This window comes from Paenibacillus sp. EB106-05-06-XG162 (assembly GCF_058791655.1).
This window is the reverse complement of the sequence record NZ_JBYTDT010000010.1, coordinates 173,014-228,672: the sequence shown is the minus strand read 5'-3', so window position 1 is coordinate 228,672 and position 55,659 is coordinate 173,014. Positions and strand designations below refer to the sequence as shown.

Here is a 55,659-nt window from a genome sequence, read left to right as displayed (position 1 = left end):
AGCCCCCCTCAAGATGAGATTTCCCAATTAGTAAGACCCCTTGAAGACGACGAGGTTGATAGGTTGGAGGTGGAAGCGCAGCAATGTGTGGAGCTGACCAATACTAATCGGTCGAGGGCTTATCCTAAACATAAAACGCAAAATTATCTCGCATCTGGTTTTCAGAGATCAAACTCTGAACATAATCCGTTTGGTGTCGATGGCGGAGGGGTTCCACGCGTACCCATCCCGAACACGACCGTTAAGCCCTCTAGCGCCGATGGTACTTGGACCGCAGGGTCCTGGGAGAGTAGGACGATGCCAAGCGGATACCACTTTTGTGGTTTTTTTTTGCCCATCAGATGGTTCACATAACGAAAGTTAGACATGGCCCGTTGGTCAAGGGGTTAAGACACCTCCCTTTCACGGAGGTAACAGGGGTTCGAATCCCCTACGGGTCACCATGAAAATTATCGCGGGGTGGAGCAGTTCGGTAGCTCGTCGGGCTCATAACCCGAAGGTCACAGGTTCAAATCCTGTCCCCGCAACCAAATTATTACCGATTTTATACTGTGGAGCTGTGGTGTAGAGGCCTAACATGCCTGCCTGTCACGCAGGAGACCGCGGGTTCGAATCCCGTCAGCTCCGCCATTTTTATTCTTGATCAACTTCATATGCGGACGTGGCTCAGCGGTAGAGCATCGCCTTGCCAAGGCGAGGGTCGCGGGTTCGATTCCCGTCGTCCGCTCCATTACAATTTTATATGCGCCCTTAGCTCAGCTGGATAGAGCGTTTGACTACGAATCAAAAGGCCAGGAGTTCGAATCTCTTAGGGCGCGCCATTTATTTTTTCGGGATGTAGCTCAGCTTGGTAGAGCACCTGGTTTGGGACCAGGGGGTCGCATGTTCAAATCGTGTCATCCCGACCATTTATTTATAAGATAAAGCTTTAATGACATGAAATGTCGTTAGAGCTTTTTTGTTATCGCAGCTAACGAATTCTAGACACCCTATTGGACCATGAATGGGCCATTTTGCACGTCATTCCCTCCAATAAGGTTATATAGATTCGTTACAACGAAATACCACGGTTTTTGAGGCCAATAAGGTTACTAGTGTTCGTTAGCTTTCGAAGCACCACTTCCTGTGGAGGTCTATCACCTGTTCCTGCCTAAATCATCGCCCAACAACATCCAAGCTTGCAGCTCCGCTCTAACACAGAGAAGGCTGCAAGTTTTTTTCGTTATCCTCAACTATATTTCTTATGAAAAACTTTACCTTTTCTTTCTTTTCTCTTAGTTTCCGTTCTTTATACTATCGATACGAGCAAGAAAAGAATAGGAGAGATGAAAATGGAGCGAGCGAAGGTAGCAGTTTTATTTGGCGGCATGTCCACAGAACATCAGGTGTCATTACAATCTGCAGCGGCAGTGATTGAACATATACCGCATGACAAGTATGAAGTGATATGTATCGGCATTACAGAGGAGGGCAAATGGCTACGTTATATCGGCGGCATCGATCGGATTCGGGATGGCAGCTGGCATCAGCATGCGTCATGCCGTCCGGCAGGCATTCTAACGGACCCGACGCGGCCAGGGATTCTGTTATTGGATGATGACGGGCAGTATGAGTATGTGCAGGTGGACTGCGTGTTCCCGGTCTTGCACGGCAAGAATGGAGAAGATGGAACGGTTCAAGGCTTGCTACAATTATCCGGTATTCCGTACGTCGGATGCGATACGGCTTCTTCCGCTGTCTCGATGGACAAGGCCTTCACGCAAGACCTCGTCAAAAGCGCCGGCATTCAAACGACTGACTACGTGTATGTAACTCAAGCAACCTATGAAGCGACCCGTATCGATCAGTTTGTCCAACAGCACTACGGCTATCCCGTATTCGTGAAACCTTCGAGCTCCGGTTCCTCGGTCGGAATTACGAAGGTGCGTGATGCAGAAGCATTGGATCGGGCGGTTCAATATGCATTTACGTTCGATCGTAAAGTCATTATCGAGAAGGAAGTTCGAGGGATTGAAGTGGGCTGTGCGGTCTATGGCAATGAGGAATTGTCCACGGGTGTAATTGGGGAGATTGAGCCTAGTCGCGATTTCCTGGATTACGACGATAAGTATCTGCTTGGAGAGATCAAGCAGCATGTACCCGCTAGAGTTCAATCGGAAGTGCTCGAAGCGGTGAAGCAGCGTGGTATGGAAGTATACCGCGTCTTAGGCTGCAGAGGACTAGCACGTGTAGATTTCTTCATCACGCCAGCAGGCGAAATTATATTTAATGAGATTAATACAATGCCGGGGTTCACCGCATCTAGTCGTTACCCCGCCATGATCGCAGCTGCAGGCCTATCCTATAGCGAATTGATTGATCGGTTGATTGAGCTGGCAAGGGAGTCGTAGGAAATGACCAAGCAACGAGACCATGCGCTCGATCTCACCAAGCTCATCATGGCCTTTTTGGTAATTTGTATCCATACGGACCCGCTGGAGTCGTATTCCGATACAGGCAATTTTATTCTAACGAGGGTGATCGCGCGGGTGGCGGTTCCCTTTTTCTTTATGACTGCGGGTTATTATTTTTTCGTGAAATCAAGATCAATGTCGCAATTCAAGCAGTATATGAAGAAGCTCGGAGTCACCTATGTGCTCTGGAGTGCCATTTACCTTCCGGTGAACATGTATGTCTGGATGAACGAAGGCTTTACGAAGGAATGGCTTCTGCACTATATCAAACAAGTGATCTTCGTTGGTACCTATTATCATTTATGGTTCCTACCCGCTCTTATGTGCGGCATTGCCATCGTATATTTCTTACAGCAGAGGATGCAGCTTCGATGGATCGCAGCGATTTCAATCTTTCTTTATACGATAGGCTTGTTAGCTGATTCCTATTATGGATTAGCCGTGCAAGCCCCAGTGCTGAATGACATCGTTAACGGGTATCTGGCTGTATTTGAGTATAGTCGAAATGGGCTCTTTTTCGGTCTCCCTTTCGTTGCGCTAGGCGCCTTGATTGCCAAGGAGTTACCACAATGGAAGCTGTCAGATGCACTCTGTGAGTTCGGTCTTCTCTTCTCATTCGGGTGGTTGGTCTTCGAAGCAGCGTTGCTGCAAATCTTAGGATGGCCGCATCATGACAGTATGTACCTCATGCTCGTCCCAGTGGTAAGTTTGGGATTCATTTTCCTGCTGAGGCTCGATATTCGAGAAAAATCATTCTATCGATATGCTTCTGAGATCAGCATGGTATTGTATTTGATCCACCCTGCGGTGATCCTCGCCGTCAGGGTCCTATCTCTTCAGCTTCCGATTTTAAAAGCGAGTAGTCTTTTATATTTTTTCGTCATCTTCATCCTATCATTCGCCTTATCACATCTATGGGTCAGGAGGAAACGTTATGCTGCAAAGACGAGCTTGGGCTGAAATTAATCTAGATCATATCGCTTATAATCTGGATCAAATCCGGTCCATCCTCCCGACGAAGACACAGATCATGGCTGTTGTGAAGGGGGATGCCTATGGGCATGGGGCAAGGCGAACCGCTCAGTTGCTGACGGAATTAGGCGTGACGAGGTTCGCGGTATCCAATCTGGATGAAGCGATCTCCCTAAGGCAGTACGGCATTCGAGGTGAGATCTTGATTCTTGGTGCTACGCCCCAGGAAGGATTCGAACAGCTGGCAGCCTACCAGATTACGCAGACGGTATTTTCATCGGAGTATGCTGAACAGCTGAATCGATACGGGCTGGATCATCAAATTCGGTTTCCGATTCATATTAAAATAGATACAGGTATGTACCGGATTGGATTCGCTTATGACGACATGGATGCGGTGAAGACCCTATTTGCGTATCCAGGGTTACATGTTCAAGGGGTGTTCTCCCATTTCTCTGTTGCGGATCAGTTGAATCCTAAAGATGAGGCCTATACGCGGATGCAAGCGGATCGATTCGATACGTGCTTGTACCAGCTGCGAGAGTATCCCGTAGGGATGACCCATATCCAGAACAGTGCTGGGATCGTAAATTATCCGGATTTCCACTATGACTTGGTTCGTCCGGGAATGCTGCTATTTGGTGTTCCTTCCGGAGAAATGAGCCAAGACCTCCAGTTAAAGCCTGTGATGCAGCTCAAGGCCACCATTGCAATGGTGAAGCACGTTCCTAAGGGAGCTGAAATCGGGTATGGACGGGATTATGTAGCACAACGGGATATGAAGATTGCGACGATACCGATTGGCTATGCGGATGGGTATCCGCGAAGTGTGTCTGGGCAAGGCTCACAAGTCCTTATTCGTGGACAATATGCTGAGCAAATTGGCAAGGTGTGCATGGATCAGCTTATGGTGGATGTCACGGACATAGATGATGTTCTTCTTGGCGACGCGGTCGTTCTCGTGGGAGAGGATCAGGGAAATACGGTAACGCTATCCTCTCTAGCGGAATTAGCTGGAACGATCACCAATGAACTGGTATGCAGTATTTCGGCACGCGTTCCTCGTGTGCATGTTCAGCAGGGGTGACACTGTCACTAGCAGTAAGGAATCATGAACCCACCGATCACAAGGTGGGTTTTTGCATGTGTTAAATGGATCCATCGTTTTGAACAATTCCTTAGAAATTCTTAATCTTTTCTTTCTGTTCTCTTAGAATCCGCTCTTTATACTAGCAGTAATCTGTTAGATAGGAGTGCATGAAAATGATTAAAACTAGACTGATCACAGGAATATCCGTCGTTTCTGCCATTTGTACCGTACTGTTCCTTAAACATATCGTAGAACCTACTATAGAAGCACAAGCCGCATTGCTAATCAATGCGAAGACAGGTGAAGTTCTGTATGAGAAAAATGCGGACATGTCGCTCCCGGCAGCGAGTATGTCGAAGATGATGACGGAATATCTGGTACTTGAACAATTACATCAAGGGAAGATAAGTTGGAACGATGAGGTTCCGATCAGCTCTGATGCGGCGATTACCGACGGGGTAAAAATTGATCTAAGGGTTGGAGATCGCGTGACCGTGCGGGATTTGTATGCCGCCATGTTAATTTCTTCAGCGAATAATGCGGCCGTCGCGTTAGCTGAGCATATTGCAGGGTCTGAGGCTAATTTTGCTGCACGAATGAATGAAAAAGGGCTTGAGCTGGGGCTAGAGGATTCTTATTTCATCAATGCAACGGGATTAACGGAAGGGGATCAAGCTTCCCAGATGACGGCCAAGGATCTTGGGAAGTTGGCCCAGGCATTGCTGCGTGATTACCCGGAGGTGCTCAAGACAACGAGCCTACCCGCGTACACATTAAAATTTAGCAGAGAGAAAGTTCAGAGCACCAATCACATGCTGTTGAAGCCGGAATTAACGGTCGAAGGAATGGATGGGTTGAAAACAGGCTATACGAATAAAGCAGGTTATTGCTTCACAGGGACAGCATCACGCGATGGGCGCCGGCTCATTTCGGTCGTCATGGGAACGAACGATTCGGATACGCGATTCGTAGAGACGCAGAAGTTAATGGCCTTGGGATTCGACTCCGTCTATATCCCAACTATTCGTTCCATACTAGTAAAAGTCAAAGCGATAAAGGAGCAATGGGTGTGAGTACAACCGTATTAATCGTCGATGACGACAAAGAAATTGCAGAGCTCATCGAAGTGTACCTTCGCAACGAAGGCTATACCATTCATAAAGCGCATGACGGCGTAGAGGCCATGAAGAAAATGGAGAGCGTGACGTTTCAGTTCTTAATCCTTGATATTATGATGCCCAAAATGGATGGGATGGAAGTGTGTCGGCAGGTGCGCAAGAAGAGTAATATCCCGATCCTGATGCTCAGCGCGAAGGTGGAGGATATGGATAAAATTCTTGGTCTTATGACCGGTGCGGATGATTATATGATTAAGCCATTCAATCCGCTCGAATTAACAGCGCGTGTGAAGGCGTTGCTGCGGCGAGCCAATTACCAACAATCCGCGCAGATTGAAGGGAGCGCGATTCAGATTCAGTCCCTCGAGATTAACAAGGAGAGTCATACGGTAAGCGTAGAAGGGAAGATTGTGAAGTTAACTTCGCTCGAGTTCGATATTCTGTATTTGCTCGCGAGCAATCCGGGCCGTGTGTTTAGTTCCGAAGAAATTTTTGAACGCGTGTGGGATGAATTAGGCGTAGGTTCGAACAAAACGGTGATGGTACATATCAGCAACCTTCGCGATAAGCTCGAAGCGGCTGCGCCTGGCGAGACATTCATCCAGACCGTATGGGGAGTAGGTTATAAAATTGAGAAGTAGTCCAATGGCCGTCCTACGGAATATGTCCATCTATAGAATACTGTTTTATGTAGTCAGTTCGTTGTTCTTTGCGGGTGCCCTATACTATTTCTTATACTATATCTATGATCATTTGGGTGTCCTTCAAGGTGTTGCGGATGTGTTTCTGCGCTTTGTTCCGAGGAGTTTTATTTTTATGTTTGTCCTTATTCTCCTCATCGGATTCTGTTTATTCCTATGTTACCGCCATGAGAAAAAACGATATATTACGATGCGAATCCATCATATGATCGGGGAGATCCGTCATATCGCCGCAGGCAATTTTCATAAGCAGGTAGAAGTTGTGGATTCGTATGAGCTGGGTGATCTAGCCATGAGCATTAACAACATTGTCTTTCAAGCGCAGAAGTCTATGGAAGAAGAACGGATGGCCGAGAAAATCAAAAATGATCTCGTAACCAACGTCTCCCATGATTTGCGTACGCCTCTGACGTCGATTCTTGGTTATCTCAATTTAATTAACGGCGATAAATATCGGGATGAGGTGGAGCTTCGGTACTATACCCAAATCGTGCATGATAAAGCAAAGCGTCTGCACGAGCTAATCAATGATTTGTTCGAGTTTACGCGTATGCAGAATAAAGGGATGATCCTGAATAAAGAACCGATTAATTTGGCCGAAATGCTCGATCAACTGGTCGTTCAGTTCGATCCTCAGCTTAAGCAGGCAGGGATGGAATGTCGGCAGCAATATGAAGTGGTACATCCGATCGTCCCGGCCGATGGCCGGAAGCTTGTCCGTGTATTCGAGAATCTCATCTCCAATGCGCTGAATTATGGCAATGAAGGTAAGTACGTGGATATTCTCCTGCGGGATACGGAACGATCCGTCATCGTCGAAATTACGAATTACGGCGAAGGGATTCCTGCGATTGATCTTCCTCATATTTTTGATCGATTCTATCGGGTGGAGAAGTCTAGGTCCGAATATTCCGGGGGTTCAGGCCTTGGGCTTGCGATTGCCAAAAGTATTATGGATCTCCATGAAGGAGAGATCCACGTCAGCAGCGATTCCGAACGTACGACGTTTCAAGTCTGGCTTCCGAAAGATCCTAGCGTTGCGACGGGACGTAGCCATACATGCGACGATGGAGCCTCGTAAAATAGGTGGGCTCCATTCCGACATAGGCCGCTGCTTGGCGAATCGTAATATCCGTGTGCTCATTTAATAAGGTTAATGCCGTCTGCATTCGAATATGCTGCAAATATTGCAGGGGCGTCTGACCCAGCTCATCGCGAAATAAGCGGGTGAGCTGTTTTTGTGAGTAGCCAACATGGGCCGCCAGCTGCGTCATCGTAATGGAACGGTTCAAGTGGTCATGCAGAAATCGCACGGCGCTCTCGACGGCAGATTCCCGATAGCGATTCAGTCTGCTGTGGAACATCGGCGTATCGCCGACCTGGAACAATTGGTTCTGCCGTTTGATCTCCAGGAAGAGCGAGAATAATACCTCCGTCGTTAACCATGGATCTTCATGCGTGCCAGAACTTGCCCAGATTCGCTCGATCAATGGGAAAATCGTGGCGATATCCGCTAGGCGGGAATAGGATGGTGACGCACCGAACCCCCAGCTTGCCAGCATCCCCTCGCGTCGCTCTACGAAAGTCACATACCCCACATGCCAAGTTTCTCCCTTCAGGGATACATATTCATGCGGCAAGCCTTCCGGAATGTACAGACAAGTACCGGGGTCAATAATGTCCCATTTGTCCTGTCCGAGTTTACGGAAACGGCCGGAGCCTGAGAAGGTGAATAGAATTTGTTTGGCAGAGAATCCACTAAGCCGTGTAATCGGAATTTGAATGTCTGTGCCGACCGTGTAGACGGAAAAGGGGATATCGAATTCAATGTCCCGTCGCATGTTGCTGCGTAAAGGCAGTGTTTGCATGGGGTTCCTCCTTATAGGTTTATTGTTATGTCCATTTTGTACGATGTTTTGTCTGTTTTGGTTCCTATGAATTGATGGTACCTCACCTCTATAATAAGAGCAAATCGAATCGAAGGAGTGCTCTTATGACATCGCTTACAAAATACTGGGAAAACCTTGATGTGTTGCAGATCAATCGGCAGCCTGCCCGGGCTCATTATATCCCTTACCCTGATACAGCTGGCGCCAAGCAAGGAAAACGCGGACATTCCGCTTTCTATCAAACTTTGAATGGAAGCTGGAAATTTCAATATTATCGCAGCGTTCAAGAAGTGAACGGTACGTTCTATGCGACGGATGTTGATGTGAACGGGATGGATGATCTCATCGTCCCCTCTTGCTGGCAGACGAACGGTTACGATCAGATGCACTATACGAACGTAAATTATCCGATCCCATGTGATCCCCCTTTCGTACCGGATCAGAATCCGGCAGGGGTCTATGTACGGGATTTCCAATTGCCAACACAGTGGGAACAGAAGGAGACGTATGTTGTATTCGAGGGCGTTAATTCTTGCTTCTATCTGTGGGTGAACGGCGCGTTCGTAGGTTACAGCCAAGGCAGCCGTATTCCAGCGGAGTTCGATTTGACGGAATATGTGAAACCGGGTCAGAACCGTATGACATTGCTCGTCTTGAAATGGTGTGACGGTACATACCTAGAGGATCAGGATGCATGGCGTTATTCAGGAATCTATCGGGATGTGTATCTATTATCCCGGGAGAAGACACACATTCGCGATGTATTCGTGAATACGGATCTCACATCCGATTTCTCGCATGCCACACTTCGCATTGAGATGGAGACGACGGGAGACGTCGCGGTCCGTGCGCAATTGCAGGATGCGAGCGGTGCGCTTGTCGCTTCCGGCGAGTCGAATATGAACGGGCAAGGGACATTGACACTGGAAGTAGCACATCCGACGCTCTGGAATGCGGAACAGCCGTATCTCTATGAACTGTATCTCCAAGATGGAACGGAGACGATCCTCATTCGCGTTGGCTTCCGTAACGTTGAAATTCGTGACGGCATCTTCATGGTCAATGGCAAGGCGATCAAGCTCAAAGGGGTGAATCGCCACGATTCGCATCCGAAGCTGGGACAGACCATTCCAATCAACCACATGATTCAAGATTTGAAGCTGATGAAGCAGCATAACGTGAATACGATTCGAACGTCGCATTATCCGAATGACCCACGATTCCTCGAGCTATGTGATCAATTTGGATTCTATGTCGTGGATGAAGCGGATCTTGAAGCCCATGGGGTGGGCGCTGTAGGCAAACCGCATTGGTTGTCGGCTGACCCCGCATGGAGAGAATCATATGTGGACCGCGTTGTTCGCATGGTGGAGCGGGATAAGAACCATCCATCGATCATTATGTGGTCGCTCGGGAATGAGTCCGGTTATGGCGTAAACCACGTCGCGATGGCAGAATGGGCAAAGGCAAGGGATGCATCGCGTCTCGTCCATTATGAAGGAGAAGCGCCATTCGGGGATCATCATACGAGTGTTGAATGTCTAGACGTGAAGAGCGTGATGTATCCCTCGATGCAGGATACGGAAGCGTATGCACTCGATGGGACGAAGACTAAACCGTTCTTCCTCTGTGAATACTCGCACGCGATGGGCAACGGGCCGGGCGATTTGAAGGATTACTGGAACTTGATCTATCAATATCCGAAGCTGATGGGTGGCTGCGTCTGGGAATGGTGTGATCATGGGATTGCGGCGGTGAAGCCGGATGGACAGCCGTATTATGCTTACGGCGGTGATTTCGGAGATAAACCGAATGACGGCAACTTCTGCGTCGATGGCTTGGTAACACCGGATCGTAAGCCGCATACGGGGCTGCTGGAATTGAAGCAGGTTCTTGCGCCAGTCTCCATAGAAGCCGTCGATGTAGCCAAAGGGATGCTGAAGATTACGAACCGATATGATTTCATAGGTCTATCGCATCTTGCGCTGCATTGGAAAGTCGAGCAAGAAGGCCGCGTCCTGGAGCAAGGTCAGATTTGGCAGTTGGAGGCTGCTCCGCAGACGACCGTTGACGTGCAGCTCCCTTACACGATGCCGGAGCATGCGGATCGCGGGACATATCTATCCGTGTCCGTCTGGCAGAACCAAGAGAATGCATGGGCGCCGATGGGCTATGAGGTGACCTTCGAATCCTTCACGTTCAGCGATGCGTCTGCTCCAGCTGTAATACCGCCGGCGCATCAATCGGGTCCGATCACCGCCATCGAGGAGGAAGGGCGCTTGTCCATCCGTGGCCTTCATTTCGAGCATGGCTTCGATCTTGAAGCTGGCGTAATACAGTCAATGACCAAGCACGGCGTGAAGCTGCTATCGAAGCCTATGCAGTATAATCTCTGGAGAGCACCTGTAGACAACGATCCGCGCCATGAATGGATCCGTGAAGGCTTCGATAAGGTGCAGATGAAGGTATACAGCAGCGCATGGGAACAACCGGAGCCAGCTCGGGTGACGGTACGCGTATCCTTCTCGCTAGGCGCTTATATTCGTACACCATTCCTCCATGGGGAAGCGCTGTGGACGGTAGAGGGTACAGGTGAAGTAACCATGGCGGTGAAGGTGAAGGTTCGCGAAGAGCTTCCGTTCTTGCCTCGATTCGGACTAGAACTGACGATGCCGGCAGGCTCGGAAGAAGTCGAATACTTCGGCCATGGACCGCATGAGAGCTATATCGATAAGCGCCAGAGCGTTCGCAAAGGGAAATATCTACTTACGGTGGATGACATGTATGAGGCCTATGTCATGCCACAAGAGCATGGATCACGTTACGGCACCGAATGGGCAGCTGTATCGAACGAATTGGGCATGGGGCTACATTTTGCCTCCGCAGAGCCGTTCTCCTTCAATGCCTCCCATTACACGCCAGCGGATCTGACGGCGGCGCGTCATACGTATGATCTTGTACGGCGCGATGAGACGACGGTTCATCTGGATTATAAAGTAAGCGGTGTGGGATCAAGGTCTTGCGGACCGGAGCTGATGAAGCAATATCGACTTGATGAGAAGGAATTCGCATGCGAGTTCGTCATTCGTCCGATTTTCAAGGAAGATGAGTAATCATAGAACAGGAACAAGGCACGCCCTTCGGGCGTGCCTTCATACATTGTGTGTGCCTTGGTTTAACATCATTCAAATGTAATCATCTTCCCATTCACACGGACCTCTTTCATATTTTGCAATTCAACGGGAGAGGTTGGAAAGTATTTCACACTCATATTCCCTTTAGCCCCTTGAGCAACAGCATGATTGTATGAAACTTTCTTGCCATCCTTCATCGTCATTTCAACCACGACCTGATCGGGGTTTGTAATATTCCCTTTCACACGGATTCCCATCGGTTGAATTATAATATGATCTAACTTCACATGCCCAAGGTCAATATTCCGAGCGATTTTTTTTGAGGGATCCATCGCTTCAATTTGGAAAGTTGTTGCCCATTTCCCCTCCGTGTATTTTTTATTTTTGACAAAAAAGCTATGTAAAGAATAATTGGAAATCTGGGATGTATTTACATCGAAAATATACTCGATATATTGCCTTCCATACCCTGTGTTTCCTTGCTCATCTACGCCAAAATTCATCGAACCACTAGGATCAATACGTTCACCATCCGCGTCCAATAGATATAAAGATCCATGATCATCGATACTTTCTTTCCATTTCGTCTGTACATGAAGTCTCCCATTAACAACGCCAATATTAGATATCTGTGCAAAATCTATAGGAGGTAAGGCCATCGTTTTCTCGTCGACTTTCAAGATATCAACGATACCCATTTTCTCGAATTCAGAGTATAATTCACCCCCGCCACCAGGGATATTGTTCATATCAAGTTTCATCGTTTTAGGGGCTTCATGCACGATATCGGCAAGTTTAATGTCCGTAGCAATTTGACCGTAATACTCTTTACCGCTCAGAAATGAACTTATACGAATCGTCACTTTTTTCCCATTCAATTGATGTCCGCCATTCGCAATCATTCGTATCGTTGCCTTCTTTGTCTTCTCGTTATAATCGACAAGCTCATGGGAGAATATGTTGGCACCGTCAATCGAGTAATTGTACAAATCGACGGTTCGATCTACTCGATCACCCGTTAAGTCTTGCAGCGTTAAATAAACGAGGGTGGTCTCATCATCACTCATGGCCGCGACAACTTCCATTTGGATTCCCTTATCCTCAGAAACCAATTCTATAGGTTGAAGAAATCGAGCCAGTGCTGGGTCAATCATCCGGATAAGATCCTGGAATACAGGGATTTTGGACGCCATCACAGGTACCGAAATCATGACACAGATACATACAATGACGACAACAGCCCATGGTTTTTGAATATATCTTTTCTTATGTAAAGAGGCACATCGTATTCTATCTTCCAGATCATGACTGACGGTCAATTCGGCTAATCTAGCATCAATGATATTCTTAAGATTGTTATCACTACGCATCCTCGCACCAGCCCTTCAATTTCCCTTTTAACGATTCCCTTGCCCGCTTCAATCTTACCGAGACCGTGGATTCTGGTATTTGTAGCACCTCTGCGATCTCACGAATTTTCATATCTTGATAGTAATACAGAAGAAGCACTTCCTTATATTTCGAAGACAGCTTGATGATCTGGTATAGAAGTGTGTCATCTTCAAAGTCATGCATTTCTGCAGGTATATTCTCTAGAATGACGGATCCATCGATACGCCTCCACCATGAACTGCGCAGATAATTCTTACAGACATTGATTGCTATACGCATAATCCATGTCTTTTCGCTAGATTTCCCTTCAAATTGAGAGTAACTTGTATAGACCTTCACAAAAGTATCCTGAACGGCATCCTCTGCTAGGCGAAAATCCTTGAGATACAGGAAACACATACGAAGCAGGGAATTCCCATAATCCGAAATCAATCTTTGCAGGTCTGGCTCTTCATTTCGATCAGGTGCCGTCATAGAAATCATTCCCCCATCCTCCTCTCAGCCATTAGACACAAGAAACCTGCGTTTTCTTTCATTATTTTACAAAAAAAAGAAGACGAGTAGTCAATATAAGGAGAATAAAGACATGAGTTGTTGTAATGCGGTCTGGTAATCGAGGTCAAGAACTTCATCCGAATAAGGGAAATTGCCTAACCTATTGAAATAAACCTATCCTCACTTTTAAATAAAAGTTAAACACAGCATAACCTCTTTTTAACTCTCTATTGCTACCATGAGAAGGAACAGGATAGAGAGGGGAACATTAAATGAAACACAAACTACAGAAGTGGGCGATTCTAGGTATGATCTGCATGTTGGGAGCCAGCGCCCTGCCCATAACGAACTCAGCACATGCAACTGCCGCTATTCAACCGTATAAAGATGAATTGGCGACATGGAAGCAGTGGGTGAAACAACAGGCTGTTCCGATACGAATCCAACCTAACCATTCGAATTCCATATCGAAGGACTCATTTCAAGATTTGCAGTTCTTAAAGCCGCTATTGAAGGACAAAAGGATCGTCAGTCTCGGGGAAGCGTCCCATGGCGCATCGGAATACAACTCGGCCAAAGTGAGACTCGTGCAATTCCTGCACGAAGAGATGCAATATGACGTCATTGCATTCGAGTCCCTCTTGGGAGATACTAGCGCCGCATACGCCCATTTAGATGCAGACTCCCCGGAGGAGACGATGAACAAAGCCGTCTATGGCGTGTGGCAGGTAAAGGAGAATTTACCGCTGTTCGAGTATATCGCAAAGTGCAGCAAGACTGACCACCCGCTCATCTTAACCGGCTTCGATGTGCAAGCGACGACAGAGCCGTTCATTGCGTTCGGAAAAGAATGGTTCGGTAAGGTCGATCCCAGCCAAGGCCGCCGCTTCGAAGAAGCTGAGAAGCGTTTCCTCGAGGTACAAAGCTATGATGACATGAAGAAGTTCCGTGCAGCACGTGAAGAGCTGATTCAGGAATACCGGACACTTCAGACGTTCGTCACTTCGAATGAAGTGAAGCTAGCGTCGCTCGTACCGCAGCATACAGACATGGTACCAATCATGAAGAGGGTATTGCAGAATCGTATCGACGTACTCGATACCTATGTGGAGCATATGGTCCAGATGTGGATTGATCAGGATGCGAAGCATCTTCGAGAAGGAAGCTATTTTAGAGACAAAATGATGGCTGACAACGTAGCCTGGTTAGCTGAGGACATGTATCCTGATAAGAAAATCATGCTATGGGGACACAACTATCATATCCGGCGCCATAACTCGACCATGATTACCGAGCATAATGGGATGGGGTTCGCCAACGATCCGTATCCGACGATGGGCGAGATGCTGCCAGTCAAGCTGCAGCGTCAACATTATGCGATCGGGTTGTATGCCTATGAAGGCAGTTCCCTGAAGAATAACAACAAGTCAGAAGCCGTTCTGCCTCATGCAACAGGCAGCCTTGAGGACATTCTACATGCCAGCGGAAATCCTGCTTCATTCATCGATCTAGAGAATGCTCCGTTGAAGAAAGAAACGTCGTGGATGTACACCCCTCGCGTTGCGAAGGCATGGGGCGTGCTGGACGAAGTGATGGTCGTCCGCGATCAATACGACGGTCTTGTATTCATCCAACAGATTCATCCTTCGAAGCGTATAAAATAATCCAATCGTCTCCTCTGACACGAGGACGAGAAGAGAAGAAAAGAGTTCACCTTCGGGCGTGCCTTTATTTTCAGATGCCACATGTTTTGTAGTATGATGAGCACAAGGCAGTTACTTGATTGTTCATAGGCTGAGAAGAAAGTGGGTGTCGCTATGTGGTTTTATATGATCGCGATGGTTGTGATCTTGATCGATCAGGTCTCGAAAATTTGGATCCGGATGAACCTGGATATCGGAGATAGCTTGTTCTTCGGACGACGAGAGATCACGCATTATGAGAATAGCGGGATGGCATTCAGTTTATTCCAAGGTTACGCGTGGTTATTCGGGGTGATCGCCATCTTGTTCGTTATCGGTGTGTTCTATTATCGCAGCATGGGTGCCTGGAAAGGCCGATTGGCGGATATGATCGCTGGTTTCTTGGTCGGCGGTGCGGTTGGCAACGGGATTGATCGTCTGGTGTTCGGGCAGGTCACGGATTTTATCATGTCTCGATCGGGGAGAGGCATTCTCAATCTAGCGGATTATGCGATCAACATCGGTATGATCCTGCTCGTCTTATATATGGCCGTGAGATTCGTGAAGAAGCGGGTCTGTCACGCGCATTGAGGAATTATTCTCTTATCTTTATAGATTCCTTAGAAGTTCCTGTTACGATGTCTCTGCATGGTAAGAGAACGACGTAATAACGGATTTCGAAGGAGGAGAACATTCAACATGCAAGCAACGAAACGATTAACAGGTATCATGGCCCTGGGCCTAGCATTTTCACTATTACTATCGCCAGTGAGCGCCTCGGCGACCGCGCAGAAGAATACAGGGGCGAAGGAGAATATCCAAGAGATTAAATCTTTGACGTCATCGGACTATAAAGATTTAGCGTTTCTGAAGCCGATCTTGAAAGATAAGACGGTCGTTAGCCTTGGCGAGAATTTCCATCGTGTCGCAGAATACAGCAGCATGAAGACAAGGTTGATCAAATATTTACACGAAGAGCTGGATTTTGACGTGATTGCATTTGAGTCGGGCCTTGGGGATTCTTTCATGACGTATGAGAATGCAGGAACATGGACATCGCAACAAATGATGGAGCGTTCGATTTTTCCCATCTGGCATTCCAAGGAGACGCTGAATTTATTCGATTACATCAAGAAGAAGCAAGGGACGAACGATCCCTTATATCTAGCAGGTTATGACATGCAGTTCACATCAGGGTACTTAACGCAATTTATTGCCGGTTGGATTGCCAAGGTAGACAAGGATCAGGGCGAGAATTATTTCAACTTCGAAATGCAAGCGATGACGGATTTCTATAAGGTGCTCAACCAATATGGCATGGACGATAGTCATCCGGAGGCGAAGGCAGAAATCAAGAAGGTGAAGGATGCGTACGAACCGAAATACAAGGCGTTGATCCAGTTCATCCAAGAGAACAAAGAACAACTTGCGGCGGCTTACCCTGCGAACCCGCATATGGTGGATATCGCTGTCAAGACGTTGGAGGATCGGGTCAAATTCATCGAGATGGGGATGTACGATACGAAGGAAAGCTATGAATTCCGCGATCGGATCATGGCTGACAACGTGGAGTGGTTAATGAAGGTGATGTATCCCGGCAAAAAAGTAATTTTATGGGCGCATAACGATCATCTGGCGAAGAATACGTCCAAAATCGAAACGAAAGAACAAGGGAAATGGATCAACAGCTTTACGAGTATGGGAGAATTGCTGCACAAGAAGCTGAAGGATAAGGTCTATGTGATGGGTCTGTACATGAACAGCGGTAAGGCGAGCACGATCACGACACAGAAGATCTTCGATATTCAGCCGATGCCGAAGGGGAGTCTGGAACAGCTGATGATGCAGAGCGGCTATAAGATTGCGTTTGCGGATCTATCCAAGCACAAGTCTCCGAACAAAAATAATGCTTGGATGTTCAAGCCGATCTATGCAGCCGAGGATGGCATGACGTCCGAGATCATTATGCCGATGTCGATGCGATTCATTCCGAAAGAGCAATATGACGGGATCATCGTCTTCGATAAAGTCAAAGAACCGACAACGAAGTTCTAACTCGGTTATACCTGAAAATTTAATTGTTCCCCCTGTCGTGAACACCGTGTGTGCCGCTGCAGGGGGATTTTTGGCGCACAAGAAGGTACAATGTGGGGATAGGGCTGCTAGATTGATAGACGAGAAAGGAAATCCAAGAGATGAGAGAAAAGATATTAATAGCCGATGATGAGCGAGAAATCGTCGAATTTATGCGCGATGCGCTGCAGGATGATGGGTATGAGGTATCGGTGGCCTATGACGGCAAGGAAGTGTTCGATCGACTGGGAGAGACGCCCGACTTGATCATCCTGGATATTATGATGCCGCATCTCGATGGGCTCGAAGTATGCCAAGCGATACGTGACCGGGTCTCGTGTCCGATTCTGTTCTTAAGCGCGCGCTCCAATGAAGCGGATCGGATCCAAGGACTCGCCGTCGGTGGCGATGACTATATCGTGAAGCCTTTTAGCATGCAAGAATTGAAGGCGAGAATAAGAGCGCATCTTCGTCGGGAGCAGCGGAGCCATCTTGATCATCAGCCGAAGCTGCTGCACCAGGGCGATCTCACGATGGATCTGGACAGCCAGCAGGTATTCTACCAGAACCTCCCGATTCCGCTGACCAGCCGAGAGTTCGAATTGTTCCAGCTTCTCTTCATGCATCCGAATCAAGTATTCTCGCGGGAACAAATCTATGAGAAGATCTGGGGATTCGATGCGGAGGGAGACGCAGCCACAATCACCGAACATATCAAAAATATCCGGGCGAAGCTGGCGTGCGCAGCACCGGAGAAGACCTTTGTTACGACGGTATGGGGGGTAGGATACAAATTCGAAAGGAAGTAAAGGCAAGTCGAAAACCGCTGCGCAGGCAGTTTATGGGCGCATTTACACTCGTCCTTTTCTATAGCTTCATCGGCTCGATGCTGGTTTGGGGCAGTACGCTCTATGTTCTGATTCGTCAGACGGACAAGAGCATTCTTCCAGCCAATTATTATGAGCAGCAAATTCCCCAGATTCTAGGTTATGTGGATCAGCAAAAAGACGACTTATTATCTCCATCGATGCAGAATGCGCTGGAACGTGTAATTCCGACGAAAGGCATGCAGTATCAAATCGTGAATCTGAAGGGGCAAATCGTCTACGGCTGGAAGGGGGAGACCTTCGTCAACAGCCCGGAGGATGTGCTAAGCAAGCTGAACCGTAGCGAGAAGAAGGGCGGGAAATATATTAACTACCACCCGATCCTTGATTCACAGAAAAAATTAAAGGGGATGCTGGTGCTGCGATACAGTTTAAGTGTATCCTCCAACAACCCTGGAAACGGGCTGCTCGTTACGCTTATTCTGAGCAGTTTGATCGCACCGTTCTTCTTCATCGTCTTGTTCTCTTTTATTTTCGCGAGAAAATTGGGCAAACGGCTCGAGCCGTCGATCGCACGGATCATCGGGGGAGCTAGACGAATCCAACAGAATGACCTGAATTTCTCCGTCGCAGGAGCGGGTGGGTCGAAGGAGCTGATCGAGCTCTCCGATGCCTTCGAAGAGATGCGGATCGCGCTGGAGCAATCCTTGAAGCGGGAGTGGAAGCTGGAGCAGGAGAGACGCGACATGATCTCTGCGATTGCCCATGATTTGCGGACGCCGCTGACGATCATTCAAGGTCATGTAGATAATTTGGTTGAGAGCGGTTCACGCCGTCCCGAACGGTTGGAGAAGTACTTGTTAACCATTCAGAACAGCACGCAGCGTGCGGACAAAATGCTGACGGAATTGCTGTTCCTGAATAAAATCGACACGCCTGATTTTGTCCTCCAGTATATGAGAGCGGACTTACTCGCCTTCTGTGAGCGGAAAAAAGATGAATACGCATTGTTATGCCGTGAGAAGGGGATTGCTTTTGACTTCTCTTATGTGAATAGGCGATGCGACCAAGAACAGCAGTTTCTTCTGGATACATCACGGTTGGAGCAAGTATTCGATAACGTGATTACCAATAGCTTGCGATTTACGCCAGCGGAGGGAAGGATCGAGTGGACGGTCATCGTAGACGAGACGCAGATTACCTTTGACATGAAGGATACGGGGAAGGGGTTCAGCGCTCTTGATTTGCGGCGGATGTTCGATAAATTCTACTCGGGCGATCCATCTAGATCTCTAGACAAAGGCCATTCCGGGCTTGGATTGTATACAGCACAGCTGCTTATTGCGAAGCACGGAGGGCGTATTGAAGCGGGAAACCGTGTTGAAGGCGGTGCACGGGTGATCATTACGGTGCCATGTAAAAAAGCCTGAAGAAACTCATCGTATGAGTCTTCAGGCTTTTTGCTGCAATAATTCGATGAATTTATGGAACGCGCTTGTCTTGAAATGATCCCGTCGATAGATGAACTGTACGGTCACATGGCGGTAATGATCGGGAAGGGGATGGACCTGCACCGAGCCTTCCATTTCCTTGCGACGAATGACAGATCGAGGGACGATGGTTGTGCCGAGGCCTGCAGCTACGCCGCCGAGAATCGCCTCCAAGGTTCCGAATTCCATGATCTCGGGCACAGGGAGCCCTTCCTCGCGCAGCCAACTCTCCATCGTACCGCGATGATAACAACCCACGCTGAAGAATAGCATGGGCTCCATCAGCACATCGCTAAGCTTGTTAGCACCTGGCTCGGAGATGAGGACAAGCTCCTCGGGGAAAACCGGGATTTGTTCCAGCTCGGCATGGGGCAAGGGTCCGTTCACGAAGGCTCCATCCAGCTCATAGCGAAGGACCTTCTCGATCAGATCATTCGTATTCGAGCTAAGCAGCGATAGCTTCACATCCGGGTATTGCCTGCGGTAGTTCAGCATCAGGGAAGGCAAATGGACGGCAGCTGCCGTCGTAATGGAACCCAGCTTCAGCGAGCCGCTCGGAATATCGTTATCTAACATTTGTTTATGTGCCACATCGAGCAGCGATAGAATTTTGTCAGCGTGGCCCAGCAAAGTCTGGCCAGCTGTTGTTAAGATCATCCCGCGCTTGCTCCGATGGAATAAGGACGTATTCAATTCCTGTTCCAGCTGTTGAATGCGGGCGGTAACGTTCGACTGCACATAGCCGAGCGAACTGGCGGCTTTTGTAATCGTTCCTTCGCGTGCTACAGCTTGAAATATTCGCAGATCTCCGCTCTCCATCTGTCTGATCTCTCCTCATCCATCAGAAAAAGTGATTTTTAACATCTTTTATTTTCATTTTACATGATGGTTATTCGCTTGTAAAATCAAGAAAAATGATGGAACAGAAATGAGGAGCGTTAATGAATAAAGGATTGATTGGTATATGTATTCTACTAACTACGGTGGTCGGCGGATTGAATTATACGATGGCGAAGCTGGGACTGGATGTAGCTTCTCCGTTCCTGCTGCTCGCGATCCGGTTCATTGGTTCGGGTCTGCTCCTACTGCCCTTTGTCATTCGCCGGCAACATCCGCGGGCCGCGAAGCAATGGCTGCAAGTGGCTGGGGTAAGTCTCTTTCAGACGATCTTGGTCATGACGTTTATTTACCTCAGTCTGCACACGATTTCCGCGAGCACATCGGCGATTCTGTCGTCGACGAATCCGATTTGGACGATTCTGTTCGCGTTTCTCTTCTTCGGAGCACGTTATCGGGTGGTACAATGGGCGGGCGTTGTCATCGGGTTTATGGGCGTCATCGTTACACAGAACTTTAACATGCAGATGAATGAAGGGACGATTTATGCGCTGCTCGCCGGGATGTTCTGGGGCTTCGGCACATTAGTAGCGTCTCGATGGAGCCAAGCGATGGACACCTGGGTATTAACGGCGTATCAAATGCTGTTCGCAGGGGTTGTACTCTTATTGGCTAGTCTGACCCTTGAGCAGCCTTATCTGCACCTTGCGAGCAACGGTAACTCATGGGGGCTAACCCTGACCGTGCTGATCTGGATGATCTGCTTCAGCTCGATCTTTCAGTTCTTGCCCTGGTTCTACGTGCTCAAGCATTACAGCCCTTCGAAGGCAAGCACGTTTATGTTCCTTGTCCCGCTCTTCGGTATACTGTCGGGAGCACTCATTCTAGGCGAGACTATTCATTGGTATGTCATTGCGGGAGGGCTCTGCACAGGGATCGGCATTACCTTGGTGAATCGCCCAGCCAAGCCGGTTCGGGATGCGTTGAAGTTAGGGAGTTCAGGCCAAGCTAAGGGGAAAATAAATGGGGTATATTGTTCCGTGCGTGAATGATGTTTATGTCCGAATCTTTGGGAAATTCTTTACACGTGAATCTAAACCATGTATATTTAATAAATCTAAAGACTTAAATTGCACATAGGGATGTTCGGAGGAGCCTGTCACCAACAGGCTCTTTTTGTGTGCATAAAATGGTAAATTATGTAAACCATAATAATGGATAGGGGGAAAAGAAAGACATGGAGCAACAAGCGATTTGGGCTATCGGTATTTTCCTAGTTATTTATGCACTTATTATTTCGGAGAAAATTCATCGTACGATCTTGGCGATGATTGGGGCCATCCTCATGATCACGCTCGGGATTGTGGACCAGGATACGGCGATCCACCATATTGATTTCAACACACTGGGGTTATTGGTGGGTATGATGATTATCGTCGGCATTACGTCGAAGACGGGGCTGTTCAAGTATATTGCACTCAAGGCGGCCAAAGTCTCCAAAGGGAAACCGAAACGAATTATGATCGCGCTCGCCGTGATTACGGCGGTGAGTTCCGCTTTCCTTGATAACGTCACAACCGTATTGCTCATGGTTCCTGTGACGCTTAGCATTACAAGACAGCTTCGGATCAATCCGCTTCCGTTCCTCATCACGCAGATTATTGCGTCGAACGTAGGGGGGACGGCTACGCTCATCGGGGATCCACCGAATATCATGATCGGGAGTGCGGTGAAGGAGTTAACATTCGTCTCGTTTATCAGCAATTTAGCGCCGATTGCCATCATCATTTTGGTTGCTTATCTGCCCATCTTCTTATGGATGTTCGGGAAGAAGATTCAATCAACACCAGAACTTCAGCAGCGCATTATGGAGATGGATGAAAGGACTATGATTACGGACCGGAAGCTGCTCTATAAATGTCTGACGGTTCTTGGGTTGACGATTATCGGGTTCTTCCTGCATCAGCTGGTTCATCTGGAATCCGCGACGGTTGCCTTGGCCGGGGCGTTCTTGCTCCTCTTGATCACGGGCGAGCATATGCTCGAAGAAGCCTTGCAGCATGTGGAATGGACGACACTGTTCTTCTTCATCGGATTGTTCGTGCTTGTATCCGGCCTTGTCGAGACAGGGGTGATTGCGAAGTTAGCGGAGCAAGCTATTGAACTGACCGGAGGAGACCCGTTGATGACATCGATGCTCATCTTATGGTTAAGCGCCATCGCATCGGCCTTCCTCGATAATATCCCATTCGTCGCTACGATGATTCCGATGATTCAAGATATGGGGACAATGGGGATTACGAATCTGGAGCCGTTGTGGTGGAGTCTAGCGCTCGGAGCTTGCCTCGGCGGGAATGGTACATTGGTCGGTGCTAGCGCCAATCTAATCGTGGCAGGGCTTGCAGGCAAAGAAGGTTATCCGATTTCATTCATGAAATATTTGAAGATCGGCTTCCCGCTGATGATTCTATCGATTGTACTATCGAGTATTTACTTATACGTCAGATACTTAATGTAGCGAAAGAAAGGACGGATTCGATATGTTAACCTACACGTACGATTCGAGCATCATTGAGATTCGCGAGAGTGCCAATGAACAGGATATGGAATTCCGCATTCGGGCCTTAGGCGGCGATGTGATTGATGCGGCGATCAAACGGGTTCAGGGGCGATTCGAGCAGAATGAGATATTAAGTGATGTGTATTCTTATGTGTACAAAAATCACGAGTATCAATTCATTGTGCGGCAGGACTTCTACGAGGAGTTTATACTGGCGCTGATGAGATATCGATTATTGCAGCGCGTACAATGGGACGAATAAGCAGACGACCGCTCCTTGGATCAAGGGAGCGGTCGTTTGCTGTATATAGCTTAATCGATTCGTCGCAGGAAGACGCGAACTAAGCCTTGCAGGAGGATTAGATGCAGCACCAGCCCGATGACGAAGATGATCGTGGATCGAACGGGTTCGCCTGCGAGGTCTGTGAGCAGCGCTTTGGCTGGCCAGAATGTCGGTAGCCACACGGCAGCGTACTGCCACGGGAGTGGAACGAATGAGACCACGACAGGTCCGGCGAATAACAGCCCGCACAGCTTGGAGAGTGCCAGCCCTTCCACTTTATTCGCAGCAAAGGCGGCAAGGAACAACGTAAGGCATGGCGCCTCAAGGGTAAGCAGAATCAGCGCGTATAGACTGCCTAGTCCCTTGTCTGCGAGCCCAGAGAATAGATAGAAGGAGGCCGTTAATACAAATGCCAACAGGCTGGGCAGAAATAAACGATAGATGAAGTAGCCTTGGCGGGCAAGCGGCGTCACGGCATAGTAACTGATCATGTTCTCATCGCGTTCATCGAGCATGAGCAGCCCCGCCATCGTACCGGGCAAGAGCGGGATGGCGACGACCAGGAATGTCGCAATGAACTCGGTGTAGTCTGCTAAGCGAAAGTCATAGTGCAGCTCGATCCACTCCGATAACGGGAGATAGCCAAATCGAGCGAATAAGATGACGGCAAGAGGGCCGAATAGACTGGCCATCAGCATCGGGTCCTTGAACGTCTGCCGGGTATCCTGAACGAGCAGCGGATAATAGTTCCTCATCGTCCATCCCTCCTTTCGCCTATTCTTTGCAAAATCCGGCGTTCGAAGGATCGCTGTGCCCAGAGAAAGGCGATCCCATTCCATACGATCAGAATGGCTAGGGCATAGACGATCTCCCGCCATGATAGTGGCCTGAGCGCCGATTGAAGCAGAAGAAGCGATCCGTGCGTCGGGAAGATCAAGTACAAGCTCTCGCGGCCGATGCCGAAGAAATAGAGCAGCGGCAATGCAAATGGCAGGGCATAGACTTGTGAGAGCAGGATAAACCCATTAATGGATCGAGCGTGCGAGACGACGCCGATGGATAAGAAGGTGAAGAAGCTGGATGAGAGCAGAATGCTGAGCGTGAATAGGATTGGCGACGTGGGTACACCGATCGAGAAGCCGTGAATCACCCATGCGGCGCTGGCCGATAAGACCGAGATGGACAGGGCTTTGGCAATCAAATATTCTTGCAGCCGAAGTGGGGTGGCGAAGAGATGGTGGTGTATGCCTTGATCCTTTTCCAGTAAAATGATGCCTCCAGCTAGAATCAAACCGACTGCGCTTGGATCCGAGAAGGTGAGCAGAATCACGATGGATGCTTGGTTATCTGCAGGAACGAAATGCAGCAGTAGCAGGTAGAGAAGACAGACGAGAATGTATACCCCATAGAAACCGTGCCGCCATTGGAACCGAATATCATGTGCAAGTGCGCTGCCCCATCTCATACCAATGTTCTCCCTGTCACGTCAATGAAGATCTGATCGAGTGTTGCTTCCAGGGAATGCAGCGTCTCAATGGGATGCTGTCGAATCAACTGTAGGAATCGTTCATTGTCCCCTAGGTCATGGGTCGGGAATTCCTCGATATGTTTCTCATCTGAATTCGTGTATTCGAGCCGAACTCGTTGCTGCCCATGATGAAGCTTCAGGGCTCGCGGCGAATCAATGAGCGGAATTTGTCCATCCACGATAAAAGCCACTCGATCACATAGTTCTTCGGCCGCATGCATGTTATGCGTCGTGATCAGCACCGTAGTCCCAGCAGCCTTCTGCTCTAAGATCAGATCTTTCATAATCTTGGCATTGAGCGGATCGAGCCCCGAAGTGGGTTCATCGAGGAATAGGATGTCGGGATGATGGAGAATGGACCGGCAGAAGTTCAGCCGCATTTTCATGCCTTTCGAGAATTGGGACACTTTCATATGGGCGGCCTGATCGAGCCCAACTTTATCGAGTAAATCCATCGGATCGTCTTTGGATGCTCGGTACAACGATTGGAACAGCTTCAAATTCTCAAGTGCTGTAAATTTACTGTAGAAATTCGGGAATTCGAAAGCGACGCCGATCCGCTCATAATAATCAGAACCTAGATGACGTATTTCTTGGCCTTGGATTCGCACGCTCCCTGTGTAGTTGCGCAGCGCGCCGATTAATATTTTCTGGGTTGTGCTCTTGCCCGCCCCGGAAGGCCCGAGAAATCCGAAAACTTCACCACGGGCAATCGAAAAATCGATGCCTTGCAGGGTCTTTTTGTTCATCCCCGGATAGCTGTATTCCAATTGTTCGACGTCAATCATCTTGTGATCCGTCCTTTCTTGTACTTCTCGCAACCATGCCTTCTGCCAATACGTCCACGAGAAGTTCGATGGTTGGGTGATAGCTGTGCTCGCCGATTTCCTTCTTATGCAGAGACAAAAGGACAATCGCCCGGAACATGCTGACGATGAGTTCAGGCTCGACATCCGTTAGAATACCGCTATCCTGCCAATTCTTAACGACGGGCATCATTGCATCTTGATCATCACGATAGTTCTGCTCGAGCAGTTCATGCGGCAGCTTGCGGAGGAGGTATTCGAATTCTCCTTCGAGATACATTTGGCGAATAAGCGGGTTCTCGCTCATGAGGCGAAATCCGTCTAACATAAAGTCGCGAATACTCTCTTGGGTTACCACAGCATTCGAAGCGATCGATTGAAGCAGCTCTTCTCGAATCGAGGCTTCTTCCATCAGCAGAATCTCATAGCAGAGTTCTTCTTTGGATTTATAGAACAGATAAAAAGATCCCTGAGCAATCCCGGATGCCTTCGTTAAATCTTCAACACTTGTTTTTTTGAGACCCAAGGTTTGAAAGCTGGTTTGCCCTGCCTTGAGCAGCTTCTGTTGGATGAGTTCTTTCTCTTGATCATTGAATTTTTTAGGCATAGATGGAATTTCACCTCAAATTATGATTATGTGAATAATTTTATTTTATATTCATAAAGAGATCATAGGACGATTGGATGAAATTGTCAAGCGTGCTAAAAGACCGAAGAACTTCACGATTACGTGGGGTTCTTCGGTCTCTGTTGTTATTTCGTTCCGATTTGTACCTGTCGTCCTTCCGGTTGATGGGCAGGCTGATTGTGTACAATCGAGCCATCCTCCAAATGCAGCCACGTATCGAACGCACGCGCTCCAGCAGTCAATTGAATCACCCTCGCACCGGTCAAGAATGGTTGATCCAGATCGGCGTAGCGTGAAGTACGACCATAACAGAGCCGGATGCCGTGCAGCGTTCCCCAGAAATCATTGGCGTGGTCATGACCAACGAATGTGCCCATGATATCACCCATCTCGATCATCGCGGCGAAGAAGCCCGTATTGATCCATGGCGCACAGATGTCTTTTTCCAGCTTCTGGCCGTAACATACCGAGAAGTCCCACACGTCATTGTACTCCGGAAGCGGGATGTGGAAGAATCCGAGTGACGGCAGTGGTTCTCCGCCATGCTGGGCGGTTAAACGATACGATTCGTTCGTGTACCAGTCTATCTGGCTGCGGCGGATCCAATCGTAGAAGCCAAGGCGCGAATACTCGAGCGGCGAGTAACTGCCGGAATCGAGAAAATACAGCGCCGCTGCAGGCTGCTGCGAATCATCGTTAATCGTTAGAACATAATTGCCTACGCCGTGCACATTCGGCGGATCTGGCTTGGCGTAACAATATTTATGTGTCAATTGCAGCGCGTGGAGCTGCTCGCGCGTCACATTCGCGGCTTCGGAATCATGGTTGCCGAACACGGCTGCCCACGGAATCTCCATCTCCTCGGGGATGGCTGCAGCATTGCGAAAAGCTTGAGCGACATCCGCACATCCTCCGCTTGCAATGACATCGCCGGTATAGACGACCAGATCAGGCTCCTCATCTTCTATTACCCGTCGCATCATGGCTTCCATCTTAAGCTCATCGTCTCCGCCATTGCAGAACTCGGTATCTGTGAACTGTACAATTTTGAAAGTCCCGTCCTCGCGGAACTTGAGTTGTTTGCGCATTACACTCGCTCCTCCACATTGGAATCCTGCTGAATATAGGAGGACAAAGTCTCGAGGAGCTTCCGATAGGCCTCATCGAAGACGAACAAATCGGTATTCACTTCCGTGAAGCTGGTCATGCAGGTGTTCAAGATTTCATCGGCCGCCTCGCGGTTATATGCCGCAAGCTGCTGGAGCAACTCATAATCTTCAACACCCGATCGCATCGCTTCCAGTCGCATACTGAGCAGCGGTCCGTCTGCACCCGGATAGACAATATGGGTATCCCCTGCAGGGACGCGGCGCGAATGGACACTCGGCGCAAGGAATGGACAAGTCAATTCATACGGGTCTTGGTCACCCAAATATTGATTGAAGCCCCAATGGAGATAACCCGTTAGGCCATACTTGTAATTCCCCCAGTGCAGATAGCGCGTCTTCAAGAGATGCAGGTCCATGAAGCGGTTCAAATAGTTGCCGCCTGGATTCCAGCAGGTGTAGAACCAGGCGGTATCGCCTAACTTCTGAACGCGTTCGAAGTGTTCACGGTGTTTATCAAAGCCCTCATTCGTCGGCACCCAAATATCCATGGAGCCTTCGATCGCCGGATAGATCATCGCTTCAATCAGCGGAACCCCTGGCATGAACTTGCGTACGATGCCGGACAATATCCGGAAATCCGCAGCGGATTCTTCGATCGGTTCATCCGCGATATGCTGAATGGTCATACCTAACCAGCCATGTTCGCTTAGGAATTGATGCCATGCCGTCAAGAATTGCGCGAGGAAGGCGAACCCTTCGGATCCGGTCGCGTCGATCTTGTTATCATAGGACAAGACGAAATTCGGCGCATTCCAATCTGTCCGTCCGGCGACATGTCCGCCCTCGATGCCAGTAAACCCAAACTCGAGGAACAGGCGGATCAACCGCTTAGCACGCGAGAAGTCAAAGGTATACTGTCCATCCACAGCTTGAATTTGAATGAATTCGAGGCCCACGAGGAAGTGGGTTTGCTTGGCTCTGCGCATCGCTACGCCGTATTTGCGGACCATCGCCCAGAAGGGCTCCGACCACAATTCGAGCTGATGCTTCTTCGCGATATTATGGATCGACATCCAATTCGTCGTCGAGAGTGTAGCTTGCTCGGGAACGCTCGCATGAACAACCTGAAGCGTCACGGGAATCGCGAGCAGTTCATCGCCAATCCACAATTCGAGAACACCCGAATAGTCCGCTGCGGTTAGCGATAGAGGAATGTCCCAACTGACATACAGCGCTTCCGTAGCCGACCGTGACGAGAATGCAGGACCGACAGGCTGCAGCGCATCATAGACGCGGAACGGAGCGAGGCGAGTCGCGTAATCCACAGGGGTGCCCACCGGCACCGTCGAGACGTCCGGTCCTGTATTCTCGTTCACGAGGACATCGATCATTTGGTAGAGTTCCACATCGAGTCCAGCCTGAGACGACGGTCTATAGCTCCAACGAATCTCTGTTTCCGCAGGTACGTGATTGATGAGAATCTGACAGCTGGCACGGCTCCCGCGCGCAGCTATCAGAGAAATGCTGCGGGTTCCATCGCTGGATACTGCACTATCCGAGAATAACCATTCATTCGTGCTAACGACTTGATAGATTAACATGGCAATTGGCCTCCTTTTAGGTTTGATGAATAGAGATTCGTAGCGCTTCGCTTCTACTGTAAGTGTTGTCGTATTTCCTTAATATGGATAAACACCATTTCGCCTATAGCATAATGAGTCGCGTAACCGCTGTCAATATAACAATCGATGGCCGTTACAACATGTCACCATTGTTGCAAAAGGAAGTCACCATTCTAGTGGTGAGCAGGTCTGCCGGAGGATTACAATGACGGAGTATACGATTGAGATGAGCGAAAGGGTGAAGTCATGAAAGCTGCAGAGACGGCTCCGTTACTGAACAAGTCAGCACACCAAGCGGTGGCTAAGAAGCAAGGCCATTTCATCAGAAGCCTGAAGAAATACAAATGGCTGCTGCTAATGACGCTCCCAGGGGTTGTGTATTTATTCATCAATAACTATATTCCGATGTATGGCGTCATTCTCGCATTTAAGAACTTGAACTATGCGAAGGGCATCTGGGGAAGCGATTGGGTGGGACTCGATAACTTCAAATTCCTATTCAACTCGGACACGGCCTATGTCATTACGAGGAATACATTCCTGTATAACTTTGCCTTTATCATCTTAAATCTAGTTCTTGCATTATTTGTGGCATTGACGATTAACGAGATTAAAGATAAAGTCATCTCTCGCTTCTATCAAAGTACGTTTTTGCTGCCGCATATTATCTCGATGGTTGTGGTTGCCTACTTGGTGTACAGCTTCTTAAACGCAGAGAGCGGCCTCGTGAACAGACTTCTGGTCAAATGGTTCCACGTCGATCCGATCTCTTGGTACAGCGAGGCAGGCTACTGGCCGTATATCCTCATTATCGTGAATGCGTGGAAGAACGTCGGTTACCTATCGATTATCTATTTCGCATCGATCATCGGGATTGACAAAGAATTCTACGAAGCGGCTACGATAGACGGGGCGAGCAAATGGAAGCAGATGACTCGCATTACGCTGCCGCTCATTGCGCCGATCATCACGACGATGACATTGCTCTCGGTCAGCGGCATTCTCCGCTCCGATTTCGGACTTTTCTATCAAGTGCCAATGAATACGGGTGCGCTCATTCCAACGACGAATACGATCGATACGTTCGTGTATCGGGCGATGATTAGTTCTGGCGATATAGGGATGTCAGCGGCGGCAGGATTCTATCAATCGGCTGCGTGCTTTGTCTTGATCTTGGTTGCGAATGCAGCCGTAAGGCGTGTGAATAAACAGGATGCACTATTCTAGGAGAAGGGACGGATCTATCTTGCAGCAGAAAAAAATATTTAGCACCTCGATGATTCATCTGTTCTTCTGGCTCTTTACGATCGTATCGTTGATTCCTTTTGCCTTGATCTTTATGGTCTCCATTACTGATGAAGATTCGATTGCCATGAATGGTTATTCCTTATTTCCGAGTAAAATCAGCTTTGCCGCCTATACGTTCTTATTCAACGATTTCTCTGAGATCGCGAAGGCGTATGGGGTCACGATGATCACGACGGTGATTGGAACGGCCGTAAGCTTGCTGATTACAGCGCTATTCGCTTACCCGCTGTCCAGATCGGGCTTGCCCTTTAGACGTACATTGTCCTTTTACATTTTCTTCACGATGTTATTTAGCGGCGGTATGGTACCTTGGTACATGACTTACGTGAATATGTTCGATATGAAAAATACATTGCTCTCGATGATTATTCCGAATCTGTTGTTAAGCGCATTTAATGTGCTGCTCATGCGAAGCTTCTTCGCGAATTCGATCCCGGAATCGGTAGTAGAGTCGGCGACGATTGATGGGGCCAGTGAGATCATGATTTTCTTCAAAATTGTCGTGCCGCTATCGCTTCCGATCATGGCGACGATTGGTCTATTCAATACACTATCGTATTGGAATGATTGGTATAATTGCATGCTCTTCATCGATAAGCCGGAGCTCTACAACATCCAATATCTTATGACGAAGACACTCACCAATATTCAATATCTGATTATGAAATCAAGCAGTTCGGCACAGGCCGGAGATTTGCTCGCCAAGATGCCGCGAGAGACGGTTCGAATGGCACTTGCCATCGTTGGGATCGCGCCCTTACTATTTGCATACCCGTTCTTCCAGAAATATTACATCAGCGGCATTACGAGTGGTGCTGTCAAAGGTTAAGACAGTTCACAACGAGTTCGCTGAAAGGAGGGGATGGTGCGCAGCAAGATAGCGCGCTATGAACAATTTTGCAGCAATAGGAAATGCGAATCGATTTCGAGACTTGCTATAGAAATGATCTGATGAGAGGGGATTCATAAGCTATGAAGAAATCTTTTAAAATCGCGATGTTAACGATGTTAGTTAGTATGATTGCACTCGCAGGCTGTGGTGCGAAGGGGACGGATGAGCAAGCAGCAGCAGGAGGCAAGGCGGAAGACGGGAAGTTAAAACCATATAAAATTACGCTCGTCTACCCAGGTACAGCGCAGAAGGATCTAGCGGTTGTACAAGAGGAAATGAGCAAATATTTGACTGAGAAAATCAATGCAACGATTGAACTGAAGCCGATTGAGTGGGGTTCATGGGATGATAAGACGAATTTGATGAAAATCTCCAATGAACCGTTCGACCTGATGTTCACGGCGAGCTGGTACTACTATCCTCGGGATGCGGCGAAAGGCCAATATCTTGAGCTGGATGACTTGATGAATCAATACGGTAAAGATATTCCAGACGTGCTTGGCCCGGATTTCATCAAAGGTTCGCGCATCGGCGGTAAATTGTACGCATTGCCGACCAAGAAAGAATTCGGACAAGGCTTCGGACTCTTACTCAGCAAGAAGCTGGTCGATAAATATAAATTCGATGTTAACGGGGTTAAATCGATAGAAGATGTAGAGAAAATGCTCGGCACAATCAAAGCGAATGAGCCAGGCGTAACACCGATCATTAGCCGTAAATTCACGAATGTCTGGGAAGCGGCTAACTACGACAATATTATTGCACACATCGCTGTGGCGCGCGGCAGCAAAGAGATCAAAGCGATCGATAAGCTGGAAGATCCGAAATATATCGATTTCTATAAACGGATGAATGTCTGGTATAAGAATGGATGGTTCGACAAAGATATTCTGACGTCCGACACGGACCAAGCGATGAATATGATTAAAGCCGGCAAAGGGTTCGCCGTTGCATCATCCCTCAAGCCTGGCAAAGATAAAGAGATGAGCCTCACGTCGGGGACTGAAGTTGTCCAAATGGAGACAGCCGCTCCGTTCACAACAACAGGGGATGCACAAGGCGCGATGCTCGGCATTTCCCGTACTTCAGAAGATCCAGCGAGAGCGATGATGTTCTTGAACTTGCTCTATACGGATAAGAAGCTCCTGAATATGCTCGATTGGGGCGTTGAAGGCAAGCACTACGTGAAGAAGTCGGAGAATGTAATTGACTTCCCAGAGGGCGTTAATGCCGATACACAAGCCTATCCAAGCCCAGGCGGCTGGATGTTCGGGAACCAATTCAACGCTTACCTATGGGCAAATGAAGATCCGCAGAAATGGGAGCAATTCCAGAAGCTCAATGACAGCTCGGAGCGGTCCATTATTCTAGGCTTTGCGTTCAATCAAGAACCGGTTAAAGCGGAAATGGCAGCGATCGAGAACGTCAATAAAGAGTTCGAGGCATCGCTAGGAACCGGTGCGGTGGATGCCGAGAAGACGATTGCAAAATGGAAAGAGAAGCGTGACGCGGCTGGGTTCGACAAAGTGAAGGCAGAGGTCGACAAGCAGCTGCAAGAGTGGGCTGCCGCGCAAAAATAAGCATGAATTAACAATATAACAGGGAATCCTTCACGGGGCGCTTGCAAAAGTGAACCGAGAGGGGTTCCTTATGTGCTATCATCACATTAGTATCGATTACGTGTCTAATGAAGAAGATCCATGACCGAAGTGGGAGGAAATCTATGAGTATACGCCAATCTCTTCGATTTAAGCTAATTATCGGATTTATGACCCTCGCGATTCCGCTGATGGTGCTGTTGCTCTATAACAATTTCTATGCATCCAATACAGTGAGAGAGCAGGTCGCTGAATCGAATAAGAATATGATTATTCTCTATTCGAATCAGATTCAGACGCTACTTAACCGTGAGGTAAATTTGCTCTATAACCTTGCGATTGAAGATCCGAATATTATCGCGCTGCCTCGGTCGATTCATGACCCGGATGAATATTTCCTCAATAAAGGACGTGTTCTGAATATCTTGAACCGTGACCATCGGTTCAATAGTGGCGTTGATTTTGAATTTATCTATACGATTCAGAACAAAGATTTCTTTAATACGGCGATGAAGGCGACCAGCTATGAGGAAATGGAAGCGCTGCAATCGACGTTAGGCAGCCTGCTGCAGGATGCCAAGCCCGACAGTCCATATTTTCGTGAATGGAAAGTCATCCCGGTTCTTAACGAATATGCATTGGTCCGCATTGTGGATACGGGGTCGGGTGTCTATCTAGGAGCCTGTGTACGATTACGAAACCTGATGATTCCGCTAGACTTCATTGGCCTCGGACAAGAGGGGTTCTCGGCATTCCTGACAGAACAAGGCGACATTATGACGAACAAAGAGGGCATTCAGCAAGCCAAGCTAGATGCCTCGCTCCTTGCCGGGATGAATGACACCTATCAACGGTTCCGGCTGCAGCAAGAGGATTATATCGTCGTCAGCAATCCAATTAAGGATACGGATATGATGTTAAGCGCCTTTATCCCGGAAGAGAAACTATTGCAGAATCTAACGAAGTTCCGCAGTTTTATTTTTATTATCCCGATTCTGGCCGGATTCCTGTTGATTATTTATCTGATCTACCTGAATGACATCATGCTGAAGCCGATGAATAACCTCATCCGCGGGATGCGTAAGATCAAGCAAGGTGAGTGGTCCTTCCGCCTGCACAATCCGAAGACGAGAGAGTTCACGATTATTAATGATGCTTATAACGATATGGCTTCTGAAATTCAGGCGTTGAAGATTAACGTCTACGAGGAGCAAATTAAGGCGCATAAGGCAGAATTGAAGCATCTACAGCTCCAGATCAATCCGCATTTTCTGCTAAACTCGATCAACATCATCTACAACTTGGTTGAGATTAAGAATTACAAGCTGATTCAGGTCATGTGCGTGAATCTGGTGAAATATTTCCGATTCGCGACAAAGACGAATCAGGTCGTTGTGATGATTGTGGAGGAAATGGAGCATATGGAGAGCTATATCCGGATTCAGCAGCTGCGTTTCCCTGAGCGGGTTACGTATTCGTACCATATTGCGGAGGGGCTGGAGAGAGCCTGTATTCCGCCGCTGCTAATCCAACCTTTCATTGAGAATTCGATCAAATATGGGTTTGATTTTATGGATCGTCCGTTTCACATGGAGATTCATATAGCTCCCTTAGCAGAGCCAGATTTATATGAAATCGTCATTGTGGATAATGGAAGCGGGTTTCCTGAAGAGGCGCTTGAATCGCTGCAGAATGGAAGTTACTTCACGCAGCCGCAGGATGAGCATCTCGGCATCTGGAATGTGCATCATCGATTGAAACATATTTTCGGGCAAGCGGCAGTTCTTGAATTCGCGAATGAGCCGGGTGCCGGCGCGAAAGTGAGGCTTGTACTTCCTTATCGCACGCTTACGCAGTTCAGTTCTTATGATAGTGGACCTTGGGAGGGGTAACGATGTATAGAGCGCTGATCGTGGATGATGAGATTTATGCTGTGCTGGGGATTAAGAGCGGTGTGAATTGGGAGGAGCTGCAAGTATCGGAAGTCCATGAAGCCTATAACATGCGGGAAGCGATAAAGGTATTCGAACGCACACCGATCGATATTCTCATCTGCGATATCGAGATGCCGAAGGGGACGGGTATTGAGCTGCTTGAATGGGTGAATGCACACTCGCCTGCGACCGAGACGGTGTTCTTGACAGCACATGCCGATTTCAGCTTCGTGAAGCGAGCGGTCCAGCTCGATAGCTTCGATTATTTGCTTAAGCCTGTGGAGTATGAAGTGCTGCAGTCGACCTTGGCCAAGATGCTGCAATCGATTGAGCAGGAGAAGGAATTGCTGCAGCTGCGCGAACAATACAAGCCCTATTATGATCTCTGGACGAAGAAGAAGCCGCTCATTGCCGATAAATTCTGGAATGACGTGCTCTCCAATCGCATTACCTGTACACCGACCAATGTGCAGAGTTTGCTCGAGGAGCATGATCTGACGATCAAACCGGATATCAAGATTTTACCTCTTCTTATTAGTGTTGAAGAATGGCAACGGGAGTTCAGTACAAGAGATGAAGAAATGATGGAGTATGCGATTCGGAAGGGGGCGTCCGAGCTGCTGCTGCATGAGGCGAATGGGGTTGTCATTCAGACTCGTCAGGGCGTGAATGTCGTGATTCGTTATTTGGACGAGGGGCATAGCGGAAGTGCAGGACTGTCCGAGGCGTGCCAGGAGTATATTCAGTCTTGTCAGCAGTACTTCAATTGTCAAATCTCTTGCTATATTGGGGAAGTCACTTCGTTATTTAACGTGAGCGAGATGTATCATGAATTGCTCGAGCTGGAATACAACAACTTGCATAAATCCAATCAAGTGTACTTCTTGCGCAATCGGGAGAAGACCGGCATGATGAAGCTGCCGCTCTTCTCTGCTTGGACGATTCTGATCGAGCAGGGGAAGCGGGAAGAGATCGAGAGGGAGCTGGCGCGGTGTATTGCAGCGTTCCGGTCGGACGCAAGACTATCTGCGAACGCACTGCAGGCATTCAATCATGGATTTCTTCAGATGATTCATTACATTCTTCATAAGAACGGATTGTCTGCCCATGAACTGCTGTATGAGGGGCAGGGGCAATTGAACGGGGCCGCACCTCGAACGCTGGATCAGATGCATGCTTGGGCATTGAAGCTCATCGGGCTGGTGTCCCATTCCTTGCATCAGAACGATTCAGTGATTGAACAAGTTCAACGTTACATCGCCGATCATCTGAGCGAAGTGATTACAAGAGAACAGCTCGCGGAGTATGTGCATCTGAATCCTGCGTATTTGTCCAGGCTATTCAAGCGTGATGTGGGCGAATCGATCACGGATTACATTCTGAATGAAAGAATGAAGGTAGCGAAGGAATTGATCGCTACCTCGTCGATGCCGATTTCGGATATTGCCAAATCGCTGGGATACAGCAACTTCTCCTATTTTGCGAAAATGTTCAAGAAAGTCTACCATGCGACACCGCAGCATTTCCGGCGCCAGTTAGGTTGAAATGTGACTTCTTGAAATATACGATGATTTAATATTTGACTGTCTAAGATAAATTGTTGTAAAATGGAAATACGCTTAATTTCCGGATATGAGATCGGAAAGCGGGGGAACCAATTTTTAGGGGCGAATCAAGGATGTATTGTAGGGAACCATCTTTCCCGAGCCCGACAGCTAACCTCGTCAGCAGTGGATGGGTCAATCATAGACACTTTTGCCGCACCCCTGACCCGTTGAACCGGGTCTTTTTGCGTCTATTCGAGAGAGGCCCGGTTGCCTGCAAGGACGAAGCACATGCTTACGCTTGCAGACTGCGGGTCATTTTTTATGTTGAAGCGAGAGGAGGGACACAGCGTTACCATAAATCTGACTTTCAAGGAGGAACAACCATATGGCACAGCCGAAATATATCACGAATATCGATAAAATTGTGGAGATCCCGGAGCAAGAACGGGCGAAGTTGAAGCAAATAACGGAGAAGTTCGTATTTCGCGTGAATGATTATTACTTGAAGCTGATTGACTGGAACGACCCGAATGACCCAATTAAGAAATTGGTAATCCCGAATGAGGGAGAATTGTCTGAATACGGTAGATGGGATGCGTCCGACGAGGACACGAATTACGTGGTTCCGGGCTGTCAGCATAAGTATAAGACGACGGCACTGCTCATCGTGTCCGAGGTATGTGGTGCGTACTGCAGATACTGCTTCCGTAAACGTCTATTCCGTAATGATGTAAAAGAAGCCATGTCGGATGTGAGTCCAGGCATCGAATATATTCGGCAGCATCCGGAGATTAACAATGTGCTCCTGACGGGCGGAGATAGCTTGATTCTGGCAACACCCAAATTGAAAATGATTATTGAGCAATTGCGAGACATTGAACATGTGAAGATTATTCGGCTCGGCTCCAAAATTCCCGTGTTCAATCCGATGCGCATCTATGAGGATGAGGAGCTGCTCGATACCATTCGGACATTCTCGAACAGTGATCGCCGGATCTATGTGATGGCCCATATCAATCATCCGCGTGAAATAACGCCTGAAGCAAGACGAGGGTTTGAGGCGTTACATCAAGCTGGAGCGATCGTCGTGAATCAGACCCCGATCCTTCGGGGCATTAATGATAACGCTGATGTCTTAGCGGAATTGCTCGATAAGTTGTCTTGGGCGGGGGTCACGCCGTATTACTTCTTCATTAACCGCCCTGTAGCGGGCAATCGGGATTTTGTCCTGCCGCTCGAACAGGTGTATCGCCTCGTTGAAGAAGCCAAAGCGAAGACATCCGGCCTCGGTAAAAGAATCCGACTATCGATGAGTCATACGTCCGGTAAAATCGAAATTCTCGCGATTGAGAACGGAAAAGCTTACTTGAAGTATCATCAATCGAGAGATGACCATTATGGTAAATTTATGGTGCTGCCTTGTCCGAAGGATGCGTCATGGTTCGATGACCTGCCGGGGAATGAAACGTATTGGAAGAAGCCGAAGAAGAAGACAGACGCGATTGTCTCGGTGAATGAGCTGCCGCAATTCCCACAGAAGGTTAGCCGTTCGACGGTGACACAGCCAGCGATGAAGGCCGTGAATCAATAACATCATAACAAATGGAAAAAGAAAAGACGGGTGGCTTCTCAGCGTGATGCTGGGAAGCTGCCCGTCTTTTGTTAAGGGGCCAACCCTTTCATAATAAATTGGATCGTGGCTTCACGTTCGAGAGCGTCATCCCAATCTGATCCTGCTTGGGGCTCCAAGATGGAACGGAACAGTACATAGCCCAAGATAGAGAAGGCGCTGAGCCGCATAATGGTAAGGGAAGGAAGGTCAATCAGTTTTCCTTCGCCTTGCAGCTTATGAATAATTCTCTCGAATCGTCCTTTCATCTCGTTGAAGACGAGCTGCTGTAATTGTTTCTGGAGATCGGGGTGGAAGGGCAGCTCCTGCACCACAATTTTGAACAAGCTGCGATTCTGCTGCAGGAATGTAATGCGATTGTCGATCAGTGCCCGAAGGAGCTGATCGAAGCTATCATAATCTCTGGAGAGTACATCTTTGAACTCTCGGAGGAGAAAGGGGGCGAGCAGCTTCACCATGGCCGGCGTGACGATCGAGAGCAGCAGGTCCTTCTTGGTCTTAAAGTGGCGGAATATCGTTCCCTCCGCGACGCCAGCCCGCTGGGCGATCTCGCTCGTTGAAGATGCCGCATAGCCTTTCTCCGCGAATATTTCAATCGCTGCTTCGAAGATTCGCGCTTGCTTGGCGGTTCGTGGAGCGGTAGGATCACCTTGCAAGAGCTCCTCCATCCATGGCTCCAGCGACTTGGTCATATAGGTCAACTCCTTGCTAGATTAGATCGCACGCTGCTTCTTCAGCGCTGCGATATTGAGTAGTGCGAAGACGATCGAGAATCCAAGCAGGATATAGATATCGAGCTGAATGTCGCCAATACTTTCCCCGCGAATCATGATCCCTCGCATGGCATCAGCCCCGTAATAGAGCGGCATGATATAACTCAGCTTCTGCAGCCAAGGCGCCATTGCATCCAGATTGAAGAGTCCGGAGAAGAACACTTGCGGGACGATGACGAGCGGAATGAACTGAATGATCTGGAACTCGCTGCTGGCAAAAGAGGAGAGCAGCGTGCCGAGTGTCAGTGCCGTCAAGGTGAGCAGCAGGTTGATCAGGAGCACGAGCCCAAAATTGCCGACCATATACATGCCGAGCACTTCAATGGCGAACCACGTGATAAGCGTGGCTTGCAGCAAGGTAAATATACCGAACCCTAGTAGATAACCGCCGACGACTTCGGAGCGCCGGATCGGTGTAGCAAGCAGTCGTTCGAGCGTTCCTGTCGTGCGTTCGCGCAGGAAGGAGACGCCGGCGATCAGGAAGACGAAGAAGAAGGAGAAGAATCCGATCAGGACAGGTCCAAAGTAGTCGAACGAGGACATGCCTTCTTTTCCATGCAAATAGGTAATGCTCGGTTGAATCGTCGGCGTGCTCGCTTGCATCACCTTCTGAAGCCGAAGGAGAATCGCTTGATTCATCGAGGGGTCGCTGCCTTCGAGTATCAAGTCAGGCTTGCCGTCTGCAAGTGATAGAATCGCATCGAGATCTCCAGCTTCTAGGGCTTGCTTCGCTTCCTCTTGATTGGTATAGGTTGTAACATTCGCATCTGTGCCATTTAACCGCTCGATGATCGGGGCGGGAAGCTGGACAGTACCGATATTCGGTGTAATCGGCTGACCGTTGAAGATGAAGTTCAGCAGCGTTAAGATAAGCAGCGGCGCTAGGAAAATAAGCGCAAGTGTGCGCTTATCGCGAAGGAACTGGCGAATGATTCGTAAGGCTAATGCACGCGTTCTCATGCGAGGACACCTCCCCCAAGGACAATGAACGCATCTTCGAGCGTCGTTGTACCGCTTCTTTCTTTGAGTGCTGCAGGAGAATCGACAGCGGTTAAGTGACCATCACGAATGAGACCGATACGGTCGCATTTGTCTGCCTCATCCATGACATGTGTGGTGAGGATTATCGTCGTTCCCTGATCGCGCAAGGCGAGCAGCTCTTGCCAAATCGATTGCCGAAGCACGGGATCAATACCGACTGTCGGTTCGTCCAGAATGAGCAATTCCGGTTCATGCAGGAGAGAGATCGCGAGTGATAGCCGTCGCTTCATGCCGCCGGAGTAAGCTGCAACGGTCTTATCTTTATGATCGAGCAAATCGACGACACGTAGTACCGCATCGATCCGTTCGTTCCTTCTAGCCCCGCTCAGTCCATAGAGGGATGCGAAAAATTGCAGATTCTGACGAGCGGTGAGCTCATTATACAGTGCATCCGATTGCGCCATGTAACCGATACGCTTCAAGAGGGAGAGCTTCGGAACTTTCTCGCCAAGGATATGAATTTCCCCGCTGTCGGAACGGTCCATGCCGGTCATTAACTTGATTAAGGTTGTCTTCCCGGAGCCGGATGGCCCGAGTAAGCCGAAAAGCTCGCCGCGCTCGACCTGAAGATGGATCGATTGCAGGACGGTTCGCCCGTGAAAAGAACGGGATATATCGCGAATTTCTAAGATGTTGGACAAGGAATTCACGCTCCTCATAAAAGTGAGTGATCACTCATTTTCGAATACACCCCTATTATATGTTACTTCTGTCATCATGAGAAGTGAGTAATCACTCATTTTTATTGTTCGAGCGGATTACCTATTCGCATGATTTCGCTAACGAATCGTACGGTTCTTATTCCTCGAGAAATGAGGCCTAATCTCATCTAACGAACTCCAGCATCGTTATTTCTAGAAAAAGCACCTCTAACCACCCAAATTTGGCCCAATAACGCTGCTGTGATTCGTTAGTTCGAAAAACAGCTCACTTTTTCGCAAATAAGCACGCTACGATTCGTTAGCTATTTATTTTGCTCGTACCACGCCTGCAGCTTGAAGCGCTCGATTTGATCCCATAGCTGCTCCTGCTTCAGAATTTCGTATTGCCGTGGTCCAATCAGATCGAAATGCGGGAAGGCATCCCGTTGATGAATACGCTCTGGCGGTAGTTTGTGTGTTACACACCAGGCTCGCAATCGATCCATATCCGCACAGCCGACCTTCGTGATCGTCGTGATCCCAGGGAAACGCGGCTCCACCCAGTAATGGGTGATATACGCTATCTCACCACGCGAGACAGAAGCTTTCCATTGCTCCAATTCTTTTCTTTTTATGCCAAATGCCATTGTTATCGCTTCTTTCTATTAGGCTCTATCTTCCACCATGTTACTTGAAGGCAGCAAAAATATCTCTGGATTTTTCGAAAAGCACTTGAACCCCTATCCCAATTCTGATAAATTATGATAACAATTTGTGGAAATAATAGATTACCACATTTTAATAGAATCTTATCATTACAAGGAGGGATCATGTGAAACGATTCATTCAATTATTGACCAACAGTTATAACACACTTCGTTCGCAGCATCCCATCGTCAATTCATTGCTTGTCGGAACGGTCTTAGCACGAGCAGCTTCTTCCATGAGTATGCCGTTCCTGGCGATTTATTTATCGAAAACAACGTCCATGAGTGCTGTCATGATTGGACTCGTCATCGGCGCGGGGTCCTTAGCTGGCATGTTCGGCGGTTTTATTGGCGGCGCATTATCCGATCGATTCGGCAGACGGGTTATTATGATGGCCGCATTGTTTGGCTGGGTCTTCGCGTTCGTCGGGTTCTCCATCTTTAAGACACCGGTTATTATTATGTTGTTAAATATGGTGAACGGATTATGCCGATCGTTCTATGAACCGGTCTCTCAGGCGTTGATGGCCGATTTGACACCGAAGGAACGGCGGTTTCAAATGTTCTCGCTTCGTTATTTAGCTATTAATATTGGTGTCGCGGTGGGGCCGCTGCTGGGAGCATATTTCGGCATGCACAGCGGAACAACACCTTTTCTGATTACAGGATTTATTTATTTCATCTATGCGGTGGTATTATACGGATTGCTCATGGCTTTTGGTATTAAGCAGATTGAAGGAGACAAGAAACCGAAGGTCACCATTGCGGCAACATGGCATGTTATTAGGAAAGACGTTACGCTGAGATACTACTTGATCGGCGGAATTATCGGAGCAATTGGGTATTCCCAGATGACCGTTACGCTGTCACAGTACGTGAATAATAGCGTTGCGAATGGGGTGACGCTGTTCGCGCTACTCATGAGCGTGAATGCGATTGTTGTTGTCGCCTTCCAGCTTCCGCTAGCGAAGTGGGCGGAGAAACGCTCTCCACTTGTTGCTATCACGGCGGGCAATATTCTCTTCGCGCTCGGCGATATCGGGTTCGCCTTCTCATGGAATGCCGTAACGTTCTTGCTGTCTATGGCCGTATTTACGCTTGGCGAAGTATTGAATTTCCCGTCTTCAAATCTACTCGTGGACGAATTGGCACCGGATGAGATGCGAGGAGCTTATTATGGGGCACAATCGTTTAATAGTCTTGGATTTTTCCTTGGACCATGGGTGGGCGGGATGCTGCTCATGTATTTCGGCGGTGCAACCTTGTTTACGGTCATGGCGGTGATTACGGTCATGAGCACATCCTTCTATCGCTTCGGAATGCAAAGGTTTGAGAGAGGCTGAAACATCGTAAAGGGCTGCCGTAAACCATTCCAGAAATGACTTACGGCAGCCCTTATTGTGTCTTAATACGAGTTTACTAGTTTCTAGATAGCCCTACTATAATTACTAGGAATAAAAAGTTCTATTACACTGCTATCGAAAGGTATATGGGACAAGGGTTTCAGATTTTATTTGTGTCTGTTAGAGGTGTATGCTACAATCGAAATTAACGAATAATGAACGGAGGGTTTCCTGTGAACAATATTTACGCAGTCAGATTACGTTTCAATGCTTTGTGCCGCTAACTGAATAGTGCTCAAAGACTCTGCGTGTGTGCAGAGCGAACGGGATTGGTCTGCCTTGTAACAGGGAATCAATTGTAGGAACAATGGACAAATCAATAATCCTTACCCGAGGAGCAAATGTACTGGTCTTGAACCAGGGATGTGCTTTTTTTTGTGCATATCCCGGGATTCTGCCCGGTTTCTTTGCTGAACTCCACCCGTTAGCGATGAACACAGGCGATGAGTCTGTGTTTTTTATTTTGTGTGAATAATGGAGGAATAAATATATGGAACAACTCATTCAAAGAGCAATTTTGGTCGGAGTCAATTTGAATCACCAGACAGATTTTGAATATTCCATGGAAGAGCTCGGGAACTTGGCCGAGGCTTGTGATGTCGAGGTTGTAGGCTTAGTCACGCAGAATTTGCAGAGGGTTACGTCTTCGCATTATATTGGGACCGGTAAAATTCAAGATGTGATCGCGGAGATGGAAGCACATCAGGCGAATATGGTTATTTTCAATGATGAGCTGTCACCTTCGCAAATTCGGAATCTGGAAGCTGATCTGCAGTGCAAGGTGATTGACCGCACCATTCTAATTCTGGATATTTTCGCGCAGCGGGCCAAAACCAAGGAAGCACAGCTTCAGGTTGAAGTCGCCCAATTGCAATACATGCTGCCGCGATTGGTCGGCCTACGTGAATCGTTGGGTCGGCAGGGCGGCGGCGGTGTCGGTACGAAGAATAAAGGGGCCGGGGAGACGAAGCTCGAGCTGGATCGTCGTCGGATCGAAGAGAAGATCAATGTCCTTAATAAAGAACTGGAGTCATTAGTCGCTCACCGTCAGACGCAGCGCAAGCAGCGGAAGAAGAACGATGTGCCGGTCGTCTCCCTCGTAGGATATACGAATGCGGGAAAATCCACGATAATGAATGCGCTCGTCGAGCGATTCAACCCTACAGCCGCGAAGCAGGTATTCGAGAAGGATATGCTGTTCGCAACGCTCGAGACGTCCATTCGGAACATTCCACTGCCGGATAACAAATCGTTCCTGCTCACGGATACCGTCGGCTTCGTCAGTAAGCTGCCGCATCATCTCGTGAAGGCGTTCCGCTCAACCTTGGAGGAAGTGGCCGAGGCAGACTTGCTCATTCATGTCGTGGATAATTCGAACCCGAATCATGAGCAGCATATCGAGATTACGAACAATACGCTCAAAGACATCGGTGTGCAAGACATTACAACCATTTATGCGTATAACAAATCCGATCTGATTGACTTCCCGATTCCAAGCGTTCAAGAAGATCGTATATACCTTGCTGCCAAGCCGCGGATCGGGATTGATGAGCTGGTGCAGGTGATTCGTCAGCATATTTTTAAAGACTACATCAAGTGCGAAATGATCATTCCTTATGATAAAGGAAATCTGGTATCCTACTTCAATGAGCATGCGAATATTCTGGAGACCAGCTATGAGAACGAGGGGACGAAGTTAGTCCTAGAATGCCGTACGGTGGATTACGAGCGGTACCAAGACCTCATTATTCGATAGGACGGGAGGATAGACAGCATGAGAGCATTGGTATTTGAGCAATTTGGCGGACCAGAGGTCCTTCAATATACGGAGATTCCAGATCCTGCTCTGGATCCAGGTACGATTGTCGTGCGGATGCGAGCTGTCGGTCTGAATTTCGCAGATGTCTATCGTAGACGCGGCAATTACCATTTGGCGGGGCAGCCGCCTTATATTCTCGGCTATGAGGGAGCAGGGATCGTGGAACGCGTCGCTGACGATGTTCAGGGGATTCAGCCCGGTGACCGTATCGCGTTTGCTGATGTGCCTTATGCCAATGCGGAACTGGTTCAAGTTCCTGTCGACAAAGCCATTCCGCTGCCATCGAACATTTCCTTCGAGCAAGCGGCATCGGTACTGTTGCAAGGGATGACAGCACATTATCTCGTGAACGACAGCTATGCGGTGCAGCCTGGCGATGATATGCTCGTCCATGCCGCAGCAGGCGGCGTGGGGCAGCTCCTCATGCAACTGGGCGTTAGCAAAGGGGCACGTGTGCTGGGGCTCACCTCTTCCGCAGCCAAACGAGAGGTAGCACTTCGAGCAGGGGCAAATGAAGTGCTTCTGTATGACAGTGATTGGGTGGATGATGCGATCCGTTGGTCACAAGGGGAGAAGGGCGTTTGGGTAGCTTACGACTCCGTCGGTTCCACCTTAATGGATAGCTTCGCGGCGGTTAGAATCAAAGGGAATGTCGTCTTTTATGGCATGGCGGGCGGAGATCCGGCTTTCATCGATCCTCGGATGCTGATGGATACTTCGAAGACCTTAACAGGCGGAGACTTGTGGAATCATGTGACGTCGCGCGCGGATCGTATCCGGCGTGCGAATGCATTGTTCGAAGAAATTCGCAGCGGTCGACTGCATCTTGAAGAGCCGAAGCGATTCGCATTATCCGAAGGCGCAGAAGCGCATCGATTATTAGAGAGTCGCATGAGTACGGGGAAAATATTATTGATACCGTAGACGTGCAGTGGCACGGGCTGAGAGAGGGTAACACTCTCGGCTCGTGCTTTTTTTCTGCTATGGGAGGAACGTAAGGGGTTCCATAATCTAGATGGTGTTCTTCCATAATAAATAGTAGCGATAGACGAACGAGCCGATTCCTTAAGTCATCGTTGTGAAATTGCTTACCTGAACGACCGAAATGGGTTTTGCCCGAGTATGATGGTGAAATACTGCTTTGTTTCTTTACCCTTGAATACGGGGGGAAGCTTTAATATTAAATATGAAGGTTACGCTAATAACTAAAAACCCTACCAATGAAAACCCAATACCATAAAGAATTAATTGGCTTGTTTCTAGTGGGATGTATATACCTAGTTTTTGAATATTTACGTTAACTCCTCGATCTTTGAATGTAATAACGCTAAACCCAACATAAATGATATATGCGCCTAACAATCTTATGAGTAATTTTATCCAAGTATATGATGATCTCTGATGTTTAAATTTCGTTTGATCGCGATATAACCAATATCCAAATATGTTGAAAACACCAATAAGGAGTATCCATTTTAAATTGAGGTTTCGATTATGGTAAAGATTGATTAATGCCCAAACCGTGAACAGAATCCAAAAAGATAACAAACCTAGATATCCAGTATTTGCGACGAAAGGAGTAAGCTTCCATTGGAAAAGTTCAATATTTATTTGACGATCATCTCCAGTTCTTATGCCGTAACTACCTATTGGATATTCGTGAATAAATAAATTATTCTTAGAATTCATTTTTTTGAGTTGACTTTGAGCGGTTGTTGTTATGGAATTTGGATAAATGGAATCATATTGTGTTTTTTCTGCATTGGATTGCCCCACCTTTAGAATCTTATAGCCATATCCAGTAATTCCGCCTAAATTCATATCAACAATATTTGATAACTGAGACAATGGATCCAAATTACCATTATCTTGTATGTTTTGGTTTATTGGGTTTAAGTATTTGAGGATCAATTTATGTGATAAGTTCTCATTCCATAATTGATATGCTGTTGTTAAGACCATTCCGATCAAACCGAATAAAATAGATACTATAAGAAGCCATTTAGCAATAGTTCTACGGATAATATATGATTCAGTCAACCCATTAATTAGCTTATTAGCCTCACCAAAATTATCAATCGCAAGGTTGATGCTCTCTTCAAGTGAATGGCCTTTATCGCGAAAATCTTGAGTAGAATCTATAAGATGTTGTTTCATTTCTTCTCTTAACTCAGCTACATTAGGAGTATTTCGTACATGAAGGAATAAAGAGTTTATATATTCATCAATTTGTTTCACTATTGCCATCCTCTCTTAAAAAGAATTGTAAAAGCTGATTTACAGCTATCCATTCCTGCTTTTTTTGAACGAGTCGCTCCAAACCATCCGGTAATATTCGGTAGTACTTCCGCCTTCCGCCTCGGTTATCATTATCGTCCCAATACGATTCTATGAAATTATTCTTTTCCATGCGCTTTAATGATAAATACATCGTTCCTTCTTTGAGATCAAATGTATTCTGTGCTTTCTCATGTGCGACCTTGGCTAGTTCATATCCATACATATCTTTTATTTGTAGTAAGGATAGGATGATTGTATCAATGTGACCTTTTAAAATTTCTTTATCAAAACTCAGATTTTCCACCTCCTTACAATTATTATATAGTTTTATTACATTGCTATGCAAGGTATATAACTATATAAGGATAATCGATAATTATATTATAAAATAAATTCTATGTTTCGCAGTTTTCATTGGTTATCCGTACTATCTGGCGACGGAGGGAGTTTTAATCACGAGAAGAAGAGGATGACTGCTATACGTTATCGATCAGTGACAATGGTCTGGGTATGACACAACAGAGACTGCTCTCTATCTATGGGGAGGTTTACGGCGTGGCGGTGAACAGTCAACTCGACCATGAGCGATGATGGTGGTTTGAGATACGGTAGCGGATTCGATGGGACACAGTTCGCGGCTCGGCTATGTTGGATTTCATCCACTGTAGCAGCCCAATTTCCGACTTTTGGTGTGCTATAGTGGAATCCTGCAGGATAGAGGGCTAGAATCGACACTTTTAGTCGGAATCAATGCGAAGTTACTGCAAAGATCCACGATAGCTTGCTAACTATGGCATTTGGTGTACAAATTACTGCGAGAATCCATGATAGCTGGTGGATGAGTGAGCGGCAGGTGCGCGAAGTGGCGACGATGGTGAAAGCGCTAATTAGAGTTCAATGGAAGAAAGCCAAGAAGAATGCATCATAAATGCGCTCCTCTTGGCTTTCTTGTTATTTCGTTGGTACGGTGAAAGGAATCGTCCAATCTAAATCGTAGTAATGTGGGAAGCTGGAGAGAACAAGAGTAAATTGCTTCGCGTCCGAATTCTTCGGTAGATTGCGGAATGTGATCGATTGGTTCAGTTCATAAAACTCGCCTCGACCTCCCCATTTAAGACCAAGTGGAGATTCTGTTTGAGCTACCATCGGATAATGATTGCCTTCATCGTCTACTAGCTCCCATCTATATAACCCCATGTAATGATGTGTTATTCTATCTGCGTTGATCTGAAGCGTGGCAGTATAAGCATTTTGGTTATTAAGATCTTTCTCAAGTGTAAAACGCTCGATTTGGAAGGTCGTCTCTTCATACTTTTTCGTGATAGTTTGTTGTTGTAACAGTTTCCTATCAATCGGAAAATTGAAATTTACTGGTTCAATAATCCATACACCCGTCGCCTGAAAAACATAGTCTCTTCCTGTTCCAAGCGGATCGATGCTGATAAAATATTTCATACGCTGGTCATTGGTTTGTTGTTGGGGGTGCGGAGCGTAAGAGAGCGTGTTATTGTACTGAGATTTGGCATCATTCATAAGAATGATATTTCCATCGCCATCCTTAATGGTATAATCGACCGACATGATTCGTTGTGTCGTACTGTCAAATTCGAATCGTGTCATGCTGGGGGAGAAGGTAATCCGTTGAAGAGCGAGTGAATCTCCCTGGGGTATCGAAAAATCAGTAGTCTTTGGAATGATAACCGATTGCGTAGCAGACTTACTGCTGCTGATGTTAATAGGAATAGTTATATTCCATTTACCATACAGATATTGATGCGGGTTTATACCTGTCCCAGGAACTTGTATTTTATTGATATTAAGCTGGATATTAAGATTCTCGGGTGATTCAGGTAAGACAAAGGTTAAATATCCATATTCACCTATTTCATCACGTTGCCATCTAGAATAGCTGTTCGTTAGGATGTGCCCCGTAGAATCTGTGACGGATAGATCACCATGTAACAAATCTGCGAACCTTCCACCATCCCGTTCCACGTAATATGATACAACCAGCCGGGTCGAGTCAGCTAGGACATCAACGATATGTAAAGTTATGTTCTTATCACTGACAGCAGCATCAACATTCACGCTATATCCTTCTCTCGTTGCTGATGTGACTCCCGAATCCAGAATGGTAGGGTCGGTTAGGGTGGAGAACCAATTCGCGATCGAAGGATAGCTGCTCAGCAGAACACAGGTACTAAGTACAATAGCAGTCATGGTTGTGATAATAAATCTGCGACGACTAGCCCCACGACGAACACCCGCACCCCCTTCTCTTCCCTCACCCCGCACTCGCTCCGCTAACCTCTGCTTAAACGCGACCACATCGATCGTTCCTTCTTCATGACAGCTTTTCGATTGACGAATGGGGTTGTTCATCGTACTCCTCCTCTAACATATGACGTAATCTTGCACGTCCTCGCCATAGGCGGGATTTGACGGTGCCTGCGGGCTTGGCGAGAATAAATGCGATCTCTTCTACGGACAAATCTTCATAATAGTGCAGGACGATTGGCGTTCGTAGGAACTCTGGCAGTTCAAGAACGGCTTGATAGACAAGCTGTGCGCTTACGTTCGATAGGTACATTTCTTCCGTACTCTCGGTAGCGCGCTCCGGCAGGATCTCCATCACTTTCTCGCGCCAGCTGCGGCGATAGGCCATTCGGCATTCATTAATGACGATTTTGGCGAGCCAGGAGAAGAGGGTGCCGCGTTCCGATCTGTATTGGTGCTGCATGGTATACGCTTTGAGAAAGGCATCCTGTACACGATCCTCGGCATGCCCGTAATCACGCGCGTATGTAAAAGCTAATCGAACCAAGCGCTGAGCGTAGAGATCAGCCCATTGCTCTAATTCATCGGGCAGCATGTATCCACCATCCTTTCTGACTCTACTATGCAGAATACCATGTTTGGGTTCCCATCTTTTTGTAATCTTTATAAAAATGACAAACAATTTTCATATAATTCTTGGAACTTTTGCAGGGTGTACTGCGTCAAACTTCTTAGACCATGTTTCGACATGTCGTTTTGAAATGTGATTGGGAGGATGAAAATGTGAGAAAGTTATTATCTGCAATACTAGCTGGCGCGCTGGTTGTTACGTTCACGCCACAGGCAAACGTCAAAGCGGCGCCTACGAATTCAATTAGTATTTATATTGATGGGAATCAGTTGTATACAGATCAGCCGCCCGTCTCGATCGGGGGCAGAACGCTGCTGCCGCTGCGGGCGATCTTTGAAGGATTGAACGCTAGTGTCGATTGGAATGAGCGGACCAAAGTGGTTACGGCAAAACGGGACGACACAACAGTCGTTCTGAAGTTAGGATCCAAAACGGCGATGGTTAATGGGGAGTCGGTAGCGTTGGATGTTCCCGCACAGAGCATCAAGAACCGTACAATGATCCCAGTTCGTTTCGTCAGCGAAGCGATGGGGGAAGAGGTGGATTGGAACCCTTCGTCCAAAGCAGTATACATCAAGACATCTTCAGGCGGCGTAACGTCTGTACCGAATGTCAATGCACGGATTACCGGGCAGAATGGTGACGGTCGCGATATCGAGGTGAGCTTCTCCAAAGCTGCGAAAGAGTCGAACGTGGATCATTACCGTGTCATGCTCGTGAAGTCGGAGAAATCCAGTTATTTCTCAACATCGACGGCACAGTCTGTATCTTCGAAAAACTATACGACGGTACTCGGTATTGGCGGGGATCAATATATCTCGCTAACATCGCAAACAAGGGATGTGGACGGCGATTTAATTCGTGCGAACCAATCATACGTTGCTTATGTTCTAACAGCTAGCAAGAGCAATCAATTCGCGCTCTCCAGCGGCTCACAGAAGGTTACGGTAACGGCAAGTACGCCTGTATCGGCCGTGACGAATGTGAAAGCAAGCGATGTGAGCGACTACGGCGACGGACGCGATCTATACGTTAGCTTCACGAAGCCTGACAACGAGACGAGTATTGCGAACTATCGTATTCTTGTAGTGAAGACGAAGGACGCGTACAAATTCGATCTTACGGCTGCGAATGCGGTATCCTCGCAGAACTCGACCCTTGTGGACAAATCAGGGAAGAACGTATCGACGACACTAAGCTCCACAGCGCGCGATACGTCTGGCGAATATATTAAAGACGGTGTGTCTTACACGGTGTTCGTGCTTGCGGAGGGCAACAATTCGAAGAATACGAACCGATTGTCTGCCGCATCAACTTCGATCACGTTAGGCAGCACTGTTGGTGCACCTGTCATTACTAGCGTTGCAGATGTGAACAACTATAATGACGGACGCGACTTGCAAGTGAGTTTCAACAAATCATCGAATGAATCGAAAATCAGCCATTATCGCATTTTTGTAGTGCGTGTTCGTGATGGATTGAACTTCTCACAATCCGATGCGAATGCCGTCGCTTCCGGTAGATACTATGACGTCGCGAAGACAGGCTACAATATCGTCACGACGCTGCCGTCTAACGCAAAAGAAGTGAACGGTTCCTACATCGGCAATGGCGAAGACTACCGCGTCTACGTCATGGCGATCTCGAGCGATAAGAACGCCTATAACAATGCATTATCCTCTTCGTCATCGACGATTCGCTTATCGAATAACGTCGGTGCAGGTGCAACGAATGTCAGTGCGAGCGACGTGAGCGACTACAACGACGGCCGCGACATGTCCGTATCGTTCACGCGTGCAACGGATGAGTCTTCCATTAACCACTACCGGATTCTGGTTGTCAAATCTTCGGATGCTAGCCGATTCAGCTTATCTGATGCGAATCGGGTATCGAGCTCCAATTACACGTCCGTCAGCAAAACAGGCCGCAACATCAGCACGAACCTGGCTTCCAATGCACGTGATGTGGATGGCGCGTTGATCCGCAACGGCGTGAATTACCAAGTTTTCGTACTCTCGGTAGGGAACTATGGCGACAATACACTCTCGAATGCTTCCTCGACGGTTCGACTAGCGGATAATTACAATATTACTGCACCGACGTATGTCGCAGGTACGGACGTAGCCGACTATAACGATGGACGCGACCTGCAGGTGGTGTTCAACCGTTCGAACGATGAATCCAACATTGATCACTATCGCGTGATGGTCGTGAAGGCTGGTAATGCGTCGAGCTTTACTCTGTCCCGCGCAAGTTCTATTTCTAGCTCGAATTACAAGTACGTAACCAAAACAAGTAGTAACCTTAGCGTGACACTTGACAGTAATTCAAGAGATGTGGACGGTGCAGCCATCCGCAACGGCGTTACCTATCGGATCTTCGTGTTGGCTGTAGGGCGAGGCAGTTATACAGGTAGCTACGCATTATCTCCTTACTCACCGGAAATTACACTTGCAACGGTCCAGACGATTGACGGCGCATCGAACTTGACAGGCAATGTCGTGAACAATCAAAGCGGCGGCAGCGATATTGATGTTACGTTCACGAAATCGTCCAATGAAACGAACGTGGCGGAGTATCGCATCATGTTCGTACCAAAAGATCAGGTTAGCAACTTCAACCTCTCGGCGGCCAATGGTGTGAACGCAACGAACTATACAGGAGTTGCAAAACAGAACTCAACAACCACCATTAAAAAATCGATTTCCGATCAAGCCCGAGATGTATATGGCAAGCAGTTGATCAAAGGGGATACTTACCGCGTATTTGTTCTTACGGTAGCGGATAGCAGATCTGGCGCGAGCAATGTGCTCTCCGTGCCTTCCGGCGAGTTCACGTTAATCGATCAATCGGTTCCGGCTGCAGGCAATGTAAAGAGTAACGTAGAAGCGGACGGTCAGACGGTTAAAGTCACTTTTGATCGTGCAGCTAATGAAAGTAATATTTCGTCTTACGCAGTGATGTTAGTTCCTATGAACACAGATTGGAACTTGGCGAAAGCAAATGGAGTCATTTCAGGCAATTATAAAAGCGTAGAAAAAGGCGGGAATACGACAATCTTCACGATGGTGGATAACGATGCATTCGGGAACAAACTTGTCTTCGACGTCGAGTATCAAGCTTATGTTCTTTCGGTAGCGAATGGCAAAGTCGTATCGGTCAATAGCCTATCCACATCATCGAACGGGTTCAAGCTTAGTAATCTATTCAATAATCCTGTAACACCACCAGTAACGCTGCCTGTAGTTCCCCCTGCAGCTGCTACGAAATAAGTCTTATCTATAGCGAAAAGAGCCGAATCATCGGCTCTTTTTGTGTTTGTTATGATTTTCTACGAATCTCACAATTTATTCCTATTAAAGGGATTGGAATATAAGATGATTCACGTTATAATCTTGATTGTAATGGAAGTGGTACGTTATACTTTGAACATAATAAAATTCGATCAATAAGGAGTACGATGATGGAAAAAGTATTGATTTTCGGACACAAAAACCCTGATACAGATACGATTTGCTCTGCAATTGCTTATGCAGACTTGAAGACGAAGCTTGGCGCGAACGTTGAGGCTATTCGTCTAGGTGAAGTGAACGGAGAGACAGCGTACGCGCTCCAGCATTTTCAGGTGGAAGCGCCGCGTCTTGTAGAGAATGTTGCGGATGAAGCGAAGGAAGTTATTCTCGTCGACCATAATGAGCGTCAACAAAGTGCGAACGACATTGAGAAGGTGCGTGTTATCGAAGTTATCGACCACCACCGTATCGCGAACTTCGAGACAAGCGGTCCGATCTACTACCGTGCTGAGCCAGTAGGTTGCACAGCGACGATCTTGAATAAAATGTACAAAGAGAACGGCATTGCCATCGACAAGAAAATCGCAGGGTTGATGTTGTCCGCGATTATCTCGGACTCCTTGTTGTTCAAGTCCCCGACTTGCACAACGCAAGACGTAGCTGCAGCGCGTGAGCTTGCTGAAATCGCAGGCGTGGATGCAGATGAATACGGTCTTGAAATGTTGAAAGCTGGTGCAGACCTAAGCGACAAGACAATTGCGCAACTGATCTCTCTGGATGCGAAAGAATTCCAAATGGGTAATGCAAAAGTCGAAATCGCGCAAGTGAATGCGGTTGATGTGAACGATGTTCTTAGTCGTCAAGTCGAGCTGGAAGCGGCGCTGAACACAATCATCGCGGACAAAGGATTAGACTTGTTCCTGCTTGTGGTAACAGACATCTTGAACAATGATTCCGTTGGTCTAGCCCTAGGCGCATCGGCACACATCGTGGAGAAAGCTTACAACGTAACGTTGTCGGACAACAAAGCAGTTCTAAAAGGCGTTGTATCTCGTAAGTCGCAGATCGTACCTGTATTGACAGATACATTCAATGCGCAATAATTAATTATTTTATATTTGCAAAAATAAGCGGCCATTCCGGAGGTAACTTCGAGAATGAGTCGCTTTTTTTGATGTGTCAGAGCATGTGCGATATATCGAGTTGGAAGGTGCTATTGGATCTAGATTTGCGCCAATTGATCGACTTGCGGTTCGAGGAAGTCGGAGCGTGTACTCTTACAAAGTAATATAAAAAAACAAGCCAGAGCGCATGTTGGGCAGCGCTCTGGCTTGTTTTTATTTGTGAAATTTCATTCTTCTCATCAGTAGGATGAATTCACGCTTGCAATAATTCGTAATTAAAGATATATTATTAATTAAATGATTGATTATTTAATTAATTACAAATAAATCTACAGAGAGTGGGAATGAATTTGGCAAGACCAATCAATGAAGAAAAAAGACAGGAGCGGCGTAGTTGTATCCTAAAAGAAGCCGTTGTCCTGTTTGCAGAAAATGGATATTCTAATACCACAACAGCTCTTATTGCGCAGCGTGTGGGAGTGACTGCTGGAACCATTTTTCAATATTTCCCAAGCAAAGAAGCCTTATTCTACGCCGCTGTCCTTGAGCCGCTTGCTGATATTCAGGAGAAGTCGCTTGCTTGTCTAAAACAAGAGGGGACGCCGGGCGTATTAATTAAGAACATGGTAGAAGAACAATTCAATCATATCTATTGCTATACAAATGAATTGCGGCTTGTTCAATATGTCTTAGGACAACGGATAAGATTTCCTGAACTTACACAGAAGGTCCTTGAAAGTACAAAAGTAATGACAGATACTATCGAATGCATCTATGCCAAGGGACAGTTAATGGGAGAATTCAACAAAAATTTTTCACCAGCTATGATCTCTCGTGCCTATATCTCTTTCTTAAATGGGATAGGCTTAACTCTTGGAGAAAGTATTATTCATCACCCCGAGTGGGGAAATTTGAAGGAGCACGCCTTATATTTGTTCGCACCTACACAACCTAAAAAAATGCGAGGGAATCTGAATGAGTGAAACATCATTACAACCAAATTTGACATTAAACGTTCGTTCGAAAAAACGGAGGAATATTTTATTGATCCTAGGGATCGTGCTATTGCTTGTAGTGGGTTTAGTATTTTTTATATCCTATAAAGTAATGGATACCTTGATGCACCATCCTAGAGACACGAATGTCAGCTACGACTTGAATATCGATAAAACTCCCTACGAAGAGGTTGAGTTCAAGAGCTTGAAAAATGATAATACGATTAGAGGTTCCTTCTTTCATGCAAATGGTCTTTCCAATAAGGCAAGTGATCAGACGATTATTGTCGTCCATGGATATACAAGCAATCGATTAGTCAAAGGGCGGACCAAAAAGTTAGTAGAGCATTTCGTTCCGAAAGGCTATAATGTATTGGCATTTGACCTCAGTTCGCAAGGTAAATCCGATGGTAATATGATTACACTTGGCCTCAATGAAAAATATGATTTGCTTGGAGCTGTAAGCTATTTGAAATCCAGAGACCATGCTGGTGATAACATTGGAGTTATTGGCTTTTCAATGGGTGCTGCTACTACTTTGCTAGCCGCAAGTGAGAGTGATGACATCAAAGCTGTAGTTGCAGATAGTCCTTTTCGTAATGCAGGTCTATTTCTGAGAGAGGGTTTGCCCTTCTTCTCAGGTTTACCTTCTTTTCCATTTAGTTATACATCGACATGGGTGGGTAAATGGGTCTTAAAAGTTGATCTTGATTCCGTATCTCCTATGGATGCAGTAAAGAAGATGAAAGACAAGCCAGTTATGCTGATTCATGGAACTGGAGATCAGCAAATTAGTTATAAAAATACAGAAGCAATTTGGGAGTCATTAAAAGACGACCCGTATGCAGAAGTATGGTACCCGCATAATACGGAGCATATCGATGCCATCAATCATTACCCCACTGAATATTTCCAAAAAGTAGATCGCTTTATGGATAAGTATATAGGAAAAGAGTAGAAACGACATGAAAGCCGGCTTTTCTGCTGATACTTGATAAAATGATAGCGTCGAATGACGGCTTCATGACCGGAATACGAATCAAGGGGAACATCACGGATCAAGTCCGTTGATGTTCC

General features: G+C 47.4%; 47 protein-coding genes, 6 tRNA genes, 2 rRNA genes and 1 riboswitch. Of the genes, 37 read left to right on the top strand and 18 right to left on the bottom strand.

The window, feature by feature from the left end:
• The 14 genes from AC3WU2_RS20740 to AC3WU2_RS20675 form a co-directional block, all read left to right on the top strand.
• Window positions 1-127 (top strand): 23S ribosomal RNA (locus tag AC3WU2_RS20740); the annotation flags it as partial.
• Window positions 128-189: 62 nt separating this feature from the next.
• Window positions 190-306: ribosomal RNA gene (rrf, locus tag AC3WU2_RS20735) — 5S ribosomal RNA — on the top strand.
• 62 nt (window positions 307-368) lie between these two features.
• Window positions 369-443, top strand: a tRNA-Glu gene (locus AC3WU2_RS20730).
• A gap of 10 nt (window positions 444-453) precedes the next feature.
• Window positions 454-530 (top strand) — tRNA-Met (locus tag AC3WU2_RS20725).
• A 23-nt stretch (window positions 531-553) separates the two neighbouring features.
• Window positions 554-630, top strand: a tRNA-Asp gene (locus AC3WU2_RS20720).
• 25 nt (window positions 631-655) lie between these two features.
• Window positions 656-730, top strand: a tRNA-Gly gene (locus AC3WU2_RS20715).
• 14 nt (window positions 731-744) lie between these two features.
• Window positions 745-821: transfer RNA gene (locus tag AC3WU2_RS20710), tRNA-Arg, on the top strand.
• A 10-nt stretch (window positions 822-831) separates the two neighbouring features.
• Window positions 832-908 (top strand) — tRNA-Pro (locus tag AC3WU2_RS20705).
• 423 nt (window positions 909-1,331) lie between these two features.
• Window positions 1,332-2,390, top strand: a complete 1,059-nt coding sequence (locus tag AC3WU2_RS20700; protein ID WP_492456950.1) for a D-alanine--D-alanine ligase family protein — start codon at window positions 1,332-1,334, stop codon at window positions 2,388-2,390.
• 3 nt (window positions 2,391-2,393) lie between these two features.
• A complete protein-coding gene (locus AC3WU2_RS20695; protein ID WP_492456949.1) occupies window positions 2,394-3,413 on the top strand; it encodes an acyltransferase family protein in 1,020 nt (339 codons plus the stop codon).
• Entirely contained in the window at window positions 3,388-4,512 is a 1,125-nt protein-coding gene (gene alr, locus AC3WU2_RS20690) for an alanine racemase (RefSeq protein ID WP_492456948.1), read from the top strand. The genes AC3WU2_RS20695 and alr overlap by 26 nt, the downstream gene beginning before the upstream one ends.
• Window positions 4,513-4,688: 176 nt before the next feature.
• Window positions 4,689-5,588: a D-alanyl-D-alanine carboxypeptidase family protein gene (locus AC3WU2_RS20685; protein ID WP_492456947.1), complete on the top strand. Its 900-nt coding sequence runs from the start codon at window positions 4,689-4,691 to the stop codon at window positions 5,586-5,588.
• Window positions 5,585-6,274 carry a response regulator transcription factor gene (locus AC3WU2_RS20680; protein WP_492456946.1) on the top strand — a complete coding sequence of 230 codons (690 nt, stop codon included), beginning with the start codon at window positions 5,585-5,587 and terminating at the stop codon, window positions 6,272-6,274. The genes AC3WU2_RS20685 and AC3WU2_RS20680 overlap by 4 nt, the downstream gene beginning before the upstream one ends.
• Window positions 6,275-6,449: 175 nt before the next feature.
• On the top strand, window positions 6,450-7,415 hold the full coding sequence (locus AC3WU2_RS20675) for a HAMP domain-containing sensor histidine kinase (RefSeq protein WP_492456945.1): 966 nt from the start codon (window positions 6,450-6,452) through the stop codon (window positions 7,413-7,415).
• Here AC3WU2_RS20675 and AC3WU2_RS20670 read toward each other — a convergent pair.
• Entirely contained in the window at window positions 7,366-8,202 is an 837-nt protein-coding gene (locus AC3WU2_RS20670) for a helix-turn-helix domain-containing protein (protein ID WP_492456944.1), read from the bottom strand. The two genes, AC3WU2_RS20675 and AC3WU2_RS20670, sit on opposite strands and share 50 nt — an antisense overlap.
• A gap of 125 nt (window positions 8,203-8,327) precedes the next feature.
• Between AC3WU2_RS20670 and AC3WU2_RS20665 the strand changes: the two genes are divergently transcribed.
• The gene (locus AC3WU2_RS20665; RefSeq protein ID WP_492456943.1) at window positions 8,328-11,336 is read left to right on the top strand and encodes a glycoside hydrolase family 2 TIM barrel-domain containing protein; all 3,009 of its coding nucleotides are present in this window, start codon (window positions 8,328-8,330) and stop codon (window positions 11,334-11,336) included.
• Between the two features lie 68 nt (window positions 11,337-11,404).
• On the opposite strand, the gene AC3WU2_RS20660 is transcribed toward AC3WU2_RS20665, so the two are convergent.
• Complete coding sequence (locus AC3WU2_RS20660; protein WP_492456942.1) at window positions 11,405-12,727, bottom strand: DUF4179 domain-containing protein; 1,323 nt, start codon at window positions 12,725-12,727, stop codon at window positions 11,405-11,407.
• Window positions 12,720-13,232, bottom strand: a complete 513-nt coding sequence (locus AC3WU2_RS20655) for a sigma-70 family RNA polymerase sigma factor (RefSeq protein WP_492456941.1) — start codon at window positions 13,230-13,232, stop codon at window positions 12,720-12,722. Before AC3WU2_RS20655 ends, AC3WU2_RS20660 begins: the two co-directional genes overlap by 8 nt.
• A 284-nt stretch (window positions 13,233-13,516) precedes the next feature.
• Here AC3WU2_RS20655 and AC3WU2_RS20650 point away from each other — a divergent pair, with 284 nt between their 5' ends.
• From AC3WU2_RS20650 to AC3WU2_RS20630, 5 genes are all read left to right on the top strand, one after another.
• The gene (locus AC3WU2_RS20650) at window positions 13,517-14,908 is read left to right on the top strand and encodes an erythromycin esterase family protein (protein ID WP_492456940.1); all 1,392 of its coding nucleotides are present in this window, start codon (window positions 13,517-13,519) and stop codon (window positions 14,906-14,908) included.
• A gap of 153 nt (window positions 14,909-15,061) precedes the next feature.
• A complete protein-coding gene (gene lspA, locus AC3WU2_RS20645) occupies window positions 15,062-15,517 on the top strand; it encodes a signal peptidase II (protein ID WP_492456939.1) in 456 nt (151 codons plus the stop codon).
• 108 nt (window positions 15,518-15,625) lie between these two features.
• A complete protein-coding gene (locus tag AC3WU2_RS20640) occupies window positions 15,626-16,981 on the top strand; it encodes an erythromycin esterase family protein (protein WP_492456938.1) in 1,356 nt (451 codons plus the stop codon).
• Window positions 16,982-17,121: 140 nt separating this feature from the next.
• Window positions 17,122-17,808 carry a response regulator transcription factor gene (locus tag AC3WU2_RS20635; RefSeq protein ID WP_492456937.1) on the top strand — a complete coding sequence of 229 codons (687 nt, stop codon included), beginning with the start codon at window positions 17,122-17,124 and terminating at the stop codon, window positions 17,806-17,808.
• A gap of 32 nt (window positions 17,809-17,840) precedes the next feature.
• Complete coding sequence (locus AC3WU2_RS20630; RefSeq protein WP_492456936.1) at window positions 17,841-19,256, top strand: sensor histidine kinase; 1,416 nt, start codon at window positions 17,841-17,843, stop codon at window positions 19,254-19,256.
• A gap of 21 nt (window positions 19,257-19,277) precedes the next feature.
• Here AC3WU2_RS20630 and AC3WU2_RS20625 read toward each other — a convergent pair whose 3' ends face one another.
• A complete protein-coding gene (locus AC3WU2_RS20625) occupies window positions 19,278-20,135 on the bottom strand; it encodes a LysR family transcriptional regulator (protein ID WP_492456935.1) in 858 nt (285 codons plus the stop codon).
• Between the two features lie 122 nt (window positions 20,136-20,257).
• Here AC3WU2_RS20625 and AC3WU2_RS20620 point away from each other — a divergent pair, with 122 nt between their 5' ends.
• The 3 genes from AC3WU2_RS20620 to AC3WU2_RS20610 all read left to right on the top strand — a co-directional run bounded on the left by AC3WU2_RS20620 (window position 20,258) and on the right by AC3WU2_RS20610 (window position 22,975).
• Entirely contained in the window at window positions 20,258-21,205 is a 948-nt protein-coding gene (locus tag AC3WU2_RS20620) for a DMT family transporter (RefSeq protein WP_492456934.1), read from the top strand.
• Window positions 21,206-21,390: 185 nt separating this feature from the next.
• Window positions 21,391-22,671 carry an ArsB/NhaD family transporter gene (locus AC3WU2_RS20615; RefSeq protein ID WP_018757346.1) on the top strand — a complete coding sequence of 427 codons (1,281 nt, stop codon included), beginning with the start codon at window positions 21,391-21,393 and terminating at the stop codon, window positions 22,669-22,671.
• 22 nt (window positions 22,672-22,693) lie between these two features.
• Window positions 22,694-22,975, top strand: coding sequence for a hypothetical protein (locus AC3WU2_RS20610; RefSeq protein ID WP_492456933.1), 282 nt, complete (start codon window positions 22,694-22,696; stop codon window positions 22,973-22,975).
• A gap of 50 nt (window positions 22,976-23,025) precedes the next feature.
• On the opposite strand, the gene AC3WU2_RS20605 is transcribed toward AC3WU2_RS20610, so the two are convergent.
• The 6 genes from AC3WU2_RS20605 to AC3WU2_RS20580 all read right to left on the bottom strand — a co-directional run bounded on the left by AC3WU2_RS20605 (window position 23,026) and on the right by AC3WU2_RS20580 (window position 28,668).
• A complete protein-coding gene (locus AC3WU2_RS20605) occupies window positions 23,026-23,751 on the bottom strand; it encodes an Rv2686c family ABC transporter permease subunit (protein WP_492456932.1) in 726 nt (241 codons plus the stop codon).
• The gene (locus AC3WU2_RS20600; RefSeq protein WP_492456931.1) at window positions 23,748-24,461 is read right to left on the bottom strand and encodes a fluoroquinolone export ABC transporter permease subunit; all 714 of its coding nucleotides are present in this window, start codon (window positions 24,459-24,461) and stop codon (window positions 23,748-23,750) included. Before AC3WU2_RS20600 ends, AC3WU2_RS20605 begins: the two co-directional genes overlap by 4 nt.
• Window positions 24,458-25,312, bottom strand: a complete 855-nt coding sequence (locus AC3WU2_RS20595) for an ABC transporter ATP-binding protein (RefSeq protein WP_492456930.1) — start codon at window positions 25,310-25,312, stop codon at window positions 24,458-24,460. The genes AC3WU2_RS20600 and AC3WU2_RS20595 overlap by 4 nt, the downstream gene beginning before the upstream one ends.
• Window positions 25,305-25,937 carry a TetR/AcrR family transcriptional regulator gene (locus AC3WU2_RS20590; protein WP_492456929.1) on the bottom strand — a complete coding sequence of 211 codons (633 nt, stop codon included), beginning with the start codon at window positions 25,935-25,937 and terminating at the stop codon, window positions 25,305-25,307. The genes AC3WU2_RS20595 and AC3WU2_RS20590 overlap by 8 nt, the downstream gene beginning before the upstream one ends.
• Window positions 25,938-26,083: 146 nt before the next feature.
• On the bottom strand, window positions 26,084-27,046 hold the full coding sequence (locus AC3WU2_RS20585) for a metallophosphoesterase family protein (protein WP_492456928.1): 963 nt from the start codon (window positions 27,044-27,046) through the stop codon (window positions 26,084-26,086).
• A complete protein-coding gene (locus AC3WU2_RS20580) occupies window positions 27,046-28,668 on the bottom strand; it encodes a DUF4091 domain-containing protein (RefSeq protein ID WP_492456927.1) in 1,623 nt (540 codons plus the stop codon). Before AC3WU2_RS20580 ends, AC3WU2_RS20585 begins: the two co-directional genes overlap by 1 nt.
• 267 nt (window positions 28,669-28,935) lie before the next feature.
• Here AC3WU2_RS20580 and AC3WU2_RS20575 point away from each other — a divergent pair, with 267 nt between their 5' ends.
• The 6 genes from AC3WU2_RS20575 to AC3WU2_RS20550 all read left to right on the top strand — a co-directional run bounded on the left by AC3WU2_RS20575 (window position 28,936) and on the right by AC3WU2_RS20550 (window position 37,559).
• Complete coding sequence (locus AC3WU2_RS20575; RefSeq protein ID WP_018757354.1) at window positions 28,936-29,916, top strand: ABC transporter permease; 981 nt, start codon at window positions 28,936-28,938, stop codon at window positions 29,914-29,916.
• A gap of 19 nt (window positions 29,917-29,935) precedes the next feature.
• On the top strand, window positions 29,936-30,826 hold the full coding sequence (locus tag AC3WU2_RS20570) for a carbohydrate ABC transporter permease (protein WP_492456926.1): 891 nt from the start codon (window positions 29,936-29,938) through the stop codon (window positions 30,824-30,826).
• 143 nt (window positions 30,827-30,969) lie between these two features.
• Entirely contained in the window at window positions 30,970-32,469 is a 1,500-nt protein-coding gene (locus AC3WU2_RS20565) for an ABC transporter substrate-binding protein (protein ID WP_492456925.1), read from the top strand.
• A 143-nt stretch (window positions 32,470-32,612) separates the two neighbouring features.
• A complete protein-coding gene (locus tag AC3WU2_RS20560) occupies window positions 32,613-34,379 on the top strand; it encodes a cache domain-containing sensor histidine kinase (RefSeq protein ID WP_492456924.1) in 1,767 nt (588 codons plus the stop codon).
• A 2-nt stretch (window positions 34,380-34,381) separates the two neighbouring features.
• Entirely contained in the window at window positions 34,382-35,965 is a 1,584-nt protein-coding gene (locus AC3WU2_RS20555; RefSeq protein ID WP_492456923.1) for a response regulator transcription factor, read from the top strand.
• Window positions 35,966-36,027: 62 nt separating this feature from the next.
• Window positions 36,028-36,166: riboswitch (cyclic di-AMP (ydaO/yuaA leader) on the top strand.
• Window positions 36,167-36,353: 187 nt separating this feature from the next.
• Window positions 36,354-37,559 carry a KamA family radical SAM protein gene (locus AC3WU2_RS20550; RefSeq protein WP_492456922.1) on the top strand — a complete coding sequence of 402 codons (1,206 nt, stop codon included), beginning with the start codon at window positions 36,354-36,356 and terminating at the stop codon, window positions 37,557-37,559.
• A gap of 71 nt (window positions 37,560-37,630) precedes the next feature.
• Here AC3WU2_RS20550 and AC3WU2_RS20545 read toward each other — a convergent pair whose 3' ends face one another.
• The 4 genes from AC3WU2_RS20545 to AC3WU2_RS20530 all read right to left on the bottom strand — a co-directional run bounded on the left by AC3WU2_RS20545 (window position 37,631) and on the right by AC3WU2_RS20530 (window position 40,700).
• Window positions 37,631-38,290 carry a TetR/AcrR family transcriptional regulator gene (locus AC3WU2_RS20545; RefSeq protein WP_492456921.1) on the bottom strand — a complete coding sequence of 220 codons (660 nt, stop codon included), beginning with the start codon at window positions 38,288-38,290 and terminating at the stop codon, window positions 37,631-37,633.
• Between the two features lie 21 nt (window positions 38,291-38,311).
• Window positions 38,312-39,331 carry an ABC transporter permease gene (locus tag AC3WU2_RS20540; RefSeq protein WP_492456920.1) on the bottom strand — a complete coding sequence of 340 codons (1,020 nt, stop codon included), beginning with the start codon at window positions 39,329-39,331 and terminating at the stop codon, window positions 38,312-38,314.
• A complete protein-coding gene (locus AC3WU2_RS20535; protein WP_379351233.1) occupies window positions 39,328-40,071 on the bottom strand; it encodes an ABC transporter ATP-binding protein in 744 nt (247 codons plus the stop codon). The genes AC3WU2_RS20540 and AC3WU2_RS20535 overlap by 4 nt, the downstream gene beginning before the upstream one ends.
• Window positions 40,072-40,376: 305 nt before the next feature.
• On the bottom strand, window positions 40,377-40,700 hold the full coding sequence (locus AC3WU2_RS20530; protein ID WP_492456919.1) for a hypothetical protein: 324 nt from the start codon (window positions 40,698-40,700) through the stop codon (window positions 40,377-40,379).
• 185 nt (window positions 40,701-40,885) lie between these two features.
• Between AC3WU2_RS20530 and AC3WU2_RS20525 the strand changes: the two genes are divergently transcribed.
• From AC3WU2_RS20525 to AC3WU2_RS20515, 3 genes are all read left to right on the top strand, one after another.
• On the top strand, window positions 40,886-42,103 hold the full coding sequence (locus AC3WU2_RS20525) for an MDR family MFS transporter (protein WP_492456918.1): 1,218 nt from the start codon (window positions 40,886-40,888) through the stop codon (window positions 42,101-42,103).
• A gap of 550 nt (window positions 42,104-42,653) precedes the next feature.
• Window positions 42,654-43,919, top strand: a complete 1,266-nt coding sequence (hflX, locus tag AC3WU2_RS20520; RefSeq protein WP_492456917.1) for a GTPase HflX — start codon at window positions 42,654-42,656, stop codon at window positions 43,917-43,919.
• An 18-nt stretch (window positions 43,920-43,937) separates the two neighbouring features.
• A complete protein-coding gene (locus AC3WU2_RS20515; protein ID WP_492456916.1) occupies window positions 43,938-44,906 on the top strand; it encodes a quinone oxidoreductase family protein in 969 nt (322 codons plus the stop codon).
• 225 nt (window positions 44,907-45,131) lie between these two features.
• Here AC3WU2_RS20515 and AC3WU2_RS20510 read toward each other — a convergent pair whose 3' ends face one another.
• The gene (locus AC3WU2_RS20510; RefSeq protein ID WP_492456915.1) at window positions 45,132-46,220 is read right to left on the bottom strand and encodes a permease prefix domain 1-containing protein; all 1,089 of its coding nucleotides are present in this window, start codon (window positions 46,218-46,220) and stop codon (window positions 45,132-45,134) included.
• Window positions 46,207-46,557 (bottom strand): PadR family transcriptional regulator, encoded by a 351-nt coding sequence (locus AC3WU2_RS20505; protein WP_492456959.1) that lies wholly within the window; start codon window positions 46,555-46,557, stop codon window positions 46,207-46,209. Before AC3WU2_RS20505 ends, AC3WU2_RS20510 begins: the two co-directional genes overlap by 14 nt.
• A 495-nt stretch (window positions 46,558-47,052) precedes the next feature.
• On the opposite strand from AC3WU2_RS20505, the gene AC3WU2_RS20500 reads away from it, so the two are divergent.
• A complete protein-coding gene (locus AC3WU2_RS20500; RefSeq protein WP_492456914.1) occupies window positions 47,053-47,190 on the top strand; it encodes a hypothetical protein in 138 nt (45 codons plus the stop codon).
• Between the two features lie 23 nt (window positions 47,191-47,213).
• Here the strand turns inward: AC3WU2_RS20500 and AC3WU2_RS20495 are convergent, their stop codons facing one another.
• Entirely contained in the window at window positions 47,214-48,644 is a 1,431-nt protein-coding gene (locus tag AC3WU2_RS20495; RefSeq protein WP_492456913.1) for a DUF4179 domain-containing protein, read from the bottom strand.
• Window positions 48,607-49,134 carry an RNA polymerase sigma factor gene (locus AC3WU2_RS20490; RefSeq protein WP_492456912.1) on the bottom strand — a complete coding sequence of 176 codons (528 nt, stop codon included), beginning with the start codon at window positions 49,132-49,134 and terminating at the stop codon, window positions 48,607-48,609. Before AC3WU2_RS20490 ends, AC3WU2_RS20495 begins: the two co-directional genes overlap by 38 nt.
• A gap of 188 nt (window positions 49,135-49,322) precedes the next feature.
• On the opposite strand from AC3WU2_RS20490, the gene AC3WU2_RS20485 reads away from it, so the two are divergent.
• The 4 genes from AC3WU2_RS20485 to AC3WU2_RS20470 all read left to right on the top strand — a co-directional run bounded on the left by AC3WU2_RS20485 (window position 49,323) and on the right by AC3WU2_RS20470 (window position 55,540).
• The gene (locus AC3WU2_RS20485) at window positions 49,323-52,442 is read left to right on the top strand and encodes a copper amine oxidase N-terminal domain-containing protein (RefSeq protein ID WP_492456911.1); all 3,120 of its coding nucleotides are present in this window, start codon (window positions 49,323-49,325) and stop codon (window positions 52,440-52,442) included.
• 191 nt (window positions 52,443-52,633) lie between these two features.
• On the top strand, window positions 52,634-53,566 hold the full coding sequence (locus AC3WU2_RS20480; RefSeq protein ID WP_492456910.1) for a manganese-dependent inorganic pyrophosphatase: 933 nt from the start codon (window positions 52,634-52,636) through the stop codon (window positions 53,564-53,566).
• 371 nt (window positions 53,567-53,937) lie between these two features.
• Complete coding sequence (locus AC3WU2_RS20475) at window positions 53,938-54,570, top strand: TetR/AcrR family transcriptional regulator (RefSeq protein ID WP_492456909.1); 633 nt, start codon at window positions 53,938-53,940, stop codon at window positions 54,568-54,570.
• Window positions 54,563-55,540 (top strand): alpha/beta hydrolase, encoded by a 978-nt coding sequence (locus tag AC3WU2_RS20470; RefSeq protein WP_492456908.1) that lies wholly within the window; start codon window positions 54,563-54,565, stop codon window positions 55,538-55,540. Before AC3WU2_RS20475 ends, AC3WU2_RS20470 begins: the two co-directional genes overlap by 8 nt.
• Window positions 55,541-55,659: the final 119 nt, after the last annotated feature.

Bases quoted from the DNA above. Each gene is read 5' to 3' on its own strand.
- AC3WU2_RS20700 (WP_492456950.1), top strand. From the start codon at position 1,332: ATGGAGCGAGCGAAGGTAGCAGTTTTATTTGGCGGCATGTCCACAGAA.
- AC3WU2_RS20695 (WP_492456949.1), top strand. From the start codon at position 2,394: ATGACCAAGCAACGAGACCATGCGCTCGATCTCACCAAGCTCATCATG.
- alr (WP_492456948.1), top strand. From the start codon at position 3,388: ATGCTGCAAAGACGAGCTTGGGCTGAAATTAATCTAGATCATATCGCT.
- AC3WU2_RS20685 (WP_492456947.1), top strand. From the start codon at position 4,689: ATGATTAAAACTAGACTGATCACAGGAATATCCGTCGTTTCTGCCATT.
- AC3WU2_RS20675 (WP_492456945.1), top strand. From the start codon at position 6,450: ATGTTTGTCCTTATTCTCCTCATCGGATTCTGTTTATTCCTATGTTAC.
- AC3WU2_RS20670 (WP_492456944.1), bottom strand. From the start codon at position 8,202: ATGCAAACACTGCCTTTACGCAGCAACATGCGACGGGACATTGAATTC.
- AC3WU2_RS20665 (WP_492456943.1), top strand. From the start codon at position 8,328: ATGACATCGCTTACAAAATACTGGGAAAACCTTGATGTGTTGCAGATC.
- AC3WU2_RS20660 (WP_492456942.1), bottom strand. From the start codon at position 12,727: ATGCGTAGTGATAACAATCTTAAGAATATCATTGATGCTAGATTAGCC.
- AC3WU2_RS20655 (WP_492456941.1), bottom strand. From the start codon at position 13,232: ATGATTTCTATGACGGCACCTGATCGAAATGAAGAGCCAGACCTGCAA.
- AC3WU2_RS20650 (WP_492456940.1), top strand. From the start codon at position 13,517: ATGAAACACAAACTACAGAAGTGGGCGATTCTAGGTATGATCTGCATG.
- lspA (WP_492456939.1), top strand. From the start codon at position 15,062: ATGTGGTTTTATATGATCGCGATGGTTGTGATCTTGATCGATCAGGTC.
- AC3WU2_RS20640 (WP_492456938.1), top strand. From the start codon at position 15,626: ATGCAAGCAACGAAACGATTAACAGGTATCATGGCCCTGGGCCTAGCA.
- AC3WU2_RS20635 (WP_492456937.1), top strand. From the start codon at position 17,122: ATGAGAGAAAAGATATTAATAGCCGATGATGAGCGAGAAATCGTCGAA.
- AC3WU2_RS20630 (WP_492456936.1), top strand. From the start codon at position 17,841: ATGGGCGCATTTACACTCGTCCTTTTCTATAGCTTCATCGGCTCGATG.
- AC3WU2_RS20625 (WP_492456935.1), bottom strand. From the start codon at position 20,135: ATGGAGAGCGGAGATCTGCGAATATTTCAAGCTGTAGCACGCGAAGGA.
- AC3WU2_RS20620 (WP_492456934.1), top strand. From the start codon at position 20,258: ATGAATAAAGGATTGATTGGTATATGTATTCTACTAACTACGGTGGTC.
- AC3WU2_RS20615 (WP_018757346.1), top strand. From the start codon at position 21,391: ATGGAGCAACAAGCGATTTGGGCTATCGGTATTTTCCTAGTTATTTAT.
- AC3WU2_RS20610 (WP_492456933.1), top strand. From the start codon at position 22,694: ATGTTAACCTACACGTACGATTCGAGCATCATTGAGATTCGCGAGAGT.
- AC3WU2_RS20605 (WP_492456932.1), bottom strand. From the start codon at position 23,751: ATGAGGAACTATTATCCGCTGCTCGTTCAGGATACCCGGCAGACGTTC.
- AC3WU2_RS20600 (WP_492456931.1), bottom strand. From the start codon at position 24,461: ATGAGATGGGGCAGCGCACTTGCACATGATATTCGGTTCCAATGGCGG.
- AC3WU2_RS20595 (WP_492456930.1), bottom strand. From the start codon at position 25,312: ATGATTGACGTCGAACAATTGGAATACAGCTATCCGGGGATGAACAAA.
- AC3WU2_RS20590 (WP_492456929.1), bottom strand. From the start codon at position 25,937: ATGCCTAAAAAATTCAATGATCAAGAGAAAGAACTCATCCAACAGAAG.
- AC3WU2_RS20585 (WP_492456928.1), bottom strand. From the start codon at position 27,046: ATGCGCAAACAACTCAAGTTCCGCGAGGACGGGACTTTCAAAATTGTA.
- AC3WU2_RS20580 (WP_492456927.1), bottom strand. From the start codon at position 28,668: ATGTTAATCTATCAAGTCGTTAGCACGAATGAATGGTTATTCTCGGAT.
- AC3WU2_RS20575 (WP_018757354.1), top strand. From the start codon at position 28,936: ATGAAAGCTGCAGAGACGGCTCCGTTACTGAACAAGTCAGCACACCAA.
- AC3WU2_RS20565 (WP_492456925.1), top strand. From the start codon at position 30,970: ATGAAGAAATCTTTTAAAATCGCGATGTTAACGATGTTAGTTAGTATG.
- AC3WU2_RS20560 (WP_492456924.1), top strand. From the start codon at position 32,613: ATGAGTATACGCCAATCTCTTCGATTTAAGCTAATTATCGGATTTATG.
- AC3WU2_RS20555 (WP_492456923.1), top strand. From the start codon at position 34,382: ATGTATAGAGCGCTGATCGTGGATGATGAGATTTATGCTGTGCTGGGG.
- AC3WU2_RS20550 (WP_492456922.1), top strand. From the start codon at position 36,354: ATGGCACAGCCGAAATATATCACGAATATCGATAAAATTGTGGAGATC.
- AC3WU2_RS20545 (WP_492456921.1), bottom strand. From the start codon at position 38,290: ATGACCAAGTCGCTGGAGCCATGGATGGAGGAGCTCTTGCAAGGTGAT.
- AC3WU2_RS20540 (WP_492456920.1), bottom strand. From the start codon at position 39,331: ATGAGAACGCGTGCATTAGCCTTACGAATCATTCGCCAGTTCCTTCGC.
- AC3WU2_RS20535 (WP_379351233.1), bottom strand. From the start codon at position 40,071: ATGAGGAGCGTGAATTCCTTGTCCAACATCTTAGAAATTCGCGATATA.
- AC3WU2_RS20530 (WP_492456919.1), bottom strand. From the start codon at position 40,700: ATGGCATTTGGCATAAAAAGAAAAGAATTGGAGCAATGGAAAGCTTCT.
- hflX (WP_492456917.1), top strand. From the start codon at position 42,654: ATGGAACAACTCATTCAAAGAGCAATTTTGGTCGGAGTCAATTTGAAT.
- AC3WU2_RS20515 (WP_492456916.1), top strand. From the start codon at position 43,938: ATGAGAGCATTGGTATTTGAGCAATTTGGCGGACCAGAGGTCCTTCAA.
- AC3WU2_RS20500 (WP_492456914.1), top strand. From the start codon at position 47,053: ATGGCATTTGGTGTACAAATTACTGCGAGAATCCATGATAGCTGGTGG.
- AC3WU2_RS20495 (WP_492456913.1), bottom strand. From the start codon at position 48,644: ATGAACAACCCCATTCGTCAATCGAAAAGCTGTCATGAAGAAGGAACG.
- AC3WU2_RS20490 (WP_492456912.1), bottom strand. From the start codon at position 49,134: ATGCTGCCCGATGAATTAGAGCAATGGGCTGATCTCTACGCTCAGCGC.
- AC3WU2_RS20480 (WP_492456910.1), top strand. From the start codon at position 52,634: ATGGAAAAAGTATTGATTTTCGGACACAAAAACCCTGATACAGATACG.
- AC3WU2_RS20470 (WP_492456908.1), top strand. From the start codon at position 54,563: ATGAGTGAAACATCATTACAACCAAATTTGACATTAAACGTTCGTTCG.